This is a genomic window from Singulisphaera rosea, from assembly GCF_054877945.1.
Genome location: NZ_JBTYIP020000001.1, coordinates 807,400 through 865,070 on the forward strand (window position 1 = coordinate 807,400; position 57,671 = coordinate 865,070).

The window sequence follows — 57,671 nt, forward strand, 5'->3', positions numbered from 1 at the left end:
GTCCGGGCCGACATTCGATGCAGAGAGATTTCGGATCGAACGGCCTCGATCCTTGAACCTCACGCACCGTCGTTCGTCATTTCGGCGCCGAGATCAGGTAGATGACCTGGACGTTGACGTTCAGCTCCTGCTCCCCCGGCGCGATCGGCATCGGGGCGGCCGCCATCATGGCCCGCATCATCGGAGGCTGGCCTGGGCGGATCGGCCCGGAGGAGTCTTCGACGATCTTGAGAGGGTTGCCGAGCACGACTCCCGCCTCACCCACGAGGATCTCCGCCTTTCGCCTGGCGTCGGCCATGGCGTGCTTCCGGGCCTGGTCGAGAAGCTTCTCGGGGTTCTCGAGGCGGAACGAAATGCCGTGGATCTGGTTCGCCCCCGCCTGGACCAGGGCGTCGAGCAGGCCGCCGAGCTGCGGGATCTGCCGGGCGGTCACCTGGACGTTGTTATCCACCTGATAGCCGACGACCTTGGGGATGAACTCCGTCTGCGGCTCGTTCGGACGGTGGGCGGGTTGAGAATACTGGGGGAAGATCTGGATCTGCGTCGTCTGGATGTCTTTCGCGGCGACCCCGCGCCCCTTGAGGATCTCGTGGAGCGAGTTCATCGCCTCGTTGTTCGAGGCCAGGGCCTGTTGCGCGGTCGGTGCCTGGGACCGGACCCCGACGGTGATCTCCGCGATGTCGGGGGCGGCCGAGAGCTTGCCCGTCCCCCGGACCGTGACCGTCGGCAGCTCCTCGAGCCTATCGGACGCGCTCGTGTTCGACATGGTTCCGAGTCCCGCGAGGTACGCGATGAGGAGTAATGAGACGCCTCGGTTCATCGATCGTGCTCCTGGGTAGTTGGGCCGGGCGACGAGGACGGGTCAGGCCCTCGCCAGGGCTTCGCGACGGCGACGGAAGCGGTCGAGCGCGACGGCCGCGACGATGATCGCCCCGATGATGATGTCCTGGCTCGCATTCGGGATCCCGGCATGGACGCAGCCGTTATTCAGGACGGACATGATCAGGCATCCGATCAAGGTCCCGAGCACCGTCCCCTCGCCGCCGCTCAGGCTCCCCCCGCCGATCACGACCGCCGCGATCACCTGGAGCTCGAGCCCGTCGGCCGTGACCGGGTCGCCGGTCGCGTCGAGGTAGGCGAACTGCATGACCCCCGCCAGGCCCGTCGCCAGGCCCGCCAGGGCATACACGGCCAGCTTGACCGAAGGGACGCTGATCCCGCAGAGCCGAGCCGTCGCCTCGTTCGAGCCGACGGCGTAGATATAACGGCCCAGCAAGCTATACCTTAGTGCCAGCGCCAGCAGGATGCTGAGGAGTAGCATGAGCCAGACCCCCGGCGCCACCATCAGCCAACGCGGCTCCGGCTCGGTCGCGAGGAGCCTGCCGAACCACCAAGGCTTCGACTCGGCCGGGATATAAACCGCGGTGCTCGAGGCGAGCCACTTGGCGAGCCCTCGGAAGATCTTGAGGCTGCCGAGCGTGATGATGAACGGCACCACCCCCATCCTCGAGATCAGAGTGCCGTTGACCAGCCCGCAGAGGCCGCCCATCAAGAGCCCGGCGACCAGGCCGAGGCCGAGGGGTACCTTGATGTCGAACAGGTGGACCGGCTTCCCCTCGGTCCACCAGGGGAGGTCCACCGAGCACCCACGGACCACCAACGCGATCACGACCGTCACAAGGGCCACCGCCGAGCCGACCGACAGGTCGATGCCGCCGGCGATCATGACCACGGTCATCCCCAGGGCCGCGACCCCGACGATCACGGTCTGGACCGCGATCATCCTCCAGTTGTACACCGTCAAGAACGTCCCGGTGTCACGCGTCATGAAGGCGAAGAGCAGGGTAATCAAGACGAGACCGAGGAATGGCCCGAAGCCTGTCCAGACCCACCCGAGCGTCCCCCGGAGCGCCAACCGGTCACCCTTCTCCGCGGCAACATCCTCGCCCCCATCGCCCACGTCACTGCCCCCTTGGGATCCGTCGAAAACGAGCCGTCGCACGCGGCCTCGTCGTCGTCGAGGATCGCCGACGACGTTGGCCAATACAAGAAGAACGATCCAAAGAATCCCGAAGGCCCTCGCCCACTCGAACGGTCCGGCCCAAAGCCCCCCGAACGGGCGGGATCAACCCCCTGTCGCAACCGCCATGACGTCGTGCTCGGTCCAATCCGCGACCGGCCGTACGTCATTCAGGACGCCTCGCGTCATCACAGCGATCCGGTCGCAGATGCCGAAGAGCTCGGGGAGGTACGAGCTGACCACCACGATCGCCTTCCCCTGGGCGGCGAGCTCGCCGATCAGGCGATAGATCTCGGCCTTGGAGCCGACGTCGATCCCCCGGGTCGGCTCGTCCAGGAGCAAGATGTCGGCATGCTGGTGGAGCAGCCGGGCGATCGCCACCTTCTGCTGGTTCCCCCCGGAGAGGTCCCCAACCTTCTGGATCGGACCGACGGCCTTCACCCGCAAGCCCAACATCTGTCGAGAGACCGCGGATCGGCGTTTCCTCAGGTTCAACAGGCCCCAGCGCGCATGCAGGCCGAGCGCGGAGTAGGTCATGTTGTCCTCGATCGAACGCCCGAGGGCGAGCCCCTCTTCCTTGCGATCTTCGCTCAGGAAACCCAGGCCCTGTCCGATCCTGGAGCGTGGGGTTGCGCGCGCGTTGGAGAGCCCCTTGACCCGGACCCGTCCCGAGCGGACGGGATCGAGGGCGAAAACCGCCCGGAGCAACTCGGTCCGCCCGGCGCCGATCAGGCCGGCGATCCCGAGGATTTCCCCTCGACGCACCACCAGGTCCGCCCGCTTCGGCAAGGCCCGGCCTGCGAGCTCCTCGAGCTCGAGCAACGGCTCTCCAGCGGCGTGAGGAACCTGGGGAAAGAGCTCGGTCAAGTCGCGGCCGACCATCTGCGTGATGATCGTCGCGAGGCTCGTCCCCGCAATCGGGCCGCTGCCGACGGTCCGGCCGTCGCGGAGCACGGTGTACCGGCCGGCGATCCGCCGGACTTCCTCGAGGAAGTGGCTGATGTAAACGATCGCCAAGCCTTTCGAGCGCAATCGCTCGATGACCGCGAAGAGCCGCTCGGCGTCGTGGGTGGTCAGCGAGCTGGTCGGCTCGTCGAAGACGATGACGCGGGCGTCAGCCACGAGCGCCCGGGCCACCTCCACGAGTTGTTGCGCTCCGACACTCAAGGTCCCGACGACGGCCTCCGGGCGGATGTCGGGATGGTCGAGGAGCCGCAGGGCCTCGACCACGAGCCGGCGATGCTCGCGGCGACGGACGAGGCCGGCGAACACACGCTCCTGGCCGAGCATGACGTTCGCCTCGACCGTCAGGTGGGGCGCGAGGGCAAGCTCCTGGTAGATCATCGCGACGCCGAGCTTTCGGGCCTCGCGCGGCCCCTTCGGCGCGTAGCGCACCCCAGCGAGCGTCATCTCCCCGGCGTCGGGCTGGTGGGCCCCGCTGAGGATCTTCATCAGCGTGCTCTTGCCCGCGCCGTTCTCGCCGATCAGCGCATGGACCTCGCCCGCCGCCAGCTCGAGAGAGACCCCGTCGAGGGCCAGGCTCGCGCCGAACGACTTCGAGACCCCGCTCATCCCCAAAAGCGGCCCGCTCAAGGCTTGCCGGCCAGCATCCCGGCCCCCTCCAGGGCGCGGAGCATCCCGAACGTGTTCGACTCGTTCACGCAGAAGATCCCGTCGACCTGCCCTCGATACCGGGTCACGAGGCTCTGCGACTTCTGCTGCGCGAGGTCGGAGGTCGCGCCACCGTATTCGGTGTCGGACAGGTACGTGATCTTCGGGAACTCCTTCGACAGCGTGTCGGTGAACCCCTTCTCGCGCTGCTCGGTGCTCTCGGAGCCGACGGCGTAGCGGAGGAGGATGATCTTCCCCTCGCCCTTCAGCAGTTCCCCGAGCCGCTTCGCGGCGAGGACCCCACCGTGGTAGTTGTCGGTCGCCACGTACCCGGCGATCTTCGACGACTCGAGCCCGGAGTCCATCACGACGACGGGGATCCCTTTCGCGACGGCCTCCTCGACCGGCTTGACGAGCGCGCGGGCGTCGAGCGGCGCGAGCACGATCCCGTCCACCTTCGCCGCGACGGCGTTCTGGACGAGTTGGATCTGCTGGAGCCGGTCATCTTCCTTCTGCGGCCCTTGCCAGACGATCTCGACGTTCCCCAGGTCGGCGGCCGCCTTGAGGGCCCCGGCGTGGATCGTCTTCCAGAACTCGTGCGTCGTCCCCTTCGGGATCACGATCACCCGCCACTTCTTCGACTTGGCCCCCGAGAGGCTCGCCTCGGCCCGGTTCTCGGCCTTGGGCGGGTCGACCAGCGGCTTGACCTCGGCGGATTCGAGGTTCTCCGGCGTCACCATCGTCTCGCCGGTCGAGATCTTCGCCTCGACCGCCTGCTTCTCGAGGGCCTGGACCAGCGTCTTGACCGAGACCTCGCCCATCTTGTACGGGTTCTGGACCACCAACCCTTCCAGCTTCCCCTGCCGGAGCGCATGCACGAGCGGCTCGCTCGCGTCGAAGCCCACGAAATGGACCCGCTTGCTCGGCGACGCCGCAGGCGCAGTGCCCGTCTTCACCCCCTGGGCCGAGTCGCCACATCCCTGGGCGATCAGGACGACCATCGCCAATAAGCCGGACTCGGCACGCCGAGCTCTCATGTAGGAACTCCGGTGGAAGACGTTGGTGTGAATGGATATCCGGACATCCTAAAGTCGCGTCGGCGCCATAGTCAAGCGCGTGACGCGGCCGTCGCGAGCGTCGATCGAGAGGCCGGAGGACGGCGTGCGGTCGTCTACCTTCACGGAGTCGCCGGGGGCTCGAGCGAACCACATCCGGCCGCTCTGCGTGGACTCATTATCTGAAACATGAGAACGGCGCTTCCATCCGAACAGCTATCAGCCTCCTGCATCTTTTCAAAATCCGTGGAATCCACGCTTGAACGTCTCGGCCCTCCGTATATATTAGGCCGAGGCACGCCGCGGAGCATTCCCTTAATCTCGCGTACTCGGTCGTTTCTCGACGAAGGCCGCGGCATCCTACTCTATTGTCCCTGCGTTCCCAACGGCAGCCCCCGCTCGCCTAGCCGTCGCCATTGCAACGAGCCGACTCGGCCCGATGCCATGGTGTTCGGGGGAGGATCTCAGCCGATCGAATGTAATGCTTCGGACGTTCGGACGACCGTAATCCCCGCCGCCTTCCTCCAAGCGGCAGCCCGAACGTCCATGTTTCTCGCCGCCAGGATCGTCTGTAGAAAGGGGCCCGTTCATGAGAGCCATCCTCGGATCGAGCATCCCGTTCGCCCTTGCCCTCGTCATCACGACGAGCGCGGCGGGCGAGGACACGCCGAAGTATCGGTCCCTCGACGAGTTGCCGAAGGAGGACCGCGAGGTCTTCGAGAAGAACCTCGCCAAATACGAGGACGCGGAGGCCCGCAAGGATACCGAGTACCGTCGCATCGCGGCGAAAATGCCGCTGCTCGATCGGGCCCGAGAGCAGGTAGCCGAGCTCAAATCCCTCACCGAGCTCCTGGGCCAGCCGATCGGCGTGAAGCGGTCGGAATATCAAATGTGTGGCGAAACCGCACTCCGAGACTACTCGTCGTGGATCGCCATACACCACGCAATCGCCAGGAACCGCGTCGGTGCAGCCCTCCTCGCGGACCCCGGCACGCGCGACTACGTCAATGAGCCGGCACGCTCCGAACTCAACGCGGTCCTCTCCGGGACGCGACCTCAGCCCCAGGATTGGGACCTCACCGAAGGACTCCTGCCCAAGGGCGTGACGGAGTTGGGCGCCGACGAAGCGGGCCGAATCTATCTCGACTGGTATCGCCGAAAGGCCGAGCGGATCGCCCCCGAATCCGAGAAACTCGCGCGAGCGATGGGCCTCTCGCGAGACATCGAGGACGCGGCGGTGGCCTACGCAGAAGCCGGCGCCTCGGAATTCTATTTCAGCACCTACGTCCAGCTCCACAAACCCCGCGAGCTTGAAAAGGCCGAGGGCGACTCGATCCGGGCCGACACGGAACTCTCGAAACTCTGGCCGGGATGGGCGGAAGTCCTTAGGCTTGGCCTCTACGCCCCGACCGCAGCCTCGTCTCCCCGGAGTTGGTCGCGACTACCTCTCCTGCTCGGGATCAATACCGTCGTCATCCTGGCCGTCCTGGCAGGCTACCGGATCCACAAGCGGCGGACATCCGGGGACAGCGAACCTCGTGCTCATGCCGTGTGACTATCTGTCGAGTGATCTGCGCGATAGGGACCCGGTCTCCTCCTCCCGCAGCCCCTCCAAAAAAGAGCCGCCCTACGCGATGAACGCAGGTCACTGGGCAGGCCGGACCAATGAGCGTTGTGCTCGGTTCTTGGAAAAGGGCTGGCGAGGGCCGTAGATCAGACAGACTCGATCCGCAGGCGATCCGCATTCGCGAAGCAGTTCCTCATCTTCGGCCCGCCGATTGGCCTGGGGATGGTGACCGCTCGGATCTCGAAGGATATTGCGACCCGGACCAGGGCGAGCACCCTCGTAAGCGTCGCTCATCTCCTATGGTGCCGCCAGCCGTCGTCGCGGGGTCAGCCGGCTTGGTGAGTGTTTGTCTTGCGGCCGCCAATTTAGAAAAAATGCTCATCCAAGCGATAATTTTGGTTGGCAAGAGCGATAAATCGTCGGTTAATGGCGACTCGTTTGGGTGCCCATCCAGGGAACATATTCGACGCCGAGGAGAGCCCATCGTTGCCAAATGGTAAACCTGGCGATCACCCCTGGATTGATATCGTCCACCACAAGCTTGACACTTTCTCTCCTGTCGCCGACGATCTCGTGCGGGCACTCTCATCCCTCCGACCCGAGATGAATTTGTGGCCTTTCCTCTCCGGTCTCTACCGGCAAGGGGACGCAATCCGAACTGCTGGGAGCGTCGGCGCACTGACACTGCCCGAATTTGAGCATTTCCTTATTGATGCACAGAAGGCAATCCCAACGGCGCCCTCGGAGTTGCGAAGTTGCGAAATGAGATCCTCGAGGACCAACGACAGCGGTTGGAGGCTCTCCTCTCTACCTAACTTCGATCGGCTACCCCTGAGCCCAAAGCATTGACGGCATGATCGACTCGTTACTCTCGTTGACCCCACATCTTCCCAGGCGGCGGTCATGCGTCTTCCCCAGTTCACGACGTCCGGGATGATGGCGGTTGTGGTACTCGCCGCCGTCGATTGCTTCTTGATCCAATTCTGGGACGCTCTCGCCGGCGCATTCCTCATGGGGCTGGCGTTGCAGGTTGGACTCTTCGTCCTGATACGCAGCCGAGCCCGAGGACATCACTTCTGTGTCGGCTTTGAGGCCACCGGACTGGCGGCTCTTCTCATCTACGTACCTGGCCATCGGGCCTACTTCAATCAGGTGATCGTCCCGTGGACATTCGACCTTTCCGGTGCGGTTGACCGGGCGTTGAGATACTTGCCTTACCACGTGTTCGGTTGGTACCGCCGGCATCTCGTCGTCGATCCGAACAACGCCTTGCGGATCATCGACATCATCGCACTCCAGGAGGTGTCCTTCGGACTGCCGATGCTACTCCTCGCCTCGATCGGGGGCCTATTGGCGTTGTTTTCGAGAAGATGCCGAGCCACATTACCCTTCGAGCCTGCGCCTGCCGTAGGTCTAGGCGGAAGGCTAGGATGAAGGATCCCCACCCTAATTCAAAATCAATTAACTCGATTTTGAATTTTAACTCATCATTTCATTTTGCCTTCCTGAGGGATTATCCGTGAGAACTCTCCTGAACGCCGCGGCATTCCTGGCGGTCGTCAGCCTTGCTTCGGTCAACGCGCAAGAGACTCAATCCGTCCGGGTGACGGTCGACAATTTCCGACGCGCCGAGTCCGATACGTATTTCTCGCGGTTCGCCAAGGACGGCGGATTCGGCAAATTCCATCACGAACGCCAGCTGGCCGACATCGACCATCAATCGGTGATCCGCCTGAACCGCGATACCCTGTACTCGTTCGGTACCTTCGATCTCGACGCCGCTCCGGTCACCGTTTCTCTCCCCGATCCTGGTCAGCGATACATGGCGATGCAAGTCATCGACGAGGACCACTACGCCACGGACGTGTTCTACGCGCCGGGGGTCCATCGGCTCGAGAAGGAAAAGGTCGGCACGAGGTATGTAACTCTGGCCATCCGGACGTTCGTGGACCCGAATGACCCCGCCGACCTGAAGGCGGTTCACGCACTCCAGGACGGAATCAAGATCGAGCAGGCGAAGTCGGGCAAGTTCGAGGTGCCGAACTGGGATCAGGAGTCGCTGGCGAAAGTCCGCTCCGCCCTATTGGCACTCGTGGAGGCCAATGGCGGCCTCGATTCGGATCGGATGTTCGGGCGGAAGAGCGAGGTCGACCCGATCCGTCACCTGCTCGGCACGGCGGCAGGGTGGGGAGGGAATCCGAGATACGCGGCGCTCTACGAGGGCAGCGTGCCGAAAGACAACGACGGGAAGACGATCTATCGGCTGACGGTGAAGGACGTCCCGGTGGACGCATTTTGGTCAGTCAGCGTTTATAACAAGGGTGGTTACTTCGAGAAGAACGCGCGAGACGCCTACACGGTGAACAATGTCACCGCCAAGCCGAACGCGGACGGCTCGGTAACGATTCAATTCGGCGGTCAGGATGCGCCGAATTGCCTCCCGATTACGCCCGGATGGAACTACCTCGTCCGGATGTACCGGCCCCGCAAGGTGATTCTCGATGGCGGTTGGAAGTTTCCCGAGGCGTCGCCCGTCAAGTGACCCGCGATAGGGCCGAAGCGCCGGGCCAACCGCGATCCGATGGCGCAATCAACGACCCGACATCGGGCTAAATCGAGTCCTCGATGGAACCCAGACAGGAAAAGACGGATTGATCCGCAGATGGCGCGGATTGACACAGATAAATCACAAGAGTTTCCCATTGCATCTGTGCCAATCCGCGTCATCTGCGGATCGTCTTCTCTCCCTTGAGACTAGCCCGATGTCGGGTCGTCGATGGCAATATCAAACAGATAATGACCACCTAAAACAAGCGTTTCTCTACGCGATCAGCGCGGGGATGACTCCGGTGCTATCCCCGTGTCGAGGTGCGTCGACGCCGAGGCCGTGGAGTAGGGTGAGCCAGGCGTTGCACAGCGGAGTATCTTTCGAGACAACGACATGCTGCCCCAGCTTGATGCCCGCGCCTCCACCGCTGAGCAGGGTCGGGCAATTGTCGAGGTAGTGGACGCTGCGGATATTACTCCCGAAGACGAGGCATGTGTTGTCGAAGAGGCGGCTGCCATCGACCTCCTGGATGGCCTTCAGCCTGTCGATTAACCCGGCGAGGAGTTCGCTCTGGGCGAGGTCGCGCTGCCTGGAAGCCTCCTCGCGCTCGCCAGGGCTGTAATGGCTCATGTCGTGAGGGGCGATCTTGATCCCGAGGCTCGTCAGCAAGTTGCTCACGGGCTGACGGTACGTCAGCACGCGCGTGCTATCGGTCTGGAAGGCCGCGACGATGAGGTCGTACATGAGCTTGACCTCATCGCGGCCCGAGATGTTGGACGCGGGCTCCGGGAACGGAGCCTTCTTCTTCGGGACGTTCTGCCACTGCTCATCCTTGCTCAGGGCCGTCTCGATGTCGCGGATCCCCTGGAAATACTCATCGAGCTTGGCATTGTCGTCGGTGCTCAAGCCTCGCTGCAATGCGCGGGCGTCGTCGGCGACGGCGTCGAGCACGCTGCGCTTCTGGGCCAGCATCGCGCGACGCTCTTCGATGGGCGTGGTGTCGGTCGAGAACAGGCGGTGGTAGGCGGCGAGGGGCTTGTTGAAGCCGGCGACCGGCTTCCCGCGGACATCCCAGGCGAGCGAGAGGCCGGGCCCGTGCCCCTGGGCGACCAGGTCGTCGTCGGTCCCATTGAGCTGCAACGAGGAGAACCGCGTCTCCCTGCCTAGTACGGCGGCGGCCACCTGATCGGCCGAGACGCTGTTGTGGAACCCCACGCCCCCCTCGAATCGGTTGGCCCCGGTGAGCCAGAAGGTGCTCCCCCAGTGGGCCTCCTCGGTGAACTTGTTGCTGAGGCCTTGCACGATCGTGAAGTCGGCCTTATGCCGCGCCAGTGGGGCCAAACCCGCCGGCAGGGTGTAGCCGGCACCGCGCTGCTTCAGGTCGGGGAGCCAAGACTCCTCGGTCACTCCGTAGCCGAAGCCGAGGAAGACGATCCGCTTCGGCGGCTTGACGGACGGACTTGCCGAGACGGATCGTCGAAATCCCAGCGACTCCAAGGCCGGCAATGCGATGAACGCCGTGCTGGAGCGCAGGAAGTTGCGGCGGGAGCGTGGTGAAATCATGGCCGTGGCCCCGCTGAATCAATAGGAACAAAATATAAAAGATATCGACAAATTTCATTTGCGACGAAACTCTTCGCTCGTCGCGAGCACCCGGATGAATTCGCGCAGGGCAAAGTCCCTCTTGCGCGACTCGTCGACCATCGCCGCAATCAGCGGCTCGTCGCCGAACCTGCGGGGCCTGCCGAGGGCGTATTCCAAAAGCGCACCGCTGAAGGCGCGGGCAAAATCGTCGGCCCTGGTGGCGATGATCTCGCGCATTTCCTCGTAGTTCTTAAAGTCAGGGCCGTTGTGGAATGCGGCGGCGGGATCGATCGTCCAGGTCTTCTCCCCCAGCCCGGGTTTCTTGTAGGTTTCTTCCGTCCTCCAGAGGCCAACCGCATCGAAATTCTCGAGACCGAAGCCGATGGGATCGATCGAGCGGTGGCAACTGGCGCATTGCGGCTGCTCCTGGTGGGCGCGGATCCGCTCGCGGGTCGTCAGCAGCTTGCTTTCGAGCCGAGAGAGTTGGGGGACATTCGCCGGGGCGGGGGGGGGCGGGTCGTTCAGGAGTTTGCGGAGCACCCAGGCCCCGCGCTCGACGGGGCTCGTCTGCTCGCCGTTACTCCCCATCGCCAGGATCGCGGCCATGCCGAGTGACCCGCCGCGCGGCGAACCGTCCGGGATCGCGACCTTGCGGAACCCGTCGCCTTCGACCCCCGCGATGCCGTAGTAGTTCGCCAGCAAGCTATTTACCACCACGAAGTCGGACTTGAGGAGATTTCGGAGGGTGGCATCCTGCCGGAGCAGGTAATGGAAGGTCTCGTACACCTCGTCCCGGGCCGACAGCTTGGTGCTGTCGTCGAAGGAGGGATAACGCGCGTTGTTGAACCGGAAGAAATCGAGCCGGTCCAGGCCGAGCCACTGATGCACGAACGGCCTGACGAATCCGGACGAGCGGGGATCCTCGATCAGGCGATCCACCTGCTCCTTCAAGACCAAGGGCTTCAGCAGCTCGCCGGAGACGGCGAGCTCGCGCAGCGAGGCATCCGGAGGCGCCCCCCAGAGGAAGTAGGAAAGGCGGATCGCGAGTTCCTGGGCCGTCAGGCCTCGGCGAGACGGTGCGGGGGAGGGCTCGACGAGATAGAGGAACCGCGGCGACGCCAACACCACGGCCAAGGTCTCTTTCAGCGCCACGACGTGCGGCGATCCCGCCTTGCGACGCTCATCGTAGATCCCGACCAGTCGTTCGAGGAAGCCGGGAGACGGCGCATTCCCTCGCCCGGCCTCGACGGCGAACCGTTCCAACGCTCCCCGCAAATCTTGGGCGTCCAACGCCGGCGCATCGTCGCCGAAGGGGATCCGGAGTGCCTCGAGGCCGGGCGGCATCCGCCTGTCGGGGGCCGGCCGGCGGACGACCTCCGCCCAATCGACCCACAAGGCAAACTCCGGGCCGATGCCGTTGAGGGCCGCCCCTTCGCCCTGCTTTCGAATGCCTTGCTCGTTGGTGTCCATCGTCCCCTTCTCGCGGACGAAGAACGAGCGATCTCCGTCCTTCGTCAGCGTGAACGGGATTTCGATTACCTGGGGAGCGTCCATGGTCCCCAGAACTTCGTGAGTGCTCAGGAGCGTGGCGTGGACGCCGAACTCCATGAATCTCCGCTCGGGGGTCGCCTGCTTGGTCGCCGCGATCCGGACCCTCACCAGAGACTCGCCCGAAGGCCAGTCCCCTCCCACCTCGAAGGTGAACCAAGGGTTCACGCCGTTATCGCCGACCGTCAGGAACGCCCCCGTCTTCAGGTCCGGCTGCGCCATAAAGTAGGTCTGATAGGGGACCAAATTCCAGGCACCGATGCCCATATGCGTCGCCGTCTCCGCATCGACGAAGCCGTAGTCGGTCGGCGACGGCGCCTCTTTCAACCTCTTCCAGGAATGATAGAAATTCCAAGGAGGCTGATCCTTGAGGCCCTCGCGGATTTCCTTCGCCGCCGCCCGGTTCTCCGGACGCGAGGCGGCCCGGTCCACGGCCTTCGACCAGAGCGTGTATCGACGGCGAAAGTCGATCCGTTCTCGGAGCGACTCTCGGACACGATCGACCGTGGCCTCAGCCTCGAACCGTTCCTGTTTGGTCGCGGCCCGCTGCTTCCGGAGGTCGAACGCCTCGTCGAGCGCCTCGCGACCGAGGGCGAGATACTGCTCGATTTGATCGCTCGACATAAAGAGGTTCGAGCCCGAGGTGTCGAAGCCGCCGGTCGCCGTATCGGCCGGGAGCTCGTTCACGTTGATCTCGACCCCGAGCAACTCTCGGAGGGTGTTCCTGTACTCGCGACGATTCAGCCGCCGCATGACGATCCCACCGGCCTGATCGCCGAGGCCTTTTCTTGCCGCGACCAGGGCGTGCGCGAGCTCGTCCAGCAGGTCGGCCTTGGCCTTCCCCTCGAGTTGCTCCTCGTCGTCGGGCGGCATGTCGCCCGAGTTCAGGGCATTGAGCACCTTCTGCCAGCGGGCGGCGGCCTGGATTGTGTTGATGGCAAACGGCAAATCATCGACCCGAAACCTGCCGCTCGCCTTCGTCGAGCTGTGGCACTTCACGCAATGATTCTGGAACAGTCCCCTGTGCCGCTCGTCGATCAAGGCCGTGGGACCGGCCGCCAGGGCTTGCGTTGCCGCGGATGCCAGGGCGAAGGTGGCCCACAGGACCAGGAGTTTCGTTTTCATGCGAGGTGACCGCCGTCGTCCGATTCGAGCTCCGGCGGCCTCCGGGCCCACCCATTCGAGTCGCAAATCATTTGTCAAACATCCCAAGTCGATCCCGAACTTACAAGGTGAGATCCGGCCTCGGGCGGCGAGACGTACCGAATGAGTGAAGGACGAGAGTGACCGGGAACTTGAGACTCAACGCAGAAGCCCACCGAGCCGCCTGCCCTCGACGAGGTGACAGGCTCACCACTAAGTCATAGAGGCGATTCAGACCATCAACAATGCAACAAATTCATTGATGATCTTTATTTATTAATGTTATCCAATCTTTCGCGTGATGAAATCCCGATCCTGCTCCTCGAGGCAATCGAGAGGTAGTGTGACGAACGTCGACGGAGAGATGAGGAGTAGCCAGAACCGGGGGTGCTTCCAGACCTCGGTAATCGATGACCAGGGAATCGTCGAACTACCAAGCTCCGAAGTCAAACAAACATTTTCTTCATCATAGGCCATCGTGGCCATCGGCGTGCGCATTCGTCGAAACCTACCGATCGTCTGACGAAAATGTGAGACGTAAATCATCACCAAGAAAATGCCGACGAATACGACGGTGGCCATGAGGAAGCCGACGATCCACCCCCTCTCGTGATACCAGAGAAAACCTGCGAGGGTTAGGATCATCAGGCCGACCATGATGAAGAACAATGCACCCAGTTGGCGGACCAGGATTCGATAGACGAACACTCGGACAGCCTCTCTCAAGAGAGGTTCGGAATATCGCAGATTGATTTCACGCATAAAATTTGCTCCCTCGTACGTCAACAGGACCAACCGTCGACAAGTGCGTTTTCGATCTCGCGTCACGATCTCCTGAGAGCCATAGGTGCTCACCGGATGCTGCACGCGGATCATGACATCTGGGTGGCCGGGTCGGAACGCAGCGACACCCCGGGTTCTTCGACATCCCAAGGTCTGGGGCGTCGCGGCGCTCCGACCCGGCCACCCTCGTCTCATCTCATTTTCAGTTCAAGCAGGTGTAACCACGGGAGAGCGCTACGAGAAAACCAGAATTCGGCATTCAAGGCCAACCTTTTTGTTCCGTAGGGGAACGTTCCTGGGTTTCACCTGACCTCAGCATGCCGCCAGACCCGGGTCTGCGCCTCGAGCGACACAGCATCCAGCGCGAACCCGACCTTCGAGCCGCCGAAGGGCGGTAAACCGGCGATCTCACATGCGGACCGAATCTGAGAAAATCGGGATTCGGCGACGGATGGTCCCCTCTTTAACTTCGGCGGGTGCGGAACGGCGAGGCGGGAAAGCCGGGGCGGGAGTCGGCGACGCATGGCAAACAGGGAATCGGGCTCGGTCTTGCGGCATCTCCGAGAGTTGTTCGGTCGCGGGACCGGGGCGGGGCTATCGGACGGGCAACTCCTGGCACGGTACGCGAATGCGAATGACGGGGCGTCCTTCGAGGCCCTCGTGGCGCGTCACGGGGCGATGGTCCTGGCGACGTGTCGGGCTATCCTGAAGCATGAGCACGACGTGGAGGACGCCTTCCAGGCGACCTTCCTGGTGCTGGCTCGGAAGGCAGGGTCGGTCCAGCGGGGAGACACCCTCGGCGGCTGGTTGCACCGGGTGTCCCGCCGAGTCGCCGTCGAGGCGAGCCTCAGCGCCTCGCGGAGACGAAAGCAAGAGGCGGAAGGGTTCCCGATCGCCATGATCGCGGACCAGGCGGCTCCTCGCCAGGATGTCGACCTCGACGTGGTCCCCCTCGTCCATGAGGAGATCGACCGACTGCCCGAGGGCCTGCGGTCCACGGTCGTCCTCTGCGACCTCGAAGGGCTGACCTACGAGCAGGCTGCCGAGCGACTCCAATGGTCGCTCCCCACGTTCCGCCACCGCCTGTCAAAAGCACGACAACGCTTGCGAACCGGCCTGATCCGCCGAGGCTTGCCCGCCGCGCTGGTCGGGACCTTGGTGGAGACGTCGGCGACGGCGGCGAGGCCAGTGCCGGCGTCGTGGGCCTTCGCGGCGGTCTCGGCGGCCACGGGTGGTTCCCGATCCTCGGCCGCTTCCGCACTCTCCCAGACCATCCTCAGGAGCCTCCTCATGACCAAACTCAGGAACCTCGCGGCCGGCCTCCTGGCCACCGCCGCGCTCGTGACCGCGGGAGCCGTCGCTTCGCGTGCGGGGCAATCAGACAAGAACGAACCCGACACTAAAGTCCCGGTCGCGATCAAGGCCTCCGGGGTCGAGACCAAGACCGAGCTAACCTCCGAGGAGGGGCCTGTCACGGTGCGAGGTCGGGTCGTCGGTCCGGACGGGAAGCCGGTCGTCGGCGCCAACCTCCGACCCACGTTCCTCCGCATCGACGACCGGCCGGGCCCCGAAACCTCGAGCGGAGCCGGAGGACAGTTCCTCATCAAGCTTCCCAGGCCCGACGCTGCCATGCGTACGTTGAATGGCGGCCCGACCTTCCCCTGGCTCATCGCCTCGGCTCCGGGTTTCGGACCGGTCCTGAAAACGAACGTGTTCAAGACGGGGAAGGACTCGGAGTTGACCTTTCGCCTGGTTAAGGACGGCCCGCCCATCGAAGGGCGGATCGTCGACCTCGAGGGGAGGCCGGTCGCGGAGGCCCAGGTCAAGCTCGAGGCCATCTGGTTCCCCATCGCCGACCGAGATCATTACGAGGACACTGGTGACCTTTCCGACTGGCTCAAGGTCGTGCAGCAACGAGGTGCCCAGGGCCCCTGGGACGGGCTCGAGCAGTTGAGAGCCAGCGCCGCGACGAAGACAGGGCCTGACGGTCGGTTCCGCCTTGCCGGAATCGGTCGCGAACGCGTGGCCCACCTCCGCGTCTCCGGGCCTACGGTCACGACGACAGAGATCTTCGCCATGACAAGGAACGGATCTGAGGTCCAAGCTCCGAAACAAGGGGATCGCAAGGGAAATGCCTTCGTCCTCCATTCTCCTCGTTTCGAGCAGGCCCTCGCCCCCACACAGCCGATCGAAGGGATCGTCCGCGACAAGGACACCGGCAAGCCGGTCGCGGGCGTCGTACTCCGCGGAGGCGTGACCGAGCCGCACAGCAAAATTTGGGTCCGGGGAGTCGAGACGACCAGCGACGCCCAGGGCCGTTACCGACTGGCCGGCCTGCCCAAGAGCCCGTCCTACCAGGTATTCGTCGTGCCGGGCCCCGGCTTGCCGTATCCGAATCTAAACGTGGCGGTCCCTGCGATGGTGCCCGGTTTGAACCCGGTTCCTTTCGACCTCACCTTGACGCGGGGAGTCGTCGTCCGCGGTAGGGTCACCGACAAGGCCACCGGCCGTCCTGTCCTCGGCTACGTGGAAGCCTTCACGTTCTCGGACAATCCTTGGGTAGCCAAGTTCCCCGGCTATCGCGACGGCTATACCCCTCAGGCCTATCTCGATGAGGACGGGCGCTACGAGCTCGTCACCTTGCCAGGACACGGAATCATCGCATGCCGCTCGGACAGGGATCGATATGTGACTGGCATCGGCGCCGATACGCTCAAAGGCGTCGACGCCAAGCTCGGATTATTCTCCACTCTCCCTTTCAACTGCCATGTCGGTACTTATCATATCCTGGCCGACGTCGACCTCACCCCGACAACCACGCCTGTATCCTTGGACCTCCAAGTCGACCCAGGACGTATGATCGCCTTGAAGGCCGTCGACCCGGAAGGAAACCCCGTCGCACCGACGAAGGTGCTGGGACTGAGTCCGATGTTCATCGAGGAACGCTTGCAGGAGTCGTCCTCGATTGAGGTCCATGGCCTCGATCTTTCGAAGCCGTTGCGACGAGTCACGATCGTCCAGACCGACCGAAAGCTCGTCGGCGAAATTGCGTTGAAGGGGGATGAATCCGGCCCGATCAACGTCCGTCTCCAACCATGGGGGACGATCCTCGGCCGCGTGATCGGCGAGGACGGGGCTCCTCGTGTTGGACTCCGCCTGAGCAGCATCGGCTATCTCAGCACAGGACGGATGGAGCCCGAGGACCCCCGAACTTCCGGGGCGATCCCGGGTGGTGAGATCTACACGGATGGCGACGGGCGGTTCCGAATCGAGCGGGTCGTCCCCGGACTCGTCTACAGCGTAAGCGTCGCCAAGGGGACCATGTTCCTCGGCGACATCTTCCGCGACGTGAAGCTCGCGAGCGGCGAGACCAAGGACCTGGGCGACCTGAAGGTCGTCCGCCCCGAAGTCCTCGGCGGCCCGAAGCCGAAGCGATAGACCTCAACGACCCAGGATGGGTCGGGACTCTGTCCGCGACGGAAGACGGAGGTTTTTCGCAACGGATGGAACACGGATCGCATAGAGAAAGAAAACGATCGACAGATTACACCGATGAATACAGATTAAAATTTAATAATTTTATAAATATTATTGAAATTTAATCTGTGTTCATCGGGGGAAATCTGTTGAAAAATCTCCGATTCCTTCCTCAGCAGGCGGCAGGCGCCGGGTCGAGAGAACAGGGGAGCTCGATCATGACGAGGAGGCCGGGATTGGCGTTGTGCGCCGTCAGCCGCCCCTGGTGGAGGTCGATCGCCCTTTGCGCGATCGAGAGACCAAGCCCGACGCCTCCGCTCGCCCGGTCGCGGTCGCTGTCGACCCGGAAGAAGGGCTGGAAGATCGCCTCGAGCGAGTCTTCAGGGACGCCTCGGCCGAAGTCTCGGATCGAGACGACGGCAGATTCCCCCTCGGTCCGCAAAGCGACCTCGATCGCCGTCCCGTCGGGTGCGTGGCGGATGGCGTTGCGGAGGACATTCTCGAAGGCTCGATGAAGCAGCTCGCGCTCTCCGCGGAGCACCGAGGGGTGATCGATGCGGAGGACCAGATGGCAGTCGCGTGCCTCGGCCTCGACGACGCAGTCTTCGACGAGATCCCGGAGGAACTCGTGGAGCGTGACCTCCTCGAGGCTCCGGGTCGTCGGGTCCCCTTCCGCCCTCGTGAGTTGGAGGAGCTGGGCGACGAGGACGGCGAGCCGATCCACGTCCTTCTTGATCCGAGCGAGCGATTCCTCGCGGTCGGGACTGGTCTTGGCGAGCTCGACGGCGAACCCGAGCCGGGCGAGCGGGGAGCGGAGCTCGTGCGAGACGTCCTGGAGGAGCCGACGTTCGGCGGAGAGGAGCGTCTCGATCCGCTCGGCCATGCGGTCGAAGGCCCGGGAGAGGACGCCGATCTCGTCCTTCCGGGTCGATTCGGTTCGCGCGGAAAGGTCGCCCTCACCAAACCGCTCGACCGTCCTGCGAAGACTCCGCAGCGGCGTCGCCAGGTGGACGGAGAGGAAATAACAGAGGAGCGCCATTACGACGAGGATCCACAGGTAGTAGGGGACGAAGCCCCACGGATCCCCCCTCGGCTTGTGCTGCACGATCAGGCGATAGCGCCCGTCCCCGGACGCGTGGACGAACGCAGGACGCCTCCCGGAGGAGAAGCCCAGCATGTGCAGGGTGCTCGAGAAGTGGGGACGTCGCCCCCCCGACGAAGGAGACGGCGGACGGCCCGGGACGTGGGCCCGGGCCAGGAGGGCCGAGCGGTCCGTCCCATCGACGAGGTCCCGGCCTTGCGCGTCGGTCAGGTAGTGGTCGGCGGGGAAGAACGTCCCCAGGCGCTTGAGGTACGTGTCGAGCTGCTCCGCCCCTCCTTCTTCATAGTGGCGGCGGGCATCCTCGAGCTGGAACTCGCTTATCCGAGGGAAGAAGTTCGGTCGGTTCGGCGCGTTCACCGAAAGCGTCAGCGACGTCGCGGCGAACGCGACGAGGCAGAGGACCAAAGTCCCGAGGAACCACGCCAAAATCTGGGCGAAGAGCGATTTCATGCGTCCCCGACGTCACCGGTCTCGGCGCAGAAGAGATAGCCCACGCCGCGGACGGTCCGGATCAGGTCGCCCCGCTCGCCCAGTTTCTTGCGAAGGTGGCTGATATGAACATCGAGTGAGCGATCGAACGGAGAGGCCTGTCTCTGGTAGAGCACGGCCGTGAGCTCGTTGCGCGAGACGACCCGGCCCGCCGATCGCACGAGCAGCTCGAGGATGTCGTACTCCGTCGAGGTGACCATCACCCGGACGCCTTCGCACCAGACCTCGCGCGTGCCGGGGATCATCCGCACACGATTCACTTCGATCGCATCGGCCGGTGCGCCTCTCCCCGGGCCGACCCTCCGCAGGACCGCGCGGATCCTGGCGAGGAGCTCCTGGGGCTCGAAGGGTTTGGGCAGGTAGTCGTCCGCGCCCGAGTCGAGGCCCATGATCCGGTCGTCGGGGGCGGTCCGTGCCGTGAGCAGGATCACGGGGACGGCGCTCCGCCGCCGGACCTGGCGGAGCAGCTCGAATCCATTGATCCCCGGCATCATCACGTCGAGCAGGATCAGGTCGTGGTCGCCGTTGAGCGCACGCGCCAGGCCCCGCCGACTGTCGTGGATGGTCTCGAACTGGAGCCCGTGCCGGTCGAAGAACTCCTGCATGAGCTCGCCGAGCTCGACGTCATCGTCGACCAGCAGGATGGAGGCCCGCGGATGGGACGTCCCCTTCACGGTCGTGGCCTCACCTTCCAGGGCCCCGTAACGCCGGGCGTTGTCCTCAAAGGTGACTTCCAAGTCAGAGATCCTCTCAAGAGATGGAATCGCTCCCGCGAAACGGGGTTTCCGGGGGAAAGCGAATTTCCCTTGAGGGGTATCGAAATTCATCGCAATCCTCCGTCGAGCACCGCGAATTTTTCGGCCGAATGCACGGCCTTCGCCAGGCCGGATCTCCCGGGAACCTGCGGGGATCGGTGCCCCTCGACTGCGACCATGGTTTCTCTTCCTCGCGGCACGTCGGACGCGGCACGAAGTCTCCACGCGGCCAGGTCCACCGGGACGCGACAAGGTGGGGGGGGGTGCGTATTGCGCCGTCGCGCATCGGGAGACACCAGGGCTCTCGCCCGGGACGGACTCGCAAGGCGAAGGGGTTGCATGAACAACCCCCAGAAGTCATTAACTCGTACGAGATGAAACGCGAACCTGCGTTCGCGGCTTCACTCGAGAGGGTCGCGAGGTCGCCTGAAGGGGAGCCTGGCGCGCCTTCGAATCGGATTCGCCGGAGCCGAGGGTGAGACCGCCAGGCCCGGCATCTCCGCCTCGTGACTATAGACTCGACCCACGGGGGGATCTGTAAAAATTTGTAAATCGAGCCGGATCGTGGCCGGCGGGTGTCCCGCGAAGGTCAGGCGAGGATTTCCTTGACGACCTCGCCATGGACGTCGGTCAGGCGGAAGTCGCGGCCGGCGTAGCGGTAGGTCAGCCTGGTGTGGTCGAGCCCGAGGAGGTGGAGGATCGTGGCGTGCAGGTCGTGGACGTGGACCTTGTCCTCGACCGCGTAGTAGCCGTAGTCGTCGGTCTTGCCGTGGACGATCCCGTTCTTGACGCCGCCGCCGGCAAGCCACATGGTGTAGCCGTGGGGGTTATGGTCCCGACCGTCGTCCCCCTGCGAGGTGGGTGTCCGGCCGAACTCCCCGCCCCAGACGACGAGCGTGTCGTCCAGGAGCCCCCGCGCCTTCAGGTCGCGGAGGAGACCGGCGATCGGCCGGTCGACCTCGAGGGCGTTGCTCCGAGTGTCCTTCTTCAGGCCGGAGTGCTGGTCCCACTTGTAGCTGTGCGAGACCTGGACGAACCGCACCCCGCGCTCCGCGAACCGTCGGGCCATCAAGCATTGCCGCCCGAAGTTTTTCGTGGCCTCGTCGTCGAGGCCGTACAGCTTGAGCGTCTCGGGAGACTCGCCGCTGATGTCCTGGACCTCGGGTGCGGCCGCCTGCATGCGATACGCCAGTTCGAACGAGGCGATCCGCCCTTCGAGGGCCTGGTCGACCCCCGCCTGTGCCAGGCTGTCGCGGTTCATCTCCTGGATCAGGTCGAGTTCGAGCCGCTGCACCCGGCGCGAAACCGTCGTATTGGAGATGAACGGGATCTTGGCCTGATCGGCGGGGACGCCCGTCGCCCCGATCTGAGTCCCCTGGTAAACCGCCGGCAGGAACGCCGAGCTCCAGTTGTTCACGCCGCCGTGACTGAGGTTCGGGCAGATCGTGATGAAGCCGGGCAGGTCCTGGTTCTCTGTCCCGAGCCCATACGTGATCCACGACCCCATACTCGGCCTGATGAACGTGTCGCTGCCGGTGTGGAGCTCCAGCAGAGCACCGCCATGCCTCGAGTTCGACCCGTGCATCGAGTTGATGACGCAGAGGTCGTCGGCAAACCCGGCGAGGTGCGGGAAGAGCTCGCTGACGGCGATACCGCTCTCGCCGTGGCGTCCGAACCGGAACGGCGAGCGGAGGAGGTTGCCGGTCTCGCTCGAGACGACGCGGGGCTTCGCGAACGGCAAGGGCTTGCCGTGGTCGCGGTCCAGGAGCGGCTTGGGGTCGAACGTGTCGACCTGCGACGGCCCGCCGTGCATGAAGAGGAAGATCACCCGCTTCGCCCTCGCGGGGAAGTGCGACGGGCGAGGGGAGAGGGGGTGGTCGGGGTCGGGCCCGGACTCGGCGGCGCGCGACTCCTCGGCCAACAGCCCGGCCATCGCCAGCGCCGCGAACCCGTTCCCGCCCCGTCGGAGCAGCTCGCGTCGCGAGATCGGCCGGCACGACAATTCATTCCAGTGGTTGTTCATTTCAGTCCTTCCTGCGGCCCGGGCCGATTCTTGCCGGTGGTCGCCCGCGATGACGACGCCTGGGTCATTGGCGTCGGTCAGTTGAGGTAGATGAACTCGCTCGCCGCCATGATCGCCTGGCAGAGACCCTGCCAGGCCTTCAGGGGACGCTCCGCCGCGGCCACCCCTTGGGCTTCGAGCGCGGATTCGAAGCGGCCGATCGACGCCAGGGCTCGTGCGACCTCCGCGTCGAGCGCCGAACGACCGTAGGCGACGAGGTAAGCATGCCGGATCCGCGCGGCGTCGTCGCGTTCGCGGAGGGCGAGCAGGCCTCGGGCCATCGCCTCGGACGCCTTCAAGACAAGCTCATCGTTCAACATGAACAACGCCTGGGGCGCGACGGTCGTCGGGATCCGCAAGCCGTTCGAGGCGCTCGGGTCTGCGAAGTCGAACGCCTGGAACACGTCGTAAAGCCCGCTGCGGATCACAGGCAGGTAGACCGACCGGCGAGGGGAGCGGTAGCCGGCCCCTTGGCTGAGGCCGGTCGAATTCACGTATTCGTGATTCTTCGTCGTCAGGAGGCTCCCTCCCATCGTCCCTTCGAGCTCGCCGCTGACGGCGAGGATCGCGTCGCGGATGGCCTCGGCCTCGAGCCGGCGACGGCCCATCCTCCAGTGGAGCCGGTTCTCCGGATCCGCCAGCGCGGCGGCCGGGTCATAACGCGTGCTCATCTGATACGTCGACGATCGCATCACCAGCCGATGCATCGCCTTCACCGACCAACCCGACTCGACGAACCGACGGGAGAGCCAGTCGAGGAGCTCGGGGTGCGCCGGTCGGTCGCCGAGTTTGCCGAAGTTATCAGGCGAACGGACGATCGCGTCGCCGAAATGCCCGAGCCAGATCCGGTTGACCATCACCCTGGCCGTCAAGGCGTGGTCGGGGTGCGTCAGCCAACTCGCCAACTCGAGCCTCCCGCTCCGACCCGAGTCGACCGGCGTCTGCGAATCACCGGCGAGGATCCGAGGGAATCGCCTGGGGACTTCCTTGCCGAGGGTCAGGTGGCTGCCTCGGACGTGGATCGCCAGGTTCGTCGCCTTCTGATCGGCGACGCTCATCGCCTCCGGGAGCCTCGGGGCGGCCTTCTGCAACCGCGCGAGATCGGCACGAAGGACGCGGATCTCCTCGGTCGTCTTCGGGGGAAAGTCGACTTCGGGGTTCTCGGGGAGGGCGAACGGCCCCTTGGGGTCGTCGAGCACGCGGCGGAAGGCAAGCAGCGCCGGATCCGCCGAGTCGTTCGACTCAGCACCAGCCTTGTCGAAGAGTTCCTGGTAGCGCTCCGCCAACGCCCGAAGGGATTGCGGGGACGGAGACCGATCGACCGCGGCCCGAACCGCAGGGTCCATTCCACCGCGATCCGGCCAGGCGCCGAAGACCGAGAGCGAATCCTCGGAGGAACGTGCCAGGACCTCCTTCCAACGACCCAGGAGCCGGGGATTCACGCCCCGTTCGGACGCCAAGGCCTCGAGCGACCCGGTGGCGAGGGTCTCGAGCCCGTCCGGGAACGACCGGGCGACGAGGACGAGCCCCTTCGGCCGGGCCTTCCCATCGGACTCGAGCCGAAGGGTCCTGACGCCTCGCCCGAGTGCCAGAAATACCCCCGAGTCGTGGAGCTTTATAGGAGGATCCGTCGCGCGGGCCTCGTCTCCGCTCGCCCAGGTCGAGCGCACGAGGTCGTCGACCATTCGAAGCACGCTCGCCGGGCTTCCGGCCAGGATCTGGTAGACCCCATCGGCCGGCACCTCGACTTCGTACTCGACGACGTTCGGCGCCCCATCGCGCAGCAGGGCCGGGCTAAGGGCTCCAGGGGTGGTCGACACGATTCGCCGACCCCGGGAGTCGGCATCCCGCATCAAGACCCCGGAGGAGCTGTCGGCCAAGCGTTCCTCGGTGAGACCGGTCCGGACGCGGTCGAGTTGCACGAGTTGCCAGGCGAGCGGAAGGTAGTCGGCCAGCCGAGAGCGGATCTCGCGGGCGAGCGAGGCTTTTGCCTCGTCGAGACGGACCTTGATCACCTCCGTCCGTCGGGCGACTTCCCTCGTGTGCTCCTCGATCGCCGACCGCTGGGAAGCGGTCGCGACCGTGCGTTCGTTCCACATGGCGACGACTTTGTGGTTCTGCATCGACTTCGTCGACTTGAAGATCCCGGCCAGCGAGTAATAGTCGGCCGTCGGGATCGGGTCGAACTTGTGGTCATGGCACCGAGCACAGCCGAGCGTCAGCCCCATGAACACGCGCCCGATGGTGTCGACCTGCTCGTCGACGATGTCCATCTCCATCTTTACCGGGTCGTCCTCGGCGAGCATCTTCGGGCCGATCACGAGGAATCCGGTCGCGGCGAGACGCCCCGGGTCGGGCGCCCCATCTCGGGAGGCGGGCAGCAGGTCGCCCGCGACCTGCTCCTTGATGAACTCGTCATAGGGCGTATCGTCGTTGAACGCCCTGATCACATAATCACGATAACGGAAGGCATTCGCATAAGCGACGTTCTCATCCATGCCGTTCGAGTCGGCATAGCGGGCGAGGTCGAGCCAGTGCCGTCCCCAGCGCTCGCCGTATCGGGGCGAGGCGAGGAGTCGGTCCACGACCCGGCCGAAGGCGTCGGGCCCGGTGTCGGCCAGGAACGCCTCAACCTCGGCGGGGGTCGGCGGCAACCCCGTGAGGTCGAACGTCGCGCGTCGGAGGAGCGTCCGCTTGTCGGCCGGGGGGGCCGGCTTCAATCCCTTCGCCTCGAGGCCGGCCAGGATGAACCGATCGAGCGGCGAACCGGCCCAGCCAGGCTCCTTGACGTCGGGCGGCGCCGGGTCGACCGGCGGCCGGAAGGCCCAGAAGTCTTCGGAGGCCCCGGCGGCCCTCTCCGCGCCAGGAACCGTTTTCGGAGAGGGAACTCCCCCGGGCCAGATGGCCCCCGCCCGGACCCATTCGACCAATTCGGTCGTCTCCGCCGCGGAGAGTTTCCCCTTCGGGGGCATCTTGAGATCGCTCGAGTAGAGGATCGTCTCGATCAGTCGGCTCTCCTCGGGCTTCCCCGGGACCACGACGGGCCCGGAGTCTCCCCCCGTTGCCAACGCCTCGGCCGAGTCGAGCCGCAGCCCCCCTTTGTGCTGCTCGGGGCCGTGACACCGCCAGCAATGGGCCGCCAGCAGCGGCCTCACCTTCGTCTCGAACCGCGCGACGAGCGCCGCATCCACGTCCGCCCGTGCCGGCGTGCCAACAACGAGGCTCGCCAGCATCAAACCGAAGAAGGTCAAACGCTTCGAGCCAGGGCTCCCGCTCAGTGGGTCGCGCATACGCCACTCGGCGCGAAATCTATTCGGGCGTGCGGTCATGGTCGGTGGTCCATCGGCCGGACGGATGCTGAGGAGATCCGGGGCCGGCGTTTCTCGATCAACCTCGGCTCGAGGCCATTCGCGTAGAGCCGAACCAGGTGGGCAGGACACTCGAGATCGGCCCGGGAGGTGGCCAGGTTTCCGAGTGCGGAGGCGAGTTTCAGGTCGAAGGCGGGTCAATCCGGCGGAGACGTTCCAGCATCCCCGCCCGTTTCGCGAACCGGGTCGCCCCGATTGCTCGCAGTCAAACTACCCGATCGGGGCCGTGGATGGCAAGTTCCGCAATTGGAGTGGCCCGAAATCCGCCGTCCCCGGCCGAGCGAGCCATCCCAAGCGCACCACGGACACACCAAAATACCCATAAAACACCAACAATCAATCATTAACTCCTAGCATAGCCCTACTCCGTCGACGCACCAACATTTCACCAAGCACTCACAACGACAATTCCACAACTCAATCTCTACCAACGGCCCGTTATCGAGTTAGGACTAAGAGACAGGAGACGATCCGCAGATGACGCAGATTGACACGGATAAATTGGAGATTCTTCTGATCTTATCTGTGTCAATCTGCGTCATCTGCGGACGACCCCGTCTTTTCATGTCTATGTTCCATCAGTGGCTCGTTTCAACCTGATGCCGGGTCGCCGTTCTTCCATTGCAAATCTATGGCTCGTCGATTGGGCCGCAAATTTGATGGGAGGGCCATCGGGATGCTAGCATGGACCTGAAGAGGCTCGAATCGCGTTTGGCCGTGAGGATGCCCGTCCGACGGAGCCTGTTCCCGTCCTGGACTGGGCTCCGAATCGCCGTTCGAGACCTCGCGACCCAGCGTCGACCCGAGGCGTGCGATGCCATCCGAAGGGGTGAGGGGTCGTCGAGGTCCGGCGAAGACATTCGACGTCGGCAAGGCGCTCGAGGCGGCCATGCTGGTCTTCTGGAGGAAAGGGTTCGAGGGGACGTCCCTGTCCGACTTGACCGAGGCGATGGGCATCAACCGCCCGAGCCTCTATGCGACCTTCGGCGACAAGCAGGAACTATATCGTCGGGCCGTCGGTCGATTCGGCGAGATCGGTCGTCCCATCTTCGAGGCGAGCGCGGCCGAGCCGACAGCCAGGCGTTTCGCCGAACGGCTACTTCGCGGACAGGTGGAGTTGTACACCCGGGCCGATTTTGCCCCTGGCTGCTTCCTCATCCAGAGCGCCATCAGCACGAGCGCAAAGTCCAAGGCCGCCCGCGAGGAGTCCGCCGCTCGCCGCCGGCTAAACGAGTCGGCGGTCCGTCAGTACCTGGAAGATCCGGCTCGAGAGCTGGAGTTGCCCTCGGGACTCTCCGCGGTCGAAATGGCGTCCTACCTCGCGTCGGTCGGGTATGGCCTCGCCGTTCGCGCCGCCGATGGCGCCTCGCGCGAGGAACTGAATCGACTCGCCGACCTCGCGTTAGCCTTCTGGCCCCAGCCGGCAACTCCGCTTGAGAACAGAGGAGCCCAAGCAGGCCGATCATCCTCCAAGGGCGGGCGACGAACGGGCTGATCCGGGAACGGTACGCCGGGCTCAAGATCGGCGCCTGGGCAAGAGAGCCTGGGCTTGTGCTTCGGATGGGAGGGAGGGCAGGTCTGCAACCCCTCTTCCCAAAAGCTCAGGCCCTCATTTGCCGGCCGAAAACACCTCGAGCGACCGGCTCAGCGGCAGAGATCTCCGCGATACATCAGGAATGACTTGCGTCAGCAGGGGAGGGATGTAGCTCTCAGGCAACTGGGTAGACCCGTTGGAATACGGCAGGATCGACGGGGGCTGGTTTCCGGGAGTCGGGTAGTACAGCCGAAGGATGAGCTGAAGGGTCGTGCTCACCGCCTGATTGGGATAGAGGGTATCGAAGTAGCTCGTGGAGGGTGTCGGAATCCAGTTCGACGCCGCAACGCCCGAGGGGAGTGTCGGGGAGAACCACAGCGTGAGTGAGCCGTCCGAGTTCAACGCGAGCTGGCCGGCGGCCAGTTGTGCCGACCCGAGCTGCGAAACCGGCTGGACCTCGCCGTTAGTGAGGGAGCCCGCTCCCGCCGGTGATTTGAGATGGACCAGGGGGCCGGCACTGCCGTTCTTGATCAATGCGTTGAGGGCCTGCTGACCATCCCGATACCCACGTTGCAGCGCTCGAAGCTGGGCCGGTCCCCAGTTGCTCGGAATACGGAAACCTTTCGCGGTCAGTCCCAAAGGAGCGAGTGCATCCAGGACGCCCTGTTGACCGTAGGACGGGACCATGTAAGTGTCCGTGGCCCCGTACTGGGAGACAACCCAGGTCGGGAGTGCATCCAGGTCGGTTCCGGACAGCGCGGTGGTGGAAGAGGGGAGGGGACTTTACTTCACCGACGAGCCAAGTTGCTGGAAGAACCGGAGGGCACTCTTCGGGGTGTTCTTGTAGGGTGCGGCCTTCAGCACGTCGCGAGTCGTCGACTCGAACGAGTAGCTCGAGGGATAGACGGGCTGGTGGCCATTCTTCTGGAACTGTGACAGCGTATTCAACGCAAACTGCTGGACGGTGTCTTTGGAGACGTTGGGCACCGACTGCGCATCGGACGAACTGGCCAGGGTGTTCGTCGCGATCCGGATCAGCATCCAGTTGAGATTCGTGTCAGAGGCCATGACCCGGTATTGGAACCCGTGGATGTTCACCGTCTGCATCTTGGCATAGGGCGAGTTCGGGCCGACCAGCAGGTAGGACGTGGGGGAGACGAACGGCGTCGTTCGGTTCCCGATACTGCCGACCGTATTCAGGTAATTGACCACGTAATATTGGTCATTCGACGGCGGCACCGTGAGGACCAGCGCCTGCGTCTTTTTGAAAGACGTGAACGCATTAATATGCAAAACAGACGAGTCGACCGCATTGGTAGCCTGGTTATTCCAGGCCGGCGGCGCGGACCCGTAATCGAGCGTGTTCAAGGGGGCGCGGACGTACGAGTTGTACGTCGAGAATCGCTTGTCGAACTCGGGCGCGAGCCCCCCGAGGTAGGCCTCCGCCGCAAGCGCCTCGATGGCGGCCGGCTTGGTCACCGACGAGGCCGTCAAGAGTGCCCGGCCTTCGAGCGCCTCGATTCCGGCCTGAGCCGCGCGACGATTCACCTGACGTCTAGGCGCAAGCATAAGGGCCACGTCTTTCGACGTGGCCCTTACGCGGCAAGTGCCGGAGACAGGACTTGAACCTGCACGGGCATGGGTAGCCCACTAGCCCCTCAAGCTAGCGCGTCTGCCAATTCCGCCACTCCGGCATTAGTCGCTCATTGAGCGTGACTGAGGAGATATCATCTTATCCGGAGGCTCGTGATTGTCAACAGCCGGCCGAAAAATCGATCCCGGGTTTGATTCCGAAGTGGAATCCTAACAAGGATTTACGGATTTAGGCATGCGACAAATCAGGCCTGAAAGCCCTGGGAACGATCCAAGGTTTCGAATGGATCTCAACGTCCGTTGGGGATCGGGACGCGGGCGATGAAACCATCGTCGCAGACGACGATGAGTTGTCCCGTCCGTCGGCTGGCGTAGCAGGCGACGGCGGAGGGGATGGAGAGTTCGGTCGAGAAGGAGAAGGAGAACCGGTCGCCCCCGCAGCGTAGCCACTCGACGCGGGTCCGCGTCACGCCGACGACCAGTCCGGGGCGGACGACGGCAGCGGCGAGGTAGCCTCCCTCGCGAGCGTCGGTGTTGCTCGCGAGGAGGGTAATTTGATCGTCTTCGGCCTGGAAGGCCGCCCAGTGGAGCGTCCCGTGGCCACCCAGGCCCGCGACTTCGACGTTCCCACCGGCGGCGAAGGCCCAGGACACGGGGACGGATCGTAGTGTGCTCGGCTCGGTGAGGGCCGGGCGCCAGAGAAGGCCCGTGGGACGTCGGCCTTTTCCCCAGGGGTCGTGGAGACTCCACTCTCGCCCGTCGTGGGCGAAGACCGAAAACTCCGAGCCGGGGTGGATGGGGCGAGGGACCAGGAGCGCGGCGGTCGGGGACTCGTCCTGCGTCGAGAGGACCAGGCTCCCCCTCGACTGCAACGACGTGGCCTCCAGGAAATAGAGGGCTTCACCGTCCCAGAGGCCGACGAGGTCTTCGCCGTCCGTCGCCATGACGGGGGTGAGCCACGGGTCGACGGTGTCGGCGATCTTGGTCGAGAGTGAGAGCGTGTAGGAACCGTCGGGGTTCTTCACATACATGCTCAGGACCCCTTGCTTGGAACGGGCGGCGCGGAAGACGGCGAGCGTCCTCCCGTCGGGGCTGACCTCGATCGTGACGACGGGGGAATCTTCCCCGGCGACCCGTACGACTTCGGCACGCTCCGGCCGGAAGCAGAAGACCTCGCCCCCCTGGAGCCCGAGGAAGACCTCGTCCGACTCCGGTGCCTGGCAGACGGCCGTCACGACGCCGATGCCGCCCCGAAGTCGAGTCGGGGTCGTCCGCGCTCGAGCGGGCCTGGAGAGGGGCTCGAGTCCTTTCGACTCGGCCTTCGCCGCGAAGTCGGCGTCGCGGACGACGGGGGCGGGCCAGAGGCCCGACTGGCCGAGGAGGTCGGAGACGAGTCGGCCGGCGGCGACTCCGGGTCGGACCTGCTGCCGGAGCTTCGACGCGAGCCCGACGAGCGCCCGGTCCCGAAGGTCGGCTCGGAGCGTTTCCGAAGACGCCCCCCCCGAGAGCCTCGCCAGGGTGTTGTAATAGAGCGCGGCCTCGGCTTCCTGACCCGTCGAGGCGAGGTAGAGGTCGGCCTCATCGAGCAGTCGCCCGAGTTCGGGTCCCGCCCCCGACTCGAGGAGGACGGGGAGCGCCTCGAGGACGCAGGCGAGCGCATTGGCCTCGGGACGTCGATCCCAGCCTCTCCGGAAGTATCCCAGGGCCAGGTCGGGCCGGCTGGCCTTGCTCAGCATGAGCCTCCCGGCGGCGAGATCCCCTCCTTTGGTGGCGGCCAGCCTCTCGGCAGCGGCCCGATACTCCTCGAGCGCCGCTTCGTCCTCGCCGATCCGGCGGAGGAGGTCGCCCGCCGACACGTTCTCGCCGGACTGCCGGTAGAGCTGGATCGCGCGATCGATCTCGCCGCAGGCCTCGAACGCCCGTGCCGCGCCCTTCTGGTCGTCGAGCCGGTTGAGGAGCAGGATCGCCGCATCATGGTACAAACCCCCTCGGATCAACGAGTGGGCGGCCATGTGGTAATCCTGGAGGAGCTTGCCGTAGATGTAAGCCGCGCGGCGACAGTCTCCGTCCGCCATGGCCTTCACGGCGGCGCGGCGGTATTCGCCCGTCAATTCGGCGAAGACGTCCTGGCCGCCGAGCCAGACGCTGGACGTGCCGTTTCCTTTCCGCTTATCGAGGAGGTCGTCGAGCGAATACCGAGCGTTGTGGGTCGGCAAGCGGTCGCCCAGCTCGGGGACGCTCCCCCGGCCCCCGCCGGGCTCTCCGAGCGGCAAGGCGTTCCGGAGGGCCTTCTCGAGGTCGCCATCGCGGAACTCTTTCAGGAGGGCCTGGAGCGCAGCCCCTTGCCGGCCCAGGACGGCCTCGCTCAGCCTCGGGGCGATCGCCATCGCCCCGGCAATCCAGTTCGTCCCGAGCGCCGACAACGACTTCAGGTGGAGGGTATCCCCCAACCAGACGAAGGCCCGGCCGGCACCGAGTTTGGCGTTGCCGATCAGCGTCGAGGTTACATCGCTCGGCTCGGGGCGGGGGGTCTCCGTCCCGATCGACTCGCCGCCCGACTCGATGATGGACGCCGGGGACTCGTCGTCGCGATCGACCACGATCTCCTCGAAGCGCTCCGTCAGCGCCTTGCGCGACGGAAGCGGTCCCCAGGTCCGGCGCGGTCGGACGTCGGCGACGAGCAGGCTCGGAAGCTCGATGGGGGAACGGGGATCGAACGCCAGGGGATCCCCCCAGGGCAGGAAGATGAGACCTCGGTTGCGCACCAGGCCGGCCGCCTCGTCGTCCAGGAGTGCGGGGACGAGGTCGGAGTCCACCGGGATCAGGAGGTCGGGCGTGAGGGCCCGGAGCCGGACGACACCCGGGACGGCCCGGGTCGTCTGGGCGTGGAGCTTGATCAGGAAGCCGATCGAGACCCGAAAGACTCGCCCGGACGGGTCGAGTCCCAGGCTCGCGCACAGGCGGAAGAGCGCCGAGACGTCGGTGCTGGGGAGGAGCAGGGCGACGGGGGGGGCTGCCTCGCATCGCTTCCGGAGGCCGTAGGGCGCGATCATGTCGAGGACCTCCTCACGACCGGCAGGCCCCTGAGCAAGGCCTCGCCGATCCGTTCCGCGGCGTCCGGGGACGATTGTCCTCCAACCATCGATTCGGGTCCAAGTCGGGTCCCGTCCGGCATCCAGACGGCAAGGCGATCCCGGAACGCGATCAACATGCAGAGGAGCTGGCCCGACGAGTCGAACACCGCGAGTTGGCCGACGAAGTCGACGAGAACCGTCAGGCCGGCCAAGGTGCACGACCAGGGGAACCGCCTCGAGTCCTGAGGCAGGCTGTCGGTCCGCCGAGTCGAGCGGACCCGAGTCGAGAGGATCCCCTCTCGGGACAGGATCTCGTCAGGAGCTTCCCGCCTGACGGAAGACTCGAGTCGGCCACGATCCCAACGGATGAAATGGAGATAGCGACCCGTGTCCACCAGGAGGAACGTCGCCCCGAGCTCGACCTCGAGGTGGTGGTGTGCCTTGCCTCGAGGCGTCACGAACGAAGGAGCAACGGCCCCGGAGACGTCGCGGACCTCGATATGATGGCGATAGCCGACCCGGCGCGCCAGCCTCCGCCCGTCCCGGCTCAGGGCGAAGCCTCGGGAGTCGTGGGGCAGGGGATACTGCTCCACCTCTCGGAACGTCGTCACCGAGAACAGGAACAGGGTCGTCTTGAACGAATCGCCGACGACGGCACCGATCAGGTGGCCCCCCGCGCGTGCCTGGAGGATCCGGCCTCCTTTCAGGGCGGGTTCGCCGTCCGAGGTGGGGGTCGTCGTCATGCAGATCCCCTGGTCGTCTCGGATGTCGACGGCGCCCGTCGCGGTGTGCAGGCGAAGGGCACGGCCTCCTTCCGGCATCGGCTCGGCGTCGTGCGTGAAGAGCGACGAGCTGCCCGCGACCTCCCGAAACGCCCGGACCGCGCGGATCGCACCGGGCGTGGCGTTGCTGCCGCCTCGCGCGCGGGCTGGGGCTTCGGCCACGGCCAGGTCGACCGCCAGCAACGCCACGTCCCCCTCTCGGGCGACGACGGCGTGGAGGAGGCGGGAGTACGCCCATTCGGGGTTCCGATGCGCGGGGAGTTCGACCTCATGGACCGTGCAGGATCGGGACCGAAAGTCGTAATGGACGGCCACGATCGACCTGGCGACCCGGCCGGTCACGACGAAGCCTCCGGCCACACCCAGGACCGCCTGGATCGAGGCGAGGGGGGCCCCATGCACCAGGGCCCTGGGGAGCATCTCCGCGGCCGAGCCGTCGACCTTCCAGCAGTGGAGCAGGCCGTGTTCGCCCCCCAGGAGGAGCCGCTCGCCCGACTCGTCGAAGTCGAAGAGCCGGTCCTGGATCGGGCTGAGTGCGCCGATGGGGAAGGGGAACCCAGGAAACTCGACGTCCCCGCTCCAGGGCGAGCTCGCCCCGAGATCCCCGGGGACGGGCGGCCGAGCCTCTCGGTCTCGGACCCGGATCCGACATCGCGAGCGAACGACGGGCGTCCCGCGCCTGAGCTCCGAGAGCTCGACCTCGCCGCTACCGTCCACCGAGATTGCGAACAGCCGGGTCCCCGGCCCGGCCTTCGAGGCAGCAGAGACGACGTCACGCTCGGCGAGGCCTCTCGGGTGCGTCAACAGGACGACGTCCCGAGGGCCTTCGACGGGATCGGCGAGGACTCGCTCGAGTGCGGGTGCTGGATGGATCGTCAGGTCGCTCGCCTCCAGGAGCGTGCCCAACCCCTCGTCATCGAGCTCGAGCGGGTCGTGGACCATCCCCCCTTCGCTCGTCGCCGAGACCCGGAACGGCAGACCTCGACGCGCGGCCTGGCGGCCGAGCGCGAGCAGGGCGGAGGCCAGGACGAGCCGGACGTCGCCCCAGGTCCGCACCCCCTGGTCGAGCAGGACCACGAGTTGCTCGGCCTTCGGGTCCTTGGGCTCTTCCCGATGGAAATAGAGGAGCTCTCGCTCGGCGAACCGCCTGACGAATTCGTCGCCGTCGAGGACGAACTGGGCGGGGAGGATCTGCTCGGGCCGTCCCCTCGTCGCGACGTCGGAATACCCCCCCGTGGGGAGCCCTGCCGAGTCGAGCCGGCGTCGAGGGAGGTCGAGCGCCCCGTCGAGCCAGGCGACGACCGCAGCGGCTTCCGCGAGCCGGGGACGTTTCTGGAGCGCGTCGAGCACCGTCCCGAGCGTCCGGGGCACCGTCCCGACAACCCGCTCGCCGACGGCCGCGACGGGGCCTCGGCCGTAGCAAAGCCAGTGGCGGATCGCCTCCGAGGACAGCGGGCTCAAGGCCTTGACGAGCCGCTGCTCGAACTCGGCCGGCTCCAGGGGCGGGACCTCCGACTCGACCGTCACCGTGCTCGCCCAGACGGTGGTGAACGGGTCGGCGTCTCGGGCGGTCAGCAGGGCGGCGACGTCGGGGAATTCGGGAGGGTCCGGGACCCTCGGCACGTCCCGACAGAGCATACCGACGAGGGCCCCCGCATTCCGCAGCGGTCGACGCAGGTCATGAAACGCCGTCGCGAACGCGTCGATCGGCCGGGGGCGAGCGGACCGGCGGCGGTCGACCCCGAATCCCATGAGGTACAGCGTGTGGAGCACGAACCCGAAGGAGACGAGCTCCCGGCTCGCGACAAACCCTTCGAGGAAGAGCGAGATTTCAGGCCCCAGGGCAAAGGTGCAACCGATCTCCGGGACCTCCGCCGAGGATTCGACCGCCTCGTATCGCCCTGCCCAGCGGAATCCCCCCAGATGCCTGCAATACTCCCCGGGGATCGTGAGGTACTGCTCCGCCCGGTTCATGACACTCCCTCCTCGACGACGAGCCGGAGACTCGCCCGAGAGAGCCGGCGGAACGCCCCCTGGGGAATGATGTCGACCCCGCCCGTTTCGAGGATCAGCAGCTCGTTCCCCCCGACTCCCAAGGCATCCCGCAAGGACGCTTCGGGCAGGTCCGGCTCCGCTCGGAAGCCGATCGGCCGGAGGACGAGGTTCCCCCAAAATCGGACCGCCCCGACGATCGCGGGAAGATCACGGCCGAGCAGCAGGACCTCTCGCCCCGACCGGGCCGCCTGGATCGAACTGATCTCCGAGGTCGGGGCCGTCTCGGCCCAGGGCCCAAGCGCATCGCAATGGCAGCGCAGGGCGCCGGTCGGGCGGATGCAGTCGTCCCTCACCAGTCGAAGTCGCGCCGGGGCTGGGAGGGAGAGGCTTCGGGACGGCGACTCCGCCGAAATTCGAGGGGGGACGATCGCACGGGCGAGGGAGATCTCCTCGAGCTCTCGGTCCCAGGGGAGACCGAACGCGGGGAGGTGGTCGCCCGGCCGATACCAACTGCCCTCACGCCTGGCGAAGAGCTCGACCCCCGGGATCGGGAGGAGGAGGCGCAGGATTGCGTCATTGCCCGCGGGCCAGCGGACCCAGGCGTGGTCATCGACCAGGGCCACCGAGATCTCGCCGTCTCTCCGCAGCCCCGCCAGGGCCGGCAAGGCCGTCCGGGGGAGGCAGGCGCCACAAACGGTTTCGAGTCTCGGTCCCATGGGTCAACCCAGCCGCACCAGGAGTTGTTCGATCCGGCCCAGGAGGTGGACACGGGCCTCGTCATCGACGACCCAGTTCGCGCGGTCGGCGAGCTCGGTAAGCCGTTCACGAAGCCTGGCGAGGGCGGCGAGGCTCTTGTTGGCCCCGGCCTGGAGCTCTCCGGCGACGGCATCGACCTGCGCGGCGATCTCCTCGCCCCCGACCCGCTCGGGGACGGTCGCCAGCGAGTGCGTCGCCGGCTCGCCGGCGTGGGGCTCGATCACCCCCGCGATCAGCGACGCAAGCGGAGCGATCTGCTCCTCGCGATCCCAGACGAACCGGAGCACCCAGAGGTCGGAAACCGTCGCCGCTTTCCGACCGCAGAGGACGGCCGAGGCCGCCACCAGCTTCAGGATCTTGACGGCCCGGCGGTCCGAGAGGGCCACGCCGAGGTCGCGGACCTTGAACACGACTTCGGCATAAGCTTCGGCGACCGCGGTCAGGTCGACCCGGTAGACCTCGCTCGACAAGGCGCGGAGGTCGGCGGCCGTCACCGACGACCCGGGCGCCGGGGCGTGCTCCATCTCCCAGCCGGCCGTGAGCAGCCGGGGCATCGCGTCCCGGCGGAGGTTGTCCACGTGGCAGCGGAGGAGGAACCGGTCGAAGAGGGCGCGGAGCGCATCGTCCTCGGGCAGGTGATTCGACGCCGAGAACAGCGAGAGCAAGGGCAAGGGGTGGACCTCGGCCCCTCGGCGATAGACCCGTTCGTTCAAGACCGACAACAGGTTGTTGAGGATCGCGCTGTTGGCGTTGAAGAGCTCGTCGAGGAAGACGAACTCGGCCTCAGGCAACATCCCGGTCGTGACGCTGGCCACCGTCCCCTCGCGGAGTCGTACCAGGTCGATGGGGCCGAAGACCTCGTTCGGCTCCGAGAAACGGGTCAACAGATATTCAAAATAACGCCCCTGGACCGCGCCCGAGAACTGGCGGATCAGGGCCGACTTGGCGGTGCCGGGGGGGCCGTGCAAGAACAGGTGTTCGCCCGCGACGACCGCCAGGGCGATCAGGTCGACCACCTCGTCCCGGCCGACGAACCGGCGCTTGAGGTCGTCGACGACCTCGAGTCGAAGCCGGGAAACCGTCTCCTCAACCATGGCCAACCCTCTCCCGCGCCGGGCTCGGCGTCCGTACTCCCTCGGCCCGCCCAACGATCCATTCGACATACTCGAGCGGACGGCCGCTCGGCCGCCAGGCCTCCGGTCGTTCACGCGCCCAGCGCTCGGCATAGAGCAGCATCAGGCCCGCGTGCCCCCCGAAATCGACCGGAGAACTCGGCCCGGGGTCCAATCCTCCGAGCACCCCCGAGAGGGGCCAGCGAGCCAGGATGTCCGCCAATAGGCCCGCGAAGCCGTCGGCCGGGTTGAAACCCCGAGCCCGACGATGGAGTTGCGGCAGGTATCGGAACACCAGGTCGGCCGAGAGGTGATGCGCCGGCGTGGTCGGAGGATGCGGCATCGCCAGCCGAGTCTCGAGCATCTCCAGGCCATCCGACCGATCCACGAGCGCCCAGCTCGCGTTCAAGACCAGCAAGCTCGCGGCATACGCGACCCCCGAGTCGAAGGAGATCAGCGACCCGGCCACCTCCAGGCGATGGGCCTCGAACGCCCGCTCGAGCACCCGAAGCGCCCGGCCGGGCGTCTCGGAGGGCGTCGGCTTGCGACGGAAGACGATCCGCCCTTCGTATAGCAGCCCTTCGAGAAACGTTTCGAGGCTGTCCATGGAATCACCGGCAAGCCCGACGAACGTCATGATTCTGCGACAGACGAACGGATCCGACGCATTCGATCGTCACCCGCGGGAGAGACGCCGAAGCGTCTCGAAAGCCCCGATACCCTTCATTTCTGAAGATACCCGATGTGAACGCAAAGCGGATAGCCCCGCACCTCGAGTTCGCCACTCAGCGGACGGCCAAGCCTCTCGCGTCACTCGGAATGCGATGGATTCTTCGAGACCCGGTTTTTCTTCAAAACCGGGTTTCTGGCGCCGACCTCTCGAACCCCTTCGCAAGGAGATTCCGAAATCGGGGGGTCGAAGCCTCAACTCAAACGCCGTACAGAGGTCCATACTTCTCCCGGAGAGCTCGAATCAATGGCTGGTGATCGATCGTGTCCCCCGTGATATGCTGAATGAGCTTAGGCGAGGTGTACCGCTTCCCCTGGCGGTGGACCTTCTCGCGGAGCCAGCCCAGCAACGGACCGAAATCGCCTCGGGCGAACACGGGGCTCTGGTCGCCAAGGTCCTGGTTCGCCCTGGCGAAGAGCTGCGCCGCGAACAGGTTGCCCAACGTATAGGTCGGGAAGTATCCGAAGAGCCCGGCGCTCCAGTGGATGTCCTGGAGGCAGCCGTCCGCCGCGTCGCGAGGCGTCACCCCGAGGTACTGCCGATACTTCTCGTCCCACGCCGCGGGGACGTCGGCGGGGGGAAGGTCGCCCGAGATCAACGCTTGCTCGAGCTCGAACCGGATCAGGATGTGGAGGTTGTACGTGACCTCGTCCGCCTCGACCCGGATCGTGGAGGGCTCGACGTGGTTGACCGCGAACAGGAAGTCATCCAGTGCCGTCTCGTGAAGGGCCTTGTGGAAGACCCGCTGGGCCAGCGGGAAGAAATGCTCCCAGAACGGCCGGGAGCGGCCCACGGCATTCTCCCAAAGCCTCGACTGAGACTCGTGGACCCCGAGCGAAACCGACTCGCCCATCGGCGTCCCGAAGTGTTCGACGGCGAGTCCTTGCTCATACAGGCCGTGCCCAACCTCGTGCATGATCCCGAACAGGGCATCGCCCACGTTGTTCTGCCGGAACCGCGTCGTGATCCGACAATCCCCGGGCCCGATCCCGCTGCAGAACGGATGCGCGGTGGTGTCGAGCCGCCCGCGCTGGAAGTCGAACCCGAGCGCGAAGGCGACCGCTTCGCCGAAGACCCGCTGGCGGTCGATCGGATAGTCGCGCCGGAGAATCGCCAGGTCGGGCCGCCTCGTCGCGTTCGCGATCGCCGAGACGAGCGGCACGAGCTCGCTCCTCAACGACTCGAACAGGACCGCAATCTCCCGGCTCTTGGCCCCGGGCTCGTACTCGTCGAGGAGTGCGTCGTAAGGATCCTCCTCGAATCCGACGCATTCCGCCTCGCGACGCTTGAGCCCGACGATCGTCTCGAGCCAGGGGCGGAACTTCGCGAAGTCGGCCGAGGCCCGGGCGGAAATCCACTCCTGCTGGGCCATCGAGGTCGTCCGCGCCATCTCCTCGACGAGGTCGCGAGGCAGCCGAGTCGCCCTCGCATACCCCCGTCGGATCTCCCGGACGTTGACCGCCTCGGGCGAATCCGGCTCCGCCACGAGGGCCGAGCCCTCGAGGTCATCCAGCCACCCGCCGATCTTCGGGTCCGTGATCCGCTCGTGGTGCAAGCCGGCCAGCAAGGCCATCTGGTCGCCGCGGTGCCCGACGCCCCCCCTCGGCATGTACGTCTGCTCGTCCCAACCGAGCACCGCCGAGCACGACCCCAGGACGGCCGCCTCTCGAGAAGCCCGGATCAACTCGTCATACTTCGCCCGCAGTTCGTCGGCCATCGCTCGCATACCCTCGCTCGGTCCAGCGGAATCTCCGCCCGCCATTCTATCCGGTTCGTCCCCCTCGCGCGGCCCCCACGCGTCGATGAGGATTCACCAAGCAATTGTCTCGGGTCCCGTGGGATCGATAGCGGAGAACCGCCAGGTCCCCTTAGACCGGTTCTCGCTTGCGTCGCGCACGTCGGAGGAAAACGGGGACTGGCTCCCGGCCGGATCAGGCCGGGCCCCTCGCGGATCGACGTCGGAGCCGGGTGCCTGTCCCCGTTTTCCGGGCCGTCGCCGTCCGCTGCGGCGGAAACGGGGACAGGCACCTGCGCTTCGCTGCGGAGCCAGTCCCCGTTTCCGCCTCCGCTCTCGGGTCCCGAAGACGTTATGCCGTGTGCCAGCCAGACGTTAGCCGCTCGAGACACCCGGGCAAAGCCATCGGGATCGCGGCCCCGAAGTTCGGCGATCGGCCGGCTACAGTCCGGCCTCACATCCTTGATGGACCGGACTTCGATGGGCGAGATCAGTCGATCGGGAGCGGCGAGAGGATGCCTTCGCCGATCATCTGGTTGAAGTAATGGATTAACCGGAATCCGAGCGATGGGTTGTTGAGGCGAATTCCCGCTTCGATGTTGCGCTCGAATGCGGCCGTGGTGAAATTCGCCGAGCCGAGGTAGATCGTCGCCTCGTCCGCCAGGATCAGCTTGGCGTGGACGCTGGCCCTCTGGCCCGCGCGGGCCTCCAGGGATCGCGGCAGATAGAAGATTTCCGGCCGGGGATGGAAGGGCCAGCTCGTCCTCAGGAAGTCGGCGGCATATCGCCGGATGGTCTGGTCGGGCGAATCACCTTCCCTGGCGTGGATGTTGACGATGATCCGAACCCTCAGCGCCGCGTCCTCGCCCATCCGACGGGCCAGGGCTTCGAAGATCCGGTCGCTGCCGTAGAAGGCGTAGCCGACGATCAGCAGAGAACGGCGAGCCGACTCGAAGACCTCCCGGACCACGACCCGCGTGTCACGGTTCGGATCGCCCTCGATCGCGGGACCAGTCATGATCAATTCCGGATGCGAGCTCTCGCGGTCGTGACGGACTCGGTCGGCCCGTAGGAGCCGGATCGCCGCCGCCAGGGCCGCGATCGACCCGAACTGATCCATCGCCTCGTTCAGCCAGGACTGGACCAGCTCGGCGCGGTCGGAGAGGCCCGCTTTCCGGACCTGCGAAACGCTCCCCCCCGCTCGGATCGCGCCCTGCGAGAGGGCGCCGAGGAGTTGTTCGAGTTCCGGGTCGGAGAGTCGCAGGATGTCCGTGAGCATTGCGACCTCATCCCTCACGACGGGTCCGGGAAGAACTCGGCACCCTGGCAGGCGACCGTGGGGACGACGAGGCTCCGGTCGAGGAGGTCATTGAGCAGCTCGCAACTGGTCTCGCTGATGAGGAGGCAGCCGTGGCAGGCCGCGCCGTGGAGGTGCCGCCGTTCGTTGAGATTGTCGGCTTCGTGCTGGGCGCAAACCGGGTCGTTCGAGCACAGCCGGCCGATCTCGAGTGCGGACTTCAAGAAATGATCGAGCGATCGGGCGGCGCTGGCCAGGCCGCCGAGGGTCCCGTAGGAGTCGGCCCCGGCCGTGTAGAGGAGGATGCCGTAACCTTGGTTTTGATTGGCGTAGATCCGCTCCTTGATGGAGGACGCGGGATAGCCGCACTCGAGCGAGATCGCGTTGATCAGCATGTGGGAGAGGGAGTGGAGCATGACGTAGGGGGCGCCGAAGAACGGCCGGCCCATGACGTCTCGCTCCTGACACCAGTTCCGGAGGCCGCGTTCCAGGCGATCGGCCTGGGCCCGGACCGCCGGCCTCTGCTTCCACTCGTCGACGCGATCCTTATGAAATTGGATGAACAGACCCTCGCCCTTGTTTTCGGTGGCGGGGATCCAGTTGGCATTGACGCCGAGCTTGGCGGGCCGAAGGTTGAGGTCGAACTCGCCATCGATGTCCGGCGAAATGTAGTCGAATCGGGTGTAGCCGACCAGGGCCGTCACTTCGCGCAGGCGATGGATGATCACCACGCGTTGCAGGCGTTGGGTCAGCTCGTCGTTCCAGGCCGATTTCGGATATTCTTCGGCGTAGAAGACGCTATCGTGCTCGTTCTTGCCGATGATCGGCTGGCCGCCGGTCAGGAGCTCGAACTCGGCCTCCTTGATCTTGCGCTGCGGCGGTCCGTCCTGGCCCGCTCGCCGGGCCTCGATGGCCTGCATGACCTGGTCGTCGGAGAAGCCTTCGAGGGCGGAGCCCACCAACCCCATGCGCTTCGTGAATTTCAGCTCCTCGAGGCTGGTCACGGCCTTGAGGTAGCCATCCCACAATGGGCCGACCGCGGCATGGACCTCTCGCCCTCGATCGGGCATGGAGATGACGCTGAGCGGCTGACGGAAGTAAGCGTTGCTGGCAGTCCGGATGAGCAACCGACTCATCTGGTCGCAGTCTTCCCTCTCGGCCGCCTGACCGAGCCAGTGCTGTGAGCCGTCGCACCGACCCAGCGCCGGGTTCTCCTTACCGACCGCCTCGCTGATATAGCGGGGTGGGAGCCCGCAATCGCAGCGGACCCGGAGCTCGTTCAGCTCGCCGGTCGCGCCCAGGTCGTCGAGCCAGAGCTTGCCGCCGCAGTTCGTGTGTCCCCGATGCACGAAGTTGTACCAGTCGATATCGCCCATATGCCCGTTCTTGCAGGCGCGGATGAACCGGATCGGGACGACGTCGAGCTTGCGGCGCTTGCCCCGGTCGTCGAAATCGGCCCCCTCGTACTGGCCGGTCTTCTCGTCCAGGTGGGACTCGGGGACGAGCATGCGGGTCTGGTAGGTCCGGCCGTCGAGGTCGGTTTGTCGCCTGGTCTCCTGGGTGATCGACCACTTGGGGAACTTCCAGGCGATCACGCCCCGGGTCGTCGTCGCGTCGGGGAGCTTGTCGCTGACGTAGGGGGCCACCAGGTCCACGGCGTCGCGCCCGAGGGCCTGGGCGGCCTTGGCCTCGAGCCGGGGTTCGGAGATCTTCACGCCCTTGTCCCAGAAGTCGAGCCCGCCGACGACGGCCGCGAACCAGGGGAGGTCGATCATCGCGCCCGGGCCGTAGGTCGTCACGAGCTGGCTCTGGCGGAGGGCCGAGACGGTGACCTCGCCCTTGACCTTGATCGGGGCCTTCGGGGCCTTGAACCGCCGGGGCAGGATCGCCACGGTCGGCTCGACATCCCTCATCGATCGCGGGGCCTTGAACTGCCGACGCACCGGGCTCAGGTTGACGAGCTTGGGGTCGAGCATCTCGTGGAGCAGCTTACGGGTCGTGGAAGGGCCGTCCGCCGTGTAGTTCAGGTCGACCCGCTCCTGCTGCAACTCCTCGGCGTAGGTGAACCAGTCGTCGAGGAGGCTCCGGACCTTGCCATAGACGGCCGTCTGCTCGATCGGACCCTCCCGAGAGCCCTCGACGTCGAGCGCCCTCGCCCGCTCGGCGACCGTCCGCGCGACGTCGTCCAGGTGCTGGCTGTGTTTCAGGATCATTTGGGCGTCGCCGTCCCGGATCATGAAGTCGTGCCCGAGCCTGGCCAGGGCGACGGCCACGGCGAACAAGGCCCGGTCGAGCGCCCGGGGGGAGAAGGGGGTGACACTCGTGGCCTCGACGTTCCGGTAGAAGGTGTCGTGGAAGAACCGGAATCGCTCGTAGTGGGAGCGGTCGCGGGGGCGGTTGATGTTGAAGATGGTGACGATCAGGCCGGGCTTCGCCGCCTGGCGACCGACCCGGGACGTCGCCTGGATGTACTCGGAGGTCATCTTGGGCTGGGCGAAGACCGCCATCAGGCCGAGCCGGGGGATGTCGAGGCCGACCGAGATCATGTTGGTGGCCAGGGCGATGTCGACGCTGCCGGGCTCGCGGAACGGGCGGTTGAGGGCGTCCTTGGCCTCGGAGACCTTGGAGGTGCTGTAGCGCGAGGTCAGCTCCAGGGCCTCGGAGAGGTTCGGCCGGTCCGAGAACGGCGATTCGAGCTCATCGAGCCGCTTGCGCTTGCCGTACTGATGGAGGCGGCTGGTCAGCTCGTCCTCGATCAGGCGACGGGTCCCGCCGAGCTCCCTGAGGCTGTTGAAGTAGCCGAGCATCGTCATGTAGGGGTCGGCCGGATTGTCGGCGACGCCCTTGCCGCCGTTCTGCTGGTAGAGCCGCTCGGCGGCCGACATCAGGGCCAGGTAGGTCTTGAGCAAGACCCGCTTGGCGCTGCGGCCCTGGGCGGCGATGCCCAGGTACAACCGGGCCGACTCCCGGGTCGTGACCGTCTGGGCGAAGAAGGAGTCGCGCCGGTTCGGGCCGGGGGGCGGGAAGATCTGCACCGAGGTGCGGCCGAAGAGGGCCAGGATCTGCTCCTGGGCCCGGCGGACCGTGGCCGTCGAGGAGACGACCTTGGGGCCTCGCCCCTGCCGATCCCGGCAGAGGTGGTCGATGGCCGTCTCATACAGGCCGGTGACGGTCCCCAGGGGGCCGGAGATCAGGTGCAGCTCGTCCTGGATGACCAGCTCGGGCGGGGGCAGGTTGGGAGGGTCGAGGTCGGCCCCCTCGCGGCCGTCGCAGTCGCCGAAGAAGCCGAGGCCCCGGCCGAAGCTCTTGACCCGGCCGAACAGCTTGGCGACCTCGCCCCGCCAGGGCATCGCGGCGAACTTGTCGACGGTCGCGATCAGGAAGCCGGGCAGGCGGTTGTAGATCGGCTCGTCGACCATGTGGATCGGCAACGGATGGTCGCCCGTGAAGTCGCAGTCGTCGCCGAGACAGCCGATCCGCAGCTCCTCGGCGTGGTCCTGGCTCGGATGGAGGCTGAAGCAGTCGGCGACCAGCGTCGACCCGCACCAGGGGCATTTCTCCAGCGGGACGGGCGGGCGGGACTCCTTGCCTTGCTTGAACGCGAGGACCTTGGAGACGATCCCGTGCGGGTCGCCCGGCTTGCCCATGTAATTGGGCGTGGCGCCCGAGCCGACCCAGAGGCCGATCTCGAACGGCCAGGTCCCCAGCCCCTTGGGGTCTTCCCGACGCATCAACTCCAGGGCGCAGATGAGGGCGGCGGCGCGAGAGAGCTGGTCGAGCGTCAGGAGCCTGAGCGTGTAGCGCATCAGGACCGTCACGCCGGCATAGCGGGGGATCGTCCCGCCGACTCCTTCGCGGAAGCGGCGGTAGAGCAGCGTGAAGGCCGCGAGGCCCAGGTACGCCTCGGTCTTGCCGCCGCCGGTCGGGAAGAAGAGGAGGTCGACGGTCTGGCGATCGGCGTGTTCGGGGTGGATGATCCCCCGGAGGTTGAGCAGGACGAAGGCGAGCTGGAAGGGATACCACCTCGGCTCGGCCACGTCCTCGGGGCGTTTGCCCTGGGGCAGGGCGACTCGCCGGCGGGCCTGGCGGGCCATCGCCGCGTTGGCGAGCGTGAAGGCGCGGAAAGCCCTGGGGTCTTGCAGCTCCTCGATCCCCTGGCGGATCCGATCGGCCGCGACCCTGGCCAGGTTGAGGAGCGTCTCGCTCGTCTCAACCCGGCGGTCGTGATGGAGCTCCGCCTTGGTCCTGGGCTGCTCGGCGATCCAGGCTTCGTAGAGGTCGGCCAGCCCGACCAGGGAGGATCGGGCCTCGTCGTGGGTCGTCAGGCGCGCCAGGCCCTCCATGCCGAGGGTGATGCCCTCGAGCTTGCGGGGCTCGACCCGTTCGACCAGGGCGTGGGGGACCCAGGCGGTCCGGACGAGCTTGCAGGTGCATTGATCGTCGTCGACCTCGGCGTTGGCGGAGGCGTTGTGGCCGACGGCGAACTCGCAGACGTCGCGGTACTGGAGGTCGGCCTCGCGGTCGCCGTCGTCCTCGGAGTCGAGTCCGCTCAGGCTGGGGCGGGGGACGAACCCGCGCTCGCAATGGACCATCAGCTCGGCCTGGAAGGCCATGGCCTGGTCCTTGAGGGCGCCGTGGATCGCCTTGCGGTTGTTGACCAGGTAGACGTTGACCGACATCGCCCCGTCGGGCACGAGCGCCTCGTCGAGCGCCTCTCGGGGGGCGGGACGGGCGAGCCATTCCAGGCTCAGGCCGTCGGAGCCGGGCACTCCGGCCGCTCGGATTCGGCCGAAGGTCCCCCGCAGGTCCAGGGTCAAGCTCGCCTCGCGCTGCTGGCGGGCCCAGGCGACGATCCCGGGACGTTTCTTCGGCTTGGGGGCGGGCTTCGCCGAGGCCAGCGCGAAGGTCCCCTCGGCGGGCACGGGCTCGGGCGCCGGCGTCTCGGGGGCGAACTCGGGGTGGTAGTCGCCCCAGCGGACGGTCACCTTCAGCTCGGTCGTCCCCTTCGGGACCAGGACGCTCAGGCCCATCGAGGAGGGCAGGAAGTTCCGTTTCGAGGTCACGACCGCGGCGTTCTTGTCCGAGTCGTCGACCAGGACCGACTCGGCGGTGGGCTGGTCGAGCGGGTCGTCGTCGGGGCCGAACAGGTCGTTGTCGGCCTCCTCGTCCTCGTCCTCGTCGTCCTGGTCCTCACCCTTGGGGAGGTCGACCGAGGCCCGCGTGCTGGGCACGAGGAACCCGGTCAGATACCAGCGGGAGGGGCCCTGTTCGAGTCGTTCGCCGGCGCGAGACGGATCGGCGATGGGGCCGATGAGGTCGAGGATCAGGGCGTCGACGAGTCGCTGGCGGACTTCGGCCGAGGTCATGGTGGGAGAGCTCACCGGCGGTCGATCCGTGCGCGGGCCGACACCCTTGTCGGCCCCGGAACGGTCGTAGAGACATTCAATCAATCATCATCGCCGGAATCATCGTCCTGGTCCCCGTCCTCGCTGTCAAGGTTGTCGTCATCGTCGATGAGATCATCGCCGGCGAGGGGCGAGAGGCCGGCCTGGCGTTCGGCCTCGGCCCTCTGCGTGTTGAGGAGGAGGAGGCGGGCGAGGACGTCGTCGCGGACCTCGGGCCTCCATCGATAGCGCCAGGGGAGGCCCTTGCCGATCCCGACCAGCTCGGCCGCGAAGGACTGGGCGTCGGCCGCCGACTCGAAGAAGTACCGGCCGGCCTCGAGGCGTTCGAGCGTGTCGGGCGAGGCGTCATCGGAAGCCTCGGCCTCGCACCAGTCGAGGTCGAACCCGCAGGTCGTGTCGACGTCGGCCCAGCCATAGCTCGCCAGCACCGCCCGGTCCATCGCCGAGTGCAGCTCGCGGAGCCGGGCGATCTCGGGCGCGCGTTCCTTCGGGTCGTGGAACCGGTTGTACGTCTTCGTCAGCCCCTTGTTCGAGTCGATCATCAGCCTGGCGCGATACTCGTAATACTGCCGGCCGATGGCTTCGAGTTCGCCTCTTGTCTCCCAGCCTTCAGGGAAAGGGAAGGTCTCAAAACAGTCGGAGGGGGTGTAACGGAGGTCGTCTTTCATCGACGAGCCGAAGAAGCGGGCCCAGAGTTCGTGGGGGCGGGACTGGAGGAGGCCGAAGAACGCATAAGACCCTGTTGGAAAAATAACCAATGCTTCGGAATAAATCATGCCGCCGGGCAGAAAAGCGAAGGAAAGTTTATCTCCAACGCGTGAGACACACATTATTCGTTCCAGACCGGCGATTGCCTTGCGTAGCCCTGGTCGCCTTTCGCCATACTGCCACCATCTTATTCGGTGCGCGTCACGTTTTACGCTGTCCCGATATGGTTTGACCTTGGTTTCAACAATTTCTAGTAATTCAGACCAAGTACCAGCCATCTCCAGAGAGAAATCGTCGAAATCTATCGCATATCTGCGAGGCGTATGACTTGGGCTCGAATTTACTTCCTCTCCTCCTATGAACGGAAAAATTCGACTCCTGTTTCGTTCGTCCTCCATGAGTCGATGCATGACAACCATGGGATTCGCTTCCGGATCGTCATCGTCGAATAAAAATCCTTGGCCTGCGGGTTTGTATCCTTCAAAGGTTAGTCCGGAGTTCTCAATCAAAGCTTGAGGATCATCGTGGCCGCCGCGATCAAACAAAAATGCATTTATATTTCCAACAGAATTCCCATCGAGTAGTCGCTGACTCTTACATTCACCACGACAGACATGCACAACACTAACTACAACAGCCGCGATCCCCGGCCACCTCAGACGGCGCATTGCATCGTAAATAACACCTTTGTCGTGACAGATATAACGCAGCCCTCCTTTCCTGGTATCCCCTTGAGCAATTGAGTTCGTCGCGATCAGACCAAGAGAGCCACCAAAACAGATCAGGGAAAACGATCGTCTAAAGAAATAGGCCACAAGGTCCATGCGGTTTCCGCTCTCGGGAAATGCCGAATACAACCAATCACGATACGATTCGCCTTGTGTTAAGGAAATGTTAGTCCCAGCGGTAAAAGGCGGATTGCCAACAATCGCGTCAAACCCACCTTCGAGCGGTCGACCGAGCGATCCGTCTTTCTCAGGGGCGAGGAAGACCTCGGGAAACTCGATCTCCCAGTGGAACGGCTTTACGGGCGGCTCGACCCGATCGAGGACTGAGGCAGCCTGGCCGATCTCTCGGCGAAGGATTTCGCGAGTGGGCAAGTCGACCCGATTGCCGTGGAACTCGCGGAACGTCATGCCGAGGTCCTCGCGACGCCGCTCCTTGGCCGATGCCGTGCCGCCTTCGAAGAAGACGCCGAGGATGGCCGCTCCCAGGAAGCGGAGCTGGTCGAGCCAGCCGTCGGCGGATCGGCGGAGATCGCTCAGCTTCTCGTAGCTCGTCCACTCCTCCGCCGCGATGATCTCGTGTCGCCGCTTCATGACCTCGGCGACCCGGCGTTCGAGGGCCGGGAGGTGGATCGCGCCGCTCAGGTCGTGCGACCAGTGGCACGCCTGGATCTGGGCCAAGGAGAGGCCGACCAGGGAATCGCCGTGGCGGAAGTTGTGGTCGAGGAACGAGAAGGCATGGTCCTTGGCCAGCGTGGCCAGCCAGAGCGAGAGCTTGGCCAGGTCGACCGCCATCCGGTTCCTGTCCACGCCGTAGAGGCAGCGCTGGGCGATCAAACGGCTGGCGAACAGCAGGGGCGTCTCGTCGCTGGGGATGCGCGGCGGCTTGCCGTGGCGGTTCCACGCCTCGACCAGGAGTCGGGCCAGTTGCCGCATCGCCTCGACGAGGAAGGCCCCCGAGCCCATCGCCGGGTCGCAGACCTTGAGCGCCAGGATGGCCTCGGGCGTCGGATCGGGGCCGAGTCGGGCGAGGATCGGCTCGAGCGTCTTGGTCACGATCGGCCCGGTGAGCGTCGGCGGGGTGTAGTGCGACCCGCTCCGCCGCCGCTCGGGGCTCGGCTGGATCACGAGCGAGCCTTTCGGGACCGGGGCGGGCGTAAGCCGGCGGTCGATCAGCTTGTCCAGGCTCGCGACGAGGTCGGCCTCGGTCCTGGCTCCCCGGACCGCCGAGGCGGCGGCCGTCGCCAGCTTGCGGTCGGTCTTCTCCTTGAACCACTTGCCCCGGTTGTTGGCCGACTGCCCGAGCAGCTCATCCAGGCTGATCGTGACCGGCGCACCCCCGCGCTTCTCGGGCTTGATGGCGACCGACCGGCCGCTCGCCGCCTCGACCCGGTAGCCCATGACGGCCTCGTAGACCGAGCCGATCTGCTCGACCTCGAGCGATCGGTAGCTGAGGCGCTCATGGCCGAGGTAGAGCAAGTTGCGGAGCACCCGGAGGACCGTGCCGTCGGCCACGCTCGGCAGCGGGTGGGGTCCGTCCGGTTCGCCCGCCAGGGGCTGTCCTTCGAGGAACGGGAACCGCGAGGGGTCGAAGAGGTCGCCGTGCCGGGCGGGGATCTTGACGAGCTTGCCGTCGGGGCCGTCGTAGCTCGCCCCGCGATAGACCAGCCGGAACAGGCTGATCAGGTGGGCCCAGGCCCCGTAGCGCTGATCCATCGTGTCGGGGTGGCGGCCCTCGTCCTCGACGAGCCGGGCGAATAGCCCGGCGATCGAGTAGTTGCGGACGAAGAGGTCGTCGCTCGGGAACGTCTCGCGCTCCTCGGCGTAGAGCAGGAAGACCAGCCGCATCAGGACCGTGAGCAGCCCCTCGTAGATTTCATGCGTCCGATCGGCCCGGTCGCGGATTCCCGCCAGGAGCCGCCCGCGCGATTCCTCATCGGCGGCCTCGAACCCCTTGATCAGCTCGAAGAGGGCGGCGAGCACCTGCTCGGCGAGCTGGGTGGAGACCTCGTTCTGGAACTTGCGGCTCTCGGCCAGGATCGCGTGCAGCCGCTGCCGGCCGGGCAGGACGTGGATTCGCGGGTGGTTGAGCAGGGCACGCATGGCCGTGCAGGCCAGGCGGCCGGCCGGCTTGAGGATCGCTTCGAGCGGGAACGTGATGTATCCCGACTGCTGCGATTCGGGCCGATAGACCAGCCGGACGGCCGACTCCTGGAAGATCAGGCCGAGCGGGATCCCGGTCTCGTAGAGCAGCCGCTCGAACTTCTTCTGCGGGGATTCGACCCAGGTCCCGTCCTCCGGGTCGGGCGGCTTGCGGTCGAAGTCGACCCCTCCGGGGACGGCCAGCCCGAGCAGGGCGTACGGCGAGCCGTCCTCGGGAGCCTTGGGCCAGCGATACGCGAAGCTTGGTTCGAGGGCGTCGTCGTACTGCGTGAGCTGGTGGCGGATCGCCTCGGGAGCCTCGGGGAGATCATCCGGCCTGAGGGCCCGTTCCTGGCCGGCGAACATCCGAGCGTTCGGCCCCGGTCGGAACAGGTCCAGCAGGTCGGGCCTCCAGCCGAGGAAGCCGGTCAGGAAGGCGCGGAGGTCGGGAAGGATGCGGGTCGAGACCGAGGCGTCGGGGTCTTCATCCTCGGGGATGGCCTTCGCGATGGTCAGGTCGAGCAGGGCGTTCTGGGCCTCGGGCGACTGGAGCGGCAAGTCCACCTGGGCGACGCGCAGGGCGCTGGGCGAGACGACCAGGCCGAGCGAGACCGGCCTGAGGTAGTTCAGCCAGAGGTTATGGGTGTAGATCGTCCGGTCGCCGCCGTCGAGGGTACGCCTGGCGGTCGTCGAGGCTAGGGCCTTGGTCGATTTCGTTCGAGCCATGATGCGATCTCAACCCATCTCCGGCCACAGATAGACGATGCCCACCGGCTCGAGCCGGACGGTCTGGACTTCGAAGCGGCGGCGGATGCGGACCGGCTCCTCCTCGATCTCGCGGGGGATATCGGCCTTGCGCTTTTCCATCGCCCGTCTCTCCAGGGACCGCTCGCGACGCGCCCGCTCGTCCTGGAGGAGGACGGCATCCAGATCGGCTTCGAACGGCAGCGTCGGACCACGCTTCGCCCGACGAGCCTCGGCCTTCTCCCGCGCGGAGGCTTCCTGCCCCTCCCACTTCTCCAGGGTCTTGTCGATCTGCCGGGCCTGGTCCTCGAGCAGCTTGCGGATGCCCTCGGCTTCCTTCTCGCCGGCCGCCGCCAGCTCCTTGCGGACCTTCGCCTCCAGGCCCTCGGCCTTCTTCTCCAGGTGCCCCTTCAGCTCGTCGATGTCCCGGCGTGACGCGGCGAGCAATTCGCCCTGGATGCTCTCGGCGATCTTCCCCGCCTGGCCCGCCAGCAGGGCCTCGTCGAGGCGACGGAGGTATTCGACCTCGTTCATCCTCCTGGGATCGACGGGTGAGAGGCCCCCTTTGCGGATCTCCGGCCGGGTCCACTCGGCGCAGACGGCGATGATGTCCTCGTGGAGCCTCGCGGCGTGGTCGCCGTAGAGGCAGAGGCGGGCGATCAGGTAGACCAGCGGGATCGAGCCCGCCGTCTGGGCGAGGCAGGCCCGCGAGAGGTCGTTGTAGACGAACCCCTGCGACTGGAGCCGCCCGAGCAACCGCTGGCTGACCCGGTGCTCCAGGTGCATGTGGACCGGCTCGAGCCGCGATTCCGGGTCGGATTCGCCCAGCGGCGTGACGCCGGGGTCCTCGAAGACGACCGGGCGAATCGGGCACCTGGCGTACCAGGCCCCGAAGTCCTCGCCCTTGCGGCGAGGGGCGCGGAGGCTGTTGAGCGTCTCGCGCCACGAGGGGTTGCGCTCCAGCGACGCGGTCGGGAATTCGTATCGCCTGGCCGTGGGCCGCTCGAGCGGCTCGGCGGTCAAGCCGCCCTCGATCTCCATCAACCGCAGCGAGCAATCGAGCGCGGCGCGAAACTCGGCGTCGCGGAAGTCGAGCCAGCGCTTGCTCTCCTCGAAGATCGTGCGGAGCCGCTCGACGCTCTTGCGGAGCTTCTCGCGACGGGCCCTGTCGATCCGTTCGCGTTGGTCGGGTCGGGCGGCGGGCGGCGGCCCCTCCTCCTCGTCCTCCTCGCCCGAAACCTCGGCCAGGGCCAGGCCGGCGCGGGCCTCGTCCTCGGGGGCGGAGAAGTCGAACATGCGGGTGGTCTCGGCGACCCTGGAGCGATCGATCCCGCGGCGGCGGAGCGACTGGATCAGCCCCTTGTCGAGCACCGTCGAGAACCCGCCGAGCTCGCGATAGATCGTCTCGGTCTTCTCGACGATCCGCCGGAGGATCGCGTCCTCCTCGCGGTTCTCGTAGAGGAAGTAGCGACAGTAGACCGTCGGCGACGGCTGGAGCTTGCGGTCGATCCGGCCGTTGCGCTGCTCGAGCCGGGCGGGGTTCCAGGGGACGTCGAAGTGGAAGAGGTTGAAGCAGTACTTCTGGAGGTTCAACCCTTCGCGTGCCGCGTCGGTGGCCAGCAGGATGCGCACGGGGTTGACGGCCGGGTCGGCGTTGAACGCCTCCCGGATCTCCTGGCGTTCTTCGATCGAGGTGCCCCCTCGATAGATGGCCAGCCGACCTTCGGCGCGGTCGGTCGCCCGGATCTGGGCCTCCAGGTGGCGACGGACGTAGACCAGCGTGTCGTCGTATTCGGTGAAGACGATGATCCGGTGTTCGTTCCAGCGGGCGCCAGGACGGGCCTCGACCATGTTCCGGTCGATGTACTCGAAGAGCGTCTTGAGCTTCTCGTCCGGCTGGTGCCGGGCCCGATCGGCGATCGCGAGCATGTCGGCGAGGAGGGCCATTTCCCTGGCGAAGTTGGGATGCTCGGTGTCGCCGAGCGTGGCGAGTGTGGCCTTCTCGGTCTGGCGATCGGCCTCGACGGTCGCGGGGTCTTCCTGGTCCGGGGTCGCCGAGTCGGGGTCGACCTCGAGTTCCTCGTCGGGGTCCAGCCCGCCGCCGATGGCCGACAGCGATGGCTCGTCCAGCTCGGAGTCGTCGACCGCTCGGCGTGATTGCCGAGCGTCGAGTGCGTCCCGGATGGTCCGGTCGTGCTTGCCCAGGGTCCTCCAGAAGGCCTCGGTCGAGGAGAGGAGCCGCTGCTGGAGGCCCGACCTGAGGAAGGCCGAGGCGTTGCGGATCTTCACCGGCGCTGTGTCCAGCCGCTCCTCGCGGAGGGCACAGTAGACCTGCAACTTCGCGGCCAGCTCGAGCTCCGGGGTCCCCTTCACCGGGGCCGTGATCGGAATGGGAAGGACCTCGCGGACGGGGAAGCCCGGGATGCCGATCTCGCGCAGGTCGTCCTTGAGCCGGTAGATCAGGACCTGATCCCGCGACTTGCGGCTGACGGGGACCCCTCGGCAGAAGCGCTGCGGGTCGAGGATCGCCATCAGGGCCCGGAAGCTGTTGGAATGGCCGTTGTGGGGGGTCGCCGAGAGGAAGAGCTTGTGCTCGAACTTGGCCGCGAACTCCTCGACGGTCCGGGTGAACTGCGAGGTGATCGCGTAGGCCCCCGCCGCGGCCGGCGCGGCGTGGTGGGCCTCGTCGAGGATCAGCAGCGAGCGAGGCCGCACGAGGTCGCGCCCGAGCCAGGTCCGCAGGTCCGACGCGTATTCCTCGTCCTTGATCAGGTTGTGCGAGATGATGAATCGGTTGTGCGTCGCCCAGGGGTTGACGTTGTACCCACGCTCCTTGCGGATCTTATGGACATAGGACCGGTCGACGATCTGAAAGAGCAGGCCGAACCGGCTTTCCATCTCCTCGCGCCACTGGAGCACCATCGACGGCGGGCAGCAGACGACGATGTCGGAAACCTTGCGGCGGAGGAGCAGCTCGCGAGCGATCAGCCCGGCCTCGATCGTCTTGCCGAGACCGACGCCATCGGCGATGAACAGGTTGACCCGGGGCATGCCGAGCGCCATGCGCAACGGCTCGAGCTGGTAATGCGCGATGCCGATCCCGGCCCGGAACGGGGCCTGGAGCAGGTCGGTCCGCGAGGCCGTCACCCGGTTCCAGCGGAGCGTGTGGTAGTAGGCCGAGAACCGGTCGGGAGGGTCGAACCCTCGGCCGCCGAGCAGCCCCCAGGTCTCCGCCGTCGGGATCTCGGCGTCCAGCTCCTGTTCCCAGATCACCTCGAGCGGTCGCCCGAGATGATCCGGGTCGACGCAGGAGAGCCTGGCGATCGTCGTCGAGGCCGCCTTGCCCGGTGAGACGTCATCGACCAGATACTGGCGCTGCCTGACCCGGACGATCCGGCCGATATCCCGTACCGACAGTGATTCGGTTCCCATCGGAATCCGCCGTGTTCTTCAAGGAGGGGCCGTCAAAGTCGTCAGGGTAGACACCGTGGACCGCGGCACTCGCTCGCAGCCTTTCCAGCAGGTCACGCCCCAGAGCCCGCGTCATTCAACATGGGAACTTCGAGCGGACGACGCGCCGAAGTCGCCCAGTGGGCTGATGATTCTCAGGCGCATGCACCCCGCACATGGGTAGGCCCGCGAAGCCTTCGGAAGCGTGCCACGATAACTTTAGCTGATGGATGGCGATACGGTCTAGCAACTGGCCGACACGAAGGTCGTTGGATTTTCGATATCTCCAGTCGCGATCTTTCGCGGGCCGCGGGTCGGAGGCAAGGATAGGGATTGTACAGCCTTCTCGAAGTCGTCCGGTTTGCTCTCTTTTGAGGATCGATCGTGCCATGCGCCATCGCCTCCGCGTTCAAGAAATCATGGATCTCCCGGATTTGGACCGCCGTTCGCATGAAAGCGCCCTGCGGGGGCTTGGGCGGATCAACGTCTTCAGTCGGAGCCTCCCGCAGATGTGGGCACCGATCCTGGAAGCCGGGAGGGCTGCGAACGGAAGGACGCTTCGGGTGCTCGACCTGGCCTGCGGTGGCGGTGACCTGGCTTGCGGGATCGCGAGCCTGGCGAAGGCCGCAGGACTGCCGCTCGAGGTCCATGGCGCCGACCTCAGCGAGCAGGCGATCGCATTCGCAGGGTGCCAGGCCCGAAAGCTCGGCGTCGATGTCCACTTTTTCAAGCTCGACGCACTCGCCGATCCGATCCCGCGAGACTATGACATCTTAACGAGCACTTTGTTTCTCCATCACCTGGGCGGGGACGACGCGGGACGGCTCCTCGCCAAGATGGGGGCTTCGGCCCGGAGGACGGTCCTCGTGGATGACCTGATCCGAAGCCGACTGGGATACGCCCTAGCATGGGCGGGTTGTCGACTCCTCAGTCGTTCGAAGGTCGTCCATCACGACGGACCGGCGTCGGTCGCGGCGGCGTTTCGACTCGACGAGGTCCGTGAGATGGCCCAGGCCGCCGGATTGTCGGGCGCCTCGATCCGAACGCATTGGCCTCAGCGGTTCCTGCTTTCCTGGAGCCGACCGTGAACCCCAGTCGAACGTGGGACGTCATCGTGATCGGAGCGGGACCGGCCGGTGCCCTCTCGGCGCTGCTCGCGGCCCGATCCGGGTTGTCGACTCTGCTCGTCGAGCGAAAACGGTTCCCACGCCCCAAGGTCTGCGGCACCTGCTTGAACCGGTCGGCCGTGGAACTCCTCGAGTCGCTGGGCTTGGGGGAGATCCCAGCCTCGTCGGGAGTCCGGCTCGACCACCTCGAGCTCGGGTTCCGGGGAAAACGCGTCCGTCTTTCCCTTCCGGAAGGCGTAGCCATCCCTCGCACAATTCTCGACTCGGAGCTCGTTCGCCACGCCGAAGCCGCAGGCGCCGCATTTCGGCCGGAGACGGCGGCGGGGCTCGAAGTCGAGTCCGGCGCCACCACGCGCGCCGTTCGGCTCAGGACTCGAGGTGGCGAGGAGGTCGTTTTCGGACGAGTCGTCGTCATGGCCGCGGGACTCGGGAACTCGGCCCTGCGAGATTCGGATTCATTCTCAACGCAGGTCTCCCGACGAGCTCGAGTCGGGGCCGGTTGCACGGTCGAGTCCCGGGCGTCAACCTATACGGAGGGCCGGATCTCGATGGCGATCGGCCGGTCGGGATACGTCGGCCTCACATCAACCCATGAGGGATTGGCGATCGCCTTGGCCGCCGATCCGGAGTTCCTCAAGTCTTGTGGGGGCCCTGCTCACGCCGGGGCCACGATCCTCGAGGAGGCGGGATTTCCGCCGGTCCCGGCCATGCTTTCGGCGGAATGGTCGGGCACGTTGCCGCTGACACGATCGACACGGCCCGTCGCGTCGTCTCGGGTTTTCCTCGTCGGGGATTCGGCGGGATATGTCGAACCCTTCACCGGGCAGGGCATGGCGATCGCACTCCACGGGGCCGTCGCCCTGGCCCCCTACGTCGCGAGGGCTGTGGAGGCGTGGTCGCCGGAAGTCGCCCAGGCCTGGTCCCGTGAATATCACGGCACGGTTGGATCAAAAAATTGGCCCGCGGCCCTCATCGCGGCGATCGCACGACGGCCGAGGTTGACCCAACTCGTCTTCGCCATCGCCGGGGCCGTGCCGACCGTCCCCAACGCCCTGATCCGCGTCGTAAACCGCCCCGTCCTGACCCACTCGTCGACTTGAGGGGAATCGTCTCATGGACATCATCGGAATGGGGACGGCGGTACCCGCCCACCGGATCTCCCAGGCGGATTCCGCCCAGATCTTCAAGCAATTCGCGGCGGTCCCTCCCGAGCGTGCGCGAGCGGTCGAGGAGTTGTACCGACGAACCGGCATCGCCACGCGCCACAGCGTCCTTCTCGACGCCTCGGACGGTCCTCTCGCCGATCGTCAGACGTTCTACGGCCCGACGCCACCGACGACCGCCGAGCGGATGGCCGTCTATCGCGAGAAGGCGGAGCAACTCGCGTTCGAAAGCTCGTCACGGGCCGTCGCCGAAGCGGGGATCGAGCCCGACCTCATCACCCACCTCGTCACGGTCTCCTGCACCGGCTTCCACGCCCCGGGGTTCGACATCGCGTTGGCGAGGCGCCTCCCCTTGCGAGCATCGATTGCCCGGACCCACGTCGGATTCATGGGGTGTCAGGGGGCACTCAACGGGTTGAGGATGGCCCGGGCGTTCACCCAGGCCGACCCATCGGCGTGCGTGCTCCTCTGCTCCACCGAGCTTTGCAGCTTGCACCACGCCTACGGATGGGACCCCGAAACGATCGTCGCCAACGCCCTCTTCGCGGACGGTTCGGCCGCCGCGGTCCTGACCGGCGCCTCGCGTCCCTCGAGGCCTCGACTGGCCGTGGTCGCGTCGGGATCGACACTGATCGAAGATTCGACCGGGGAGATGTCCTGGGCCATCGGCGATCACGGCTTCGCGATGACCCTCTCGACCGAGGTCCCCCGCATCATCTCCACGAAGGTCAGGCCCTGGCTCGAGGGTTGGCTTCGACGGCAGGGCCATTCTCTCCAATCGATCCGTTCGTGGGCCGTCCACCCCGGCGGCCCCCGCATCCTGTCCGCGTTCGGAGAGGCGATGGACATCCTGCGACCGGACCTCGCCTCGTCATACTCGGTCTTATCTCAATACGGCAATATGTCATCAGCCACAATCTTATTCATCTTGAAGGATTTCAACGACTCCCGGGCCGAGACCCCCGCCGTCGCGATCGCATTCGGCCCCGGCCTCACGGTCGAGGCCGTGCTCCTCGACCAATCAAGGATGGCCTAAAAATCAACAAATAACCATTTCCAATATTTCTAATAATATGCCATAAAAATACAGTGTCAATCCGATTTTCGATCCTTGAATTACCCGTGATCCATCGGTGTTTCATCGGCGGCCGAGAAATCCCGCGTCCCATCCGCGGCCGGTTCGAGCCCCTGGCATTCAGAACGTCCCATCCCGCTCGATCGACCCCGTCCAATGATCGATGTCCGCCTGGGACATCCGTCCCTTCGGCTCGAGCCGAGCGTCCGCGTACCCCCAGGACCGGAGATCGATGAGGTACTGCGACCTCGAGAGTAAGGTACCGAAGCAGGCGGATTCCTCGGTAGAGGTCGATCCCAACTCTCCTTGGAGTCGAGCGAGGAGGTCGGCCATCACCCGTTCGGGGATCGCGAGTCGCTCGGCGGGATAGATGAATCCGAACAGGACGAGGTGGGCGAGGAGAATCCGCCAATCGGGGCCGAAGCGCCTGACGAGACGGCCCCAGTCGAGGTTCGGGCCGCAGGCCCGCAGGAGATGGGCGACGTCGGCGCCATCGAAACGCTCTCGCTCCATGACGTAGGACTTGGACCAGAGGATCTCCTCGGCCGGGCAGAGGCCGACGGGGAACCCGAGGACCTCGTCGGGGACGGCGTGCTCGAACCACTCCTCGTCGACCGCGACGACCCCGTTCCCCGAGCCGAAGATGACATCGACGAACGCATCCTCGTGGTAGACCTTGCCGAGCCAGTGGGGGTGGGTCATCTCGGTCCGAAAGCCTCCCTCGGCGAACAGAGCCAGCGCCGGATCCACGTCCGGGGGGCGAACGAACACGTCGAAATCCTTGGTGTGTCGCTCGATCCCCGTGTACCGCTCCATGGCGTAGGCACCACCGACGAGGAAGGAAATCCCGGCCTTGCTCATCCGCGCCATCGCCCCTCGATAGAAGTCGCTCGTCTTGGGATCGAGTGTCAACGGCATGGATTCATCCTTCATTCGGACGATTTCAAGGGGATCAACCGGCCGTCTCGGGCCGGAATGGGGAGAGGTAATTCGCAAAAGGAATGCCGGGAGGGCATGGAGGTTGCTGCGTTTCCCGTTCCAGAAGGTTCGAGCCGGCGAGCCCGGGCCGCGACATCGGGAGGAGTTCGAGAACGATGCCGAAAGCGATGGTCCGACTGGCGGCGATGGCCGACATCCACTGCGGCAAAGCGTCGCACGGAGCGTTCCAGCCCCTGTTCGCGCAGGCGGCCGAGAGCGCGGACGTGCTCCTGCTCTGCGGCGACCTGACCGACTACGGACTCCCCGAAGAGGCCGAGATCCTCGCCAAGGAGCTGACCGCGGTCCCGAGGATCCCCAAGGTCGGGGTCCTCGGGAACCACGACTTCGAGTCCGGCCAGCAAGACGAAGTCCGCCAGATCCTCACGGGCGCGGGCCTGACCCTGCTCGACGGCGAGGCATGCGAGATTGAAGGG

General features: G+C 65.8%; 33 protein-coding genes and 1 tRNA gene (1 of these 34 running past the window's edge). 9 read left to right on the forward strand and 25 right to left on the reverse strand.

Translation table 11 applies throughout. From position 1 onward, the window contains the following. Nucleotides 1-76 precede the first annotated feature (76 nt). From ACYOEI_RS03125 to ACYOEI_RS03140, 4 genes are all read right to left on the reverse strand, one after another. On the reverse strand, nucleotides 77-820 hold the full coding sequence (locus ACYOEI_RS03125) for an SIMPL domain-containing protein (protein ID WP_462847817.1): 744 nt from the start codon (nucleotides 818-820) through the stop codon (nucleotides 77-79). Between the two features lie 42 nt (nucleotides 821-862). Next, nucleotides 863-2,002, reverse strand: a complete 1,140-nt coding sequence (locus tag ACYOEI_RS03130) for an ABC transporter permease (protein ID WP_462847818.1) — start codon at nucleotides 2,000-2,002, stop codon at nucleotides 863-865. Nucleotides 2,003-2,125: 123 nt separating this feature from the next. Next, entirely contained in the window at nucleotides 2,126-3,592 is a 1,467-nt protein-coding gene (locus ACYOEI_RS03135; RefSeq protein WP_462847820.1) for a sugar ABC transporter ATP-binding protein, read from the reverse strand. Nucleotides 3,593-3,609: 17 nt separating this feature from the next. Further along, nucleotides 3,610-4,668 carry a substrate-binding domain-containing protein gene (locus tag ACYOEI_RS03140; protein WP_462847821.1) on the reverse strand — a complete coding sequence of 353 codons (1,059 nt, stop codon included), beginning with the start codon at nucleotides 4,666-4,668 and terminating at the stop codon, nucleotides 3,610-3,612. A gap of 607 nt (nucleotides 4,669-5,275) precedes the next feature. Between ACYOEI_RS03140 and ACYOEI_RS03145 the strand changes: the two genes are divergently transcribed. The 3 genes from ACYOEI_RS03145 (at nucleotide 5,276) to ACYOEI_RS03155 (ending at nucleotide 8,795) form a co-directional block, all read left to right on the forward strand. Beyond that, on the forward strand, nucleotides 5,276-6,241 hold the full coding sequence (locus ACYOEI_RS03145) for a hypothetical protein (protein ID WP_462847822.1): 966 nt from the start codon (nucleotides 5,276-5,278) through the stop codon (nucleotides 6,239-6,241). 915 nt (nucleotides 6,242-7,156) lie between these two features. After that, the gene (locus ACYOEI_RS03150) at nucleotides 7,157-7,687 is read left to right on the forward strand and encodes a hypothetical protein (RefSeq protein WP_462847824.1); all 531 of its coding nucleotides are present in this window, start codon (nucleotides 7,157-7,159) and stop codon (nucleotides 7,685-7,687) included. 85 nt (nucleotides 7,688-7,772) lie between these two features. Beyond that, the gene (locus ACYOEI_RS03155; RefSeq protein ID WP_462847825.1) at nucleotides 7,773-8,795 is read left to right on the forward strand and encodes a DUF1254 domain-containing protein; all 1,023 of its coding nucleotides are present in this window, start codon (nucleotides 7,773-7,775) and stop codon (nucleotides 8,793-8,795) included. Between the two features lie 279 nt (nucleotides 8,796-9,074). On the opposite strand, the gene ACYOEI_RS03160 is transcribed toward ACYOEI_RS03155, so the two are convergent. The 3 genes from ACYOEI_RS03160 to ACYOEI_RS03170 form a co-directional block, all read right to left on the reverse strand. Further along, nucleotides 9,075-10,364, reverse strand: a complete 1,290-nt coding sequence (locus tag ACYOEI_RS03160; RefSeq protein WP_462847826.1) for a DUF1552 domain-containing protein — start codon at nucleotides 10,362-10,364, stop codon at nucleotides 9,075-9,077. 54 nt (nucleotides 10,365-10,418) lie between these two features. After that, the gene (locus ACYOEI_RS03165; protein ID WP_462847827.1) at nucleotides 10,419-13,058 is read right to left on the reverse strand and encodes a DUF1592 domain-containing protein; all 2,640 of its coding nucleotides are present in this window, start codon (nucleotides 13,056-13,058) and stop codon (nucleotides 10,419-10,421) included. Between the two features lie 300 nt (nucleotides 13,059-13,358). Beyond that, nucleotides 13,359-13,952: a YcxB family protein gene (locus ACYOEI_RS03170; RefSeq protein ID WP_462847828.1), complete on the reverse strand. Its 594-nt coding sequence runs from the start codon at nucleotides 13,950-13,952 to the stop codon at nucleotides 13,359-13,361. Between the two features lie 429 nt (nucleotides 13,953-14,381). On the opposite strand from ACYOEI_RS03170, the gene ACYOEI_RS03175 reads away from it, so the two are divergent. Next, a complete protein-coding gene (locus tag ACYOEI_RS03175; RefSeq protein WP_462847829.1) occupies nucleotides 14,382-17,297 on the forward strand; it encodes a sigma-70 family RNA polymerase sigma factor in 2,916 nt (971 codons plus the stop codon). A 211-nt stretch (nucleotides 17,298-17,508) separates the two neighbouring features. Here the strand turns inward: ACYOEI_RS03175 and ACYOEI_RS03180 are convergent, their stop codons facing one another. The 4 genes from ACYOEI_RS03180 to ACYOEI_RS03195 all read right to left on the reverse strand — a co-directional run bounded on the left by ACYOEI_RS03180 (nucleotide 17,509) and on the right by ACYOEI_RS03195 (nucleotide 25,034). After that, nucleotides 17,509-18,888 (reverse strand): sensor histidine kinase, encoded by a 1,380-nt coding sequence (locus ACYOEI_RS03180; protein WP_462847830.1) that lies wholly within the window; start codon nucleotides 18,886-18,888, stop codon nucleotides 17,509-17,511. Next, a complete protein-coding gene (locus ACYOEI_RS03185; protein WP_462847831.1) occupies nucleotides 18,885-19,664 on the reverse strand; it encodes a response regulator transcription factor in 780 nt (259 codons plus the stop codon). Before ACYOEI_RS03185 ends, ACYOEI_RS03180 begins: the two co-directional genes overlap by 4 nt. Nucleotides 19,665-20,271: 607 nt before the next feature. Further along, nucleotides 20,272-21,705 carry a DUF1501 domain-containing protein gene (locus ACYOEI_RS03190; protein WP_462847833.1) on the reverse strand — a complete coding sequence of 478 codons (1,434 nt, stop codon included), beginning with the start codon at nucleotides 21,703-21,705 and terminating at the stop codon, nucleotides 20,272-20,274. Nucleotides 21,706-21,782: 77 nt separating this feature from the next. Next, nucleotides 21,783-25,034 carry a PSD1 and planctomycete cytochrome C domain-containing protein gene (locus tag ACYOEI_RS03195; RefSeq protein WP_462847834.1) on the reverse strand — a complete coding sequence of 1,084 codons (3,252 nt, stop codon included), beginning with the start codon at nucleotides 25,032-25,034 and terminating at the stop codon, nucleotides 21,783-21,785. Nucleotides 25,035-25,926: 892 nt separating this feature from the next. Here ACYOEI_RS03195 and ACYOEI_RS03200 point away from each other — a divergent pair. Beyond that, complete coding sequence (locus tag ACYOEI_RS03200) at nucleotides 25,927-26,607, forward strand: TetR/AcrR family transcriptional regulator (protein WP_462847835.1); 681 nt, start codon at nucleotides 25,927-25,929, stop codon at nucleotides 26,605-26,607. Between the two features lie 114 nt (nucleotides 26,608-26,721). On the opposite strand, the gene ACYOEI_RS03205 is transcribed toward ACYOEI_RS03200, so the two are convergent. The 13 genes from ACYOEI_RS03205 to drmD form a co-directional block, all read right to left on the reverse strand. After that, nucleotides 26,722-27,333, reverse strand: coding sequence for a DUF1214 domain-containing protein (locus ACYOEI_RS03205; protein ID WP_462847836.1), 612 nt, complete (start codon nucleotides 27,331-27,333; stop codon nucleotides 26,722-26,724). A gap of 96 nt (nucleotides 27,334-27,429) precedes the next feature. Further along, complete coding sequence (locus ACYOEI_RS03210; RefSeq protein WP_462847837.1) at nucleotides 27,430-28,215, reverse strand: DUF1254 domain-containing protein; 786 nt, start codon at nucleotides 28,213-28,215, stop codon at nucleotides 27,430-27,432. Between the two features lie 38 nt (nucleotides 28,216-28,253). Continuing rightward, nucleotides 28,254-28,340, reverse strand: a tRNA-Leu gene (locus ACYOEI_RS03215). Between the two features lie 189 nt (nucleotides 28,341-28,529). After that, on the reverse strand, nucleotides 28,530-31,292 hold the full coding sequence (locus tag ACYOEI_RS03220; protein ID WP_462847838.1) for a tetratricopeptide repeat protein: 2,763 nt from the start codon (nucleotides 31,290-31,292) through the stop codon (nucleotides 28,530-28,532). Further along, on the reverse strand, nucleotides 31,289-34,069 hold the full coding sequence (locus ACYOEI_RS03225; protein WP_462847839.1) for a hypothetical protein: 2,781 nt from the start codon (nucleotides 34,067-34,069) through the stop codon (nucleotides 31,289-31,291). The genes ACYOEI_RS03220 and ACYOEI_RS03225 overlap by 4 nt, the downstream gene beginning before the upstream one ends. Then, nucleotides 34,066-34,806: a hypothetical protein gene (locus ACYOEI_RS03230; RefSeq protein WP_462847840.1), complete on the reverse strand. Its 741-nt coding sequence runs from the start codon at nucleotides 34,804-34,806 to the stop codon at nucleotides 34,066-34,068. Before ACYOEI_RS03230 ends, ACYOEI_RS03225 begins: the two co-directional genes overlap by 4 nt. Before the next feature lie 3 nt (nucleotides 34,807-34,809). After that, nucleotides 34,810-35,940: an AAA family ATPase gene (locus ACYOEI_RS03235; RefSeq protein ID WP_462847841.1), complete on the reverse strand. Its 1,131-nt coding sequence runs from the start codon at nucleotides 35,938-35,940 to the stop codon at nucleotides 34,810-34,812. Next, a complete protein-coding gene (locus ACYOEI_RS03240) occupies nucleotides 35,933-36,565 on the reverse strand; it encodes a hypothetical protein (protein ID WP_462847842.1) in 633 nt (210 codons plus the stop codon). Before ACYOEI_RS03240 ends, ACYOEI_RS03235 begins: the two co-directional genes overlap by 8 nt. 322 nt (nucleotides 36,566-36,887) lie before the next feature. Continuing rightward, a complete protein-coding gene (locus ACYOEI_RS03245; protein WP_462847843.1) occupies nucleotides 36,888-38,405 on the reverse strand; it encodes a carboxypeptidase M32 in 1,518 nt (505 codons plus the stop codon). A 508-nt stretch (nucleotides 38,406-38,913) separates the two neighbouring features. Further along, nucleotides 38,914-39,702: a DISARM system phospholipase D-like protein DrmC gene (gene drmC / locus ACYOEI_RS03250; protein WP_462847844.1), complete on the reverse strand. Its 789-nt coding sequence runs from the start codon at nucleotides 39,700-39,702 to the stop codon at nucleotides 38,914-38,916. Between the two features lie 14 nt (nucleotides 39,703-39,716). After that, nucleotides 39,717-45,101 (reverse strand): DISARM system helicase DrmA, encoded by a 5,385-nt coding sequence (drmA, locus tag ACYOEI_RS03255; RefSeq protein ID WP_462847845.1) that lies wholly within the window; start codon nucleotides 45,099-45,101, stop codon nucleotides 39,717-39,719. 65 nt (nucleotides 45,102-45,166) lie between these two features. After that, nucleotides 45,167-49,426, reverse strand: coding sequence for an Eco57I restriction-modification methylase domain-containing protein (locus tag ACYOEI_RS03260; protein WP_462847846.1), 4,260 nt, complete (start codon nucleotides 49,424-49,426; stop codon nucleotides 45,167-45,169). Nucleotides 49,427-49,435: 9 nt separating this feature from the next. Next, nucleotides 49,436-52,876, reverse strand: a complete 3,441-nt coding sequence (gene drmD / locus ACYOEI_RS03265; RefSeq protein ID WP_462847847.1) for a DISARM system SNF2-like helicase DrmD — start codon at nucleotides 52,874-52,876, stop codon at nucleotides 49,436-49,438. Between the two features lie 407 nt (nucleotides 52,877-53,283). Here drmD and ACYOEI_RS03270 point away from each other — a divergent pair, with 407 nt between their 5' ends. The 3 genes from ACYOEI_RS03270 to ACYOEI_RS03280 are packed head-to-tail and all read left to right on the forward strand — an operon-like array spanning nucleotide 53,284 to nucleotide 56,220. Further along, on the forward strand, nucleotides 53,284-53,982 hold the full coding sequence (locus ACYOEI_RS03270; RefSeq protein ID WP_462847848.1) for a methyltransferase domain-containing protein: 699 nt from the start codon (nucleotides 53,284-53,286) through the stop codon (nucleotides 53,980-53,982). Continuing rightward, nucleotides 53,979-55,121 carry an NAD(P)/FAD-dependent oxidoreductase gene (locus ACYOEI_RS03275; RefSeq protein ID WP_462847849.1) on the forward strand — a complete coding sequence of 381 codons (1,143 nt, stop codon included), beginning with the start codon at nucleotides 53,979-53,981 and terminating at the stop codon, nucleotides 55,119-55,121. Before ACYOEI_RS03270 ends, ACYOEI_RS03275 begins: the two co-directional genes overlap by 4 nt. A 13-nt stretch (nucleotides 55,122-55,134) precedes the next feature. After that, the gene (locus ACYOEI_RS03280) at nucleotides 55,135-56,220 is read left to right on the forward strand and encodes a type III polyketide synthase (RefSeq protein ID WP_462847850.1); all 1,086 of its coding nucleotides are present in this window, start codon (nucleotides 55,135-55,137) and stop codon (nucleotides 56,218-56,220) included. Nucleotides 56,221-56,379: 159 nt separating this feature from the next. On the opposite strand, the gene ACYOEI_RS03285 is transcribed toward ACYOEI_RS03280, so the two are convergent. Continuing rightward, nucleotides 56,380-57,177 carry a nucleotidyltransferase family protein gene (locus ACYOEI_RS03285; protein WP_462847851.1) on the reverse strand — a complete coding sequence of 266 codons (798 nt, stop codon included), beginning with the start codon at nucleotides 57,175-57,177 and terminating at the stop codon, nucleotides 56,380-56,382. Nucleotides 57,178-57,353: 176 nt separating this feature from the next. Between ACYOEI_RS03285 and ACYOEI_RS03290 the strand changes: the two genes are divergently transcribed. Further along, nucleotides 57,354-57,671 carry the beginning of a metallophosphoesterase family protein gene (locus tag ACYOEI_RS03290; RefSeq protein ID WP_462847853.1) on the forward strand. The gene runs 420 nt beyond the window's last position, so 318 of the gene's 738 nt are visible here — the first part of the coding sequence; it begins with the start codon at nucleotides 57,354-57,356; the stop codon falls past the right edge of the window.

Coding starts and splice junctions, on each gene's coding strand:
- ACYOEI_RS03125 (WP_462847817.1), bottom strand. CDS start 820: ATGAACCGAGGCGTCTCATTACTCCTCATCGCGTACCTCGCGGGACTC.
- ACYOEI_RS03135 (WP_462847820.1), bottom strand. CDS start 3,592: ATGAGCGGGGTCTCGAAGTCGTTCGGCGCGAGCCTGGCCCTCGACGGG.
- ACYOEI_RS03140 (WP_462847821.1), bottom strand. CDS start 4,668: ATGAGAGCTCGGCGTGCCGAGTCCGGCTTATTGGCGATGGTCGTCCTG.
- ACYOEI_RS03145 (WP_462847822.1), top strand. CDS start 5,276: ATGAGAGCCATCCTCGGATCGAGCATCCCGTTCGCCCTTGCCCTCGTC.
- ACYOEI_RS03150 (WP_462847824.1), top strand. CDS start 7,157: ATGCGTCTTCCCCAGTTCACGACGTCCGGGATGATGGCGGTTGTGGTA.
- ACYOEI_RS03160 (WP_462847826.1), bottom strand. CDS start 10,364: ATGATTTCACCACGCTCCCGCCGCAACTTCCTGCGCTCCAGCACGGCG.
- ACYOEI_RS03165 (WP_462847827.1), bottom strand. CDS start 13,058: ATGAAAACGAAACTCCTGGTCCTGTGGGCCACCTTCGCCCTGGCATCC.
- ACYOEI_RS03170 (WP_462847828.1), bottom strand. CDS start 13,952: ATGATCCGCGTGCAGCATCCGGTGAGCACCTATGGCTCTCAGGAGATC.
- ACYOEI_RS03175 (WP_462847829.1), top strand. CDS start 14,382: ATGGCAAACAGGGAATCGGGCTCGGTCTTGCGGCATCTCCGAGAGTTG.
- ACYOEI_RS03180 (WP_462847830.1), bottom strand. CDS start 18,888: ATGAAATCGCTCTTCGCCCAGATTTTGGCGTGGTTCCTCGGGACTTTG.
- ACYOEI_RS03190 (WP_462847833.1), bottom strand. CDS start 21,705: ATGAACAACCACTGGAATGAATTGTCGTGCCGGCCGATCTCGCGACGC.
- ACYOEI_RS03195 (WP_462847834.1), bottom strand. CDS start 25,034: ATGCGCGACCCACTGAGCGGGAGCCCTGGCTCGAAGCGTTTGACCTTC.
- ACYOEI_RS03200 (WP_462847835.1), top strand. CDS start 25,927: ATGCCATCCGAAGGGGTGAGGGGTCGTCGAGGTCCGGCGAAGACATTC.
- ACYOEI_RS03205 (WP_462847836.1), bottom strand. CDS start 27,333: ATGGTCCCGTCCTACGGTCAACAGGGCGTCCTGGATGCACTCGCTCCT.
- ACYOEI_RS03210 (WP_462847837.1), bottom strand. CDS start 28,215: ATGCTTGCGCCTAGACGTCAGGTGAATCGTCGCGCGGCTCAGGCCGGA.
- ACYOEI_RS03220 (WP_462847838.1), bottom strand. CDS start 31,292: ATGATCGCGCCCTACGGCCTCCGGAAGCGATGCGAGGCAGCCCCCCCC.
- ACYOEI_RS03225 (WP_462847839.1), bottom strand. CDS start 34,069: ATGAACCGGGCGGAGCAGTACCTCACGATCCCCGGGGAGTATTGCAGG.
- ACYOEI_RS03230 (WP_462847840.1), bottom strand. CDS start 34,806: ATGGGACCGAGACTCGAAACCGTTTGTGGCGCCTGCCTCCCCCGGACG.
- ACYOEI_RS03235 (WP_462847841.1), bottom strand. CDS start 35,940: ATGGTTGAGGAGACGGTTTCCCGGCTTCGACTCGAGGTCGTCGACGAC.
- ACYOEI_RS03240 (WP_462847842.1), bottom strand. CDS start 36,565: ATGGACAGCCTCGAAACGTTTCTCGAAGGGCTGCTATACGAAGGGCGG.
- ACYOEI_RS03245 (WP_462847843.1), bottom strand. CDS start 38,405: ATGGCCGACGAACTGCGGGCGAAGTATGACGAGTTGATCCGGGCTTCT.
- drmC (WP_462847844.1), bottom strand. CDS start 39,702: ATGCTCACGGACATCCTGCGACTCTCCGACCCGGAACTCGAACAACTC.
- ACYOEI_RS03260 (WP_462847846.1), bottom strand. CDS start 49,426: ATGGCTCGAACGAAATCGACCAAGGCCCTAGCCTCGACGACCGCCAGG.
- drmD (WP_462847847.1), bottom strand. CDS start 52,876: ATGGGAACCGAATCACTGTCGGTACGGGATATCGGCCGGATCGTCCGG.
- ACYOEI_RS03270 (WP_462847848.1), top strand. CDS start 53,284: ATGCGCCATCGCCTCCGCGTTCAAGAAATCATGGATCTCCCGGATTTG.
- ACYOEI_RS03280 (WP_462847850.1), top strand. CDS start 55,135: ATGGACATCATCGGAATGGGGACGGCGGTACCCGCCCACCGGATCTCC.
- ACYOEI_RS03285 (WP_462847851.1), bottom strand. CDS start 57,177: ATGCCGTTGACACTCGATCCCAAGACGAGCGACTTCTATCGAGGGGCG.